Below are 54539 nucleotides of genomic sequence, written 5' to 3'. Positions count from 1 at the left end.
CAGAACCCGCGACTGTTGCAGCCGTCTGGCCGTCTGGCCGCCTGACCGCCCGACCGCCACCGCCTCCGGGCAGGTCGCGGGCCGCTAGGCCGCGAGGCCCAGTGCCGCCATCCGCTTGGTGTGCGCCTCGGTGATCCGGGAGAACATCCGGCCGACCTCGGCGAGGTCGAAACCGTCGGCCACCCCGCCCACGAGCATCGTCGAGAGCGCGTCCCGGTCGGCCACCACCCGCTGGGACTGCGACAGGGCCTCGCCCATCAACCGCCTTGCCCACAGGGCGAGTCGGCCTCCCACGCGCGGTTCCGCGTCGATCGCCGCGCGCACCTTCTCGACGGCGAAACTGGCGTGCCCGGTGTCGTCGAGGACGGCCAGCACGAGGGAGCGGGTGTCGGCGTCGAGCCGGGCGGCGACCTCACGGTAGAAGTCACTGGCGATCGAGTCGCCGACGTACGCCTTGACGAGCCCTTCCAGCCAGTCCGAGGGCGCCGTCTGCCGGTGGAAGCCGTCGAGCGCCGCGACGAACGGCTCCATCGACTGCGTCGGCTCCGCCCCGATCTCGGTGAGCCGGTCCCTGAGCCGCTCGAAGTGGTGGAACTCGGCCGACGCCATCTTCGCCAGCTCCGCCTTGTCCGCGAGCGTCGGCGCCAGCTTCGCGTCCTCCGCGAGCCGTTCGAACGCCGCCAGTTCCCCGTACGCGAGCGCGCCGAGCAGGTCCACGACCGCGTTGCGGTACTGCGGGTCGGCGGAGGCCGTGGCCCAGTCCCGGGCGGCGACTCCGGTGGATCGGGCGGGCGCGTCGGAGGCGTTGTCAGGGGTCGTCATGAAGCGCACAATAGCCCGCTCGCCGCACGGCCGAAGTCGCACTTCACTCGGTGTGACGCCGACTACGTGACAGAATCGGCCGTCGCGTATGCGCGTTTCCGGGGTATGGTGGTAATGCGCCCGGCGAGTATTCGACGGGCCGCACGAATGAGGATGCCCGGTCGGTGGCCCGATCGGCTCCGCCCCGACCGCCCTCCCGGTCCGTACGGCACATCGCGTACGGCGATCGGAGGGACCCTCAGCGGTTCGAGCGCTAGAGCGTCGGCAGTGGTCCCGTGCATACGGCCCGCCGTCCGGCAGTCGACGTCCCCGGCACGGTCCTGACACGACCCCCGCGCTCGCCTCGCGCCGCACACACAGAAGAGGCAGCACCCTGACTACGACTTTCCGAGAGCTCGGAATCCTCCCCGAGACGGCCGAGGCCCTTGAGGCCGTCGGGATCGTCACCCCCTTCCCCATTCAGGAGATGACGCTCCCGGTCGCCCTCACCGGCACCGACGTCATCGGCCAGGCCAAGACCGGCACCGGCAAGACGCTGGGCTTCGGCCTCCCCCTCCTGGAGCGCGTCACCGTCCCCGCGGACGTGGAGGCCGGGCGCTCGAAGCCCGAGGACCTCACCGACGCCCCGCAGGCGCTCGTCGTCGTCCCCACCCGTGAGCTGTGCACCCAGGTCACCAACGACCTGCTGACCGCGGGCAAGGTCCGTAACGTGCGCGTCCTCGCGATCTACGGCGGCCGGGCGTACGAGCCCCAGGTCGAGGCGTTGCGCAAGGGCGTCGACGTCGTCGTGGGCACCCCGGGCCGGCTCCTGGACCTCGCGGGCCAGAAGAAGCTCGACCTCAAGCACATCAGGTCGCTCGTCCTCGACGAGGCCGACGAGATGCTCGACCTGGGCTTCCTGCCCGACGTCGAGAAGATCATCAACCTGCTGCCGGCCCGTCGGCAGACCATGCTGTTCTCGGCGACCATGCCGGGCGCGGTCATCGGCCTCGCGCGCCGCTACATGACGCAGCCCACGCACATCAGCGCCACCTCGCCCGACGACGAGGGCAAGACGGTCGCGAACACCAGGCAGTTCATCTACCGCGCGCACAACATGGACAAGCCCGAGCTGGTCGCGCGCATCCTCCAGGCCGAGGGCCGGGGCCCGGTCATGGTCTTCTGCCGTACGAAGCGCACCGCGGCCGACCTCGCCGACCAGCTCCAGCAGCGCGGGTTCGCCTCCGGCGCGGTCCACGGCGACCTCGGCCAGGGCGCCCGTGAACAGGCGCTGCGCGCGTTCCGCAACGGCAAGGTCGACGTGCTCGTCTGCACCGACGTCGCCGCCCGCGGTATCGACGTCGAGGGCGTCACGCACGTCATCAACTACCAGTCCCCCGAGGACGAGAAGACCTACCTGCACCGCATCGGCCGTACGGGCCGCGCGGGCGCCAAGGGCATCGCGGTCACCCTCGTCGACTGGGACGACATCCCGCGCTGGCAGCTCATCAACAAGGCGCTGGACCTCAAGTTCAACGACCCGCCGGAGACGTACTCCACCTCCCCGCACTTCTACGAGGAGATGCGCATCCCCGCGGGCACCCGAGGTGTGCTGCCCCGCGCGGAGCGCACCCGTGCCGGTCTGGCCGCGGAGGAGCTGGAGGACCTCGGCGAGACCGGCGGTCGCGGCGGCCCGCGTGGCCGTGGCGGTCGGGGAGCCAAGGACGTCCGGGACAACCGGGACGGCCGGGACAACCGCGGCGGACGGGACGGCCGGGACAACCGGGACGACTCCCGTTCCGCTGACGGCGAGCGCTCGGCTCGCACCCCGCGCCGCCGTCGCCGTACGCGCAACGGTGCCGTGCTGGACGAGACGACGGTCACGGTCACCCCGACCGGTACCACCGCTCCCGCCGGTACCGCCGCTCCCGCGGAGAACCCCGTCGAGGAGACCGCCGGCGCCCGCACGCCGCGCCGTCGGCGCCGCTCGCGCAACGGTGGTTCGGCCGAGCACACGCAGGCCACCGCTCCCGTCGCGCCGGTCGCCACCGTCGCGTCCGAGGCCGCCACGAACGCCGTCACCACGGCGGAGGGCCTGGAGCCGCACGCCCAGGTCGCCCCGGACGCCGTGGAGCAGCCGCGCCGCCGTCGCACCCGCCGGTCCGCGGAGACCGCGCAGGCCGCGGAGACCGCGGTCGCCACGGCCGAGAGCACGCCGTCGGCCGTCGAGGTCACCGAGGCGCCGGCCGCCGAGTCGAAGCCGCGTCGCCGCACCCGCAAGGCCGCGGTCGCCACGGCCGAACCCGCCGCGGACGCCCAGGTCATGGAGACCGCCGAGGTCGCTGTGGACACGGCGGAAGCCGTCGAGGTGAAGCCGCGCCGTACCCGCAAGAGTGCCGTCGTCACCGTCGAGGCGCCGGAAACGGTCGCCGAGGCGAAGCCGCGCCGGACCCGGAAGACCGCAGCCGTCGCGACGGTCACCGCCGACATCCCGGCGCAGTCCGCCGAGGCGTCGCTCGACGCCGCCGAGGGCACGGAGGCGCAGCCGCGCCGCCGGACCCGCAAGGCGGCCGTGGCGCCGGAGATCGTGGAGGCGCCGGCCGCGACCGAGGCCGCCGAGGCCAAACCGCGCCGCACCCGCAAGGCCACGGTCGCCGAGGCACCGGAGGCGTCCGCCGAGGCCAAGCCCCGGCGGACCCGCAAGACCGCCGCCGCTGCCGAGGCCGCCCTCGACACCGCCGAGGCCGCCGAGCCGAAGGCGCGTCGGACGCGCAAGGCCACGGTCGCCGAAGTCTCCGTGGAGACCGCGGAAGCGGTCGAGGCCAAGCCGCGCCGGACCCGCAAGGCCGCCGCCGTCACCGTCGAGGCGCCGGAAACGGCCGCCGAGGCGAAGCCGCGCCGGACCCGGAAGGCGGCAGCCGTCGCCGAGATCCCGGCTCAGTCGGTCGAGGAGCCGGAGGCCGCGCCGCGCCGCCGTACGCGCAAGGCCGCCGAGGCCCCGGCCGAGGTCGCCGCCGAGGCCAAGCCGCGGGTGCGTCGCGCCCGGAAGACGGCCGCCGCGGCGGAGTCCACGGACGGCTGAGCCACCCCCGCACCACAACATCCGTGCGGCCCGGCCCACTTCGGTGAGCCGGGCCGTCGGCATCACGCCCGCCCGACCAGCCCGTCACCCTCACTCCTCGGCCCCACCCCACCCCCGTCACCCCGGCCGGTTAATCTCGGGGCATGAGTAGGCCTCCGTCCTTTGTCCCGCCTTCCGGTGCCCGTTCGTACTTCCTGCGCACCGCACGGGGCGAGTTCGCCGTCGTGGACGCGCCGGTGGCCGATGGGGTCGAGGCGAAGGGGACCGTGCTGCTGCTTCCGGGGTTCACCGGGAGCAAGGAGGACTTCAACCCGCTGCACGAGCCGCTCGGCGCGCGTGGTTACCGGACGGTCGCCGTCGACGGCCGGGGCCAGTTCGAGTCCGATGGCCCGGAGCGTGACGAATCCGCATACGCGCAGGGCGAGTTGGCGCGGGACGTGCTGGCGCAGGCCGAGGCTGTCGGGACGCCGGTGCACCTGGTGGGGCACTCGCTCGGCGGGCAGCTCGCGCGGGCCGCCGTCCTGCTCGACCGCGCGCCGTTCGCGTCGCTGACCCTCATGGCGTCGGGACCGGCCGAGATCTCCTCCTCCCAGCGCGAGCGCGTGAAACTGCTGCGGGACGCGCTCGCCGTGCTGACGATGGCGGAGGTGTGGGACGCCATCCAGGCGATGGAACCGCCCGAGGAGACCGACACCGGCGGCGCGCTCGACTCCGGGCTCGACGACCGGGCCGACCTGCGCCGCCGCTGGCTCGGCACGAAGCCGGCGCAACTCATCGCCACAGGGCGCCAGTTGTGCGTCGAGCCGGACCGCGTCGCCGAACTGGCCGCCCTCCCGCTGCCGTTCCACGTCCTGTCGGGCGCACGCGACGACACCTGGCCGGTGCCCCTGCTGGACGAGATGGCCGTACGGCTGGCGGCGCGGCGTACCGTCGTCCCGGGCGCCGAGCACTCCCCCAACACCGACCAGCCCCTCGCGACGGCCACGGCGCTCGCGGACTTCTGGGACAGCGGCACCGTCAACTCCCGGCAGACCACCGCGTCCGACGACTCATGGGACTCCAGAGACTCCTGAGGCCGTTTCGCCCGGCCCGGATGGGCACGCGACCCGCGAGAGGGTCACCGGGGGCGGTCGTACGGGGCTAATACTGCTTCTGCAAGTGCTCCCAGAACCCGTCGCGCAGCGCCCGCCGCAGGTCGACCTGGCCGCGCAAGGAGTACTGGAGGAGGCCCTCCGCCTCGACGAGGAGGTCCTGGTCGACCGAGCCGGGGAGGTAGGGGTGGCCGGGCAGCAGCTCCAGCAGCGCCTCGCGGCCCCGCGCCACCAGCCATTTCGCCGCGATCTGGGCGCCCACGAACCGCACGTCGTCGCGGACGGGCCGGACCGCCGTCGCCTCGTACGGGAGGGCCGTACGACGTGACACGTACGGCTTGAAGAAGTCGAGGTCGAAGGTGCGCTGGCTGTCGACCTCCCACAGCAGCGGCTCGGCCTGGTTGCGGCCCTCCGGGGACTCGATGCCCCACAGGTGGACCCGGGCGCCGTAGCCCTGGGCCGCCTCGACCGCCGAGACCAGGTCCTCGTCGCCGCCGATGAGGGCCGCGTCGCTGATCGCGCGGTGCCGGGCGAGGGACTCCAGGTCGGAGCGGATCAGCGAATCGACGCCCTTCTGCTGGTTGTTGGCGTTCAGGTTGCCCAACCGCACCTTGACGTCCGGGAGTTCGGCGATGGACTGCTGCTCGGAGGTGTGGATGCGGCGCCGGGCGCCGTCGTACCAGTAGACGCGCAGCAGTCTGCTGTCCGCGAAGATGGTGCGGGCCTTGTCGATGAGCGCCTCGATCAGCCCCTCGGCGTCGAGGTCGAAGGAGCGTCGGTCCTCGGTCCCGGAGACGAGCCGGCCCGCGGCGGCGTACACGTACCCGGCGTCGACGAAGATCGCGTGCGTCGAGGGCGTCTTCGCCACCTCGGCGAGCATGCGCTGCAAGAGCGCGTTCGTCCGGTCGATGCGGGCGCTGAGGGCCGCGTGGTCGTCGTTCATCGCCTCCATTCTCCCGGCGGTCACGCTGCGAACACAACCGGTCCCGGTCAGTCTCGCGTACACCTCTTACCGGTCAGTAGTTAGACGTTCGAAAAATTTCTTTAGCGTAGGGAATGTTCGTAACACGCGCCCCGTTGACTCCCTATGTAACCAAGTAGTTCTCCTCAGGAGGATGACCAGACGAAGGGAGAAGCCCATGCGCTTCGAAATCATGCGTCTCGACGAGGTCGACGGCACTACCGTGGACAGCACCGTCGTGGATGCCGCCTCCGTCAATCGGATCGTGCAACAGGCCGCCGCCATCGGGCAGCGACTGTGGATCCGCCCCGCCGACACCAAGGCCTCGTAACACCCACGCGGATCTCCGCACAGACTTCAGAGCCCCCGTACGGCACCGACGCCGTGCGGGGGTTCTGCGCGTACCGGCGCTCAGGCCGCCCTGACCACCTGTGTGATCCCGTTGATGATCTGCTGCACGGCGATCGCGGAGAGCATCATGCCCGCGAGCCGCGTCACCAGCACGACCCCGCCGTCCTTGATGAGCCGGATGATCAGCAGCGAGTACCGCATGACCAGCCACAGCACGACGTGTATCGCGAGGATCGCCGACCAGACCGACACCTGGCCCACGACGCTGTCGGCCTTCTGCACCGCGAGGATCACGGAGACGATCGCGCCCGGCCCGGCCAGCAGCGGCATCCCCAGCGGTACGAGGGCGACGTTGACGTCCTTCGTCTGCTGGGGCTCGTCCGTCTTGCCGGTGAGCAGGTCGAGGGCGATCAGCAGGAGCAGCAGCCCGCCCGAGATCATCAGCGCCGGCACGGAGACATGCAGGTAGTCGAGGATCTGGTGTCCCAGCAGCCCGAAGACGGTGATGACGCCTCCGGCCACGCAGACGGCCTGGAACGCCATCCGCTTCTGCGTCTTCGCGGGCCGTCCGGCGGTCAGCGCGAGAAAGATCGGGGTGATCCCGGGGGGATCCATGATGACGAAAAGGGTCAGGAAGAGGGAGCCGAAGACGGCGACGTCGAACATGGGTGAGCACAGGCCTTGCTGAGGAGTGAGCGGTGAGCGGAGGAGCGGAGACGATCGTGCCCGGACGATCGTGCGGTGCCTGGATCAGGCGGCTCCGCCGGCCCCCGGCACCGGGAACGCGCCGGTCGCGCGCCGCGTGATCTCGCCGTAGACCTCGGGGTCCGTCGTGTACTCGCCGAGCAGGACGGTCTTGCGGCTGCCGTGGTAGTCGCTGGAGCCGGTGGTGAGCAGGCCGAGTTCGGCGGCCAGCCCGCGCAGTCGTACGCGGGTGCCGGCGTCGTGGTCCATGTGGTCGACCTCGATGCCGTCCAGCCCGGCCGCGGCCAGCTCGGCGATCACGGCCTCCGGGACGGTCCGGCCCCGCTTGGCGGCGCCGGGGTGGGCGAAGACGGTGACCCCGCCCGCGCCCTTGACCAGCCGGATCGCCTCGAAGGGATCGGTCTCGTGCTTGGGGACATGGGCCCGGCCGCCGTCGGCCAGCCACTTCTCGGTGAACGCGTCGTTCACGGTCGGTACGACACCCAGCTCGACCAGCGCGGTCGCGACATGCGGACGTCCGACGGAGCCGTCCCCCGCGATCCGCGCGACCTGCTCCCAGGTCACCGGCACGCCCAGTTCCTGGAGCCGGGTCACCATGGTCCGGGCCCGGGGCACCCGGTCGTCCCGCACCAGTTCGCGCTCGGCGAGCAGCGCGGGCTCCCCGGGATCGAACAGGTAGGCCAGCATGTGCATGCTGATGCCGTCGATCCGGCAGGACAGTTCGGCCCCGGTGACCAGTGCGATCCCCTCGGGCAGCGCGGCGATCGCCTCGGCGTGGCCGCGGGTGGTGTCGTGATCCGTCAGCGCGACGACGTCCAGTCCGGCGGCGGCAGCGTTCCGCACCAGTTCGGCCGGGGTGTCCGTACCGTCGGAGGCGGTGGAGTGGCAGTGCAGGTCGATACGCACGACGCGGACTCCAGAGGGTGACGGCGGACAGCGGGGGCAGCGGGACACCCAAGGATAACGGTCGCCGCGCGGCGCACCGGACGTACGGCCCCCGTCCCACCGCACCCGCCCGTCGCCCCCGGGCCTCCGGCCACGGACCGGCTTCTACAGCTCCAGCAGGCGCGGCGACAGGGCGCCGCACGGTACGAGGTCGACCTCGGCGCCCGCGTCCCGCAGATCGGTGAGGACCAGTTCGTCGTACATCAGGAGGCCCGACTGCTCCGGCCAGACGACGGCCCACAGCCACAGCCCCAGCGCCTCGCCCGCGAAGACCGCACGGTCGTCGGGCGTGCCCGAGACATGCCAGAGCGGAGTCGGGCGCCCGGCGGCGAGCAGTTTGGCGTGCGGGGGTTTCTCCACGTCGATGTACGGGCCGGGGTCGGGTCCGTCGATGCCCGCGTAGCGCGCGCCGAGTCCGACGCCGAGTTCCTCGGCGACCAGGATCAGCTCGCCCGTGCCGCCGAGCGGACCGGGGCCGGAACACACCACCGCCGTGGCACGGCCGCCGCTGCGGTCGTCGCCCGCGCAGGCCACCCCGGTGAACAGCCAGCCGACCGGCAGCGGCCAGGGCATCCACACGGGCACCTTCGTCCGGTGCACCACGACATCGAGGGCCTCGACGCTGGGCGGGATCACGGGCTGCAGCGGATGCACGGTGCCGTGGACATCGCACTGCCAGGAATCGGCGAAGAGTCCGGGGGCCCTGACCCGGCCACCGCACTTCGGGCAACTGAGTTCGCCCCTCATAGACCCCAACGGTCCTACCCCCGCTCCCCCACGTCAAGGACGATCACCCGTCCGGACGGAAGCCCGGGTCGATGGCCGGGTCGGTAGCCGGGTCGGTGACGGGGCACGGGCGGGGTCGACGGCCAGGTCGAGGACCGGATCGAGGGCCGGGGCGACGGCCAGGTCGAGGACCGGATCGAGGGCCGGGGCGACGGCCAGGTCGAGGGGCGCGCGGTGGGCGCGGTCGTACGGCGGAAGGCCGCGGCCCACGAGGGCGCGGAGCCGGAGCCGCGGCGGGCGCTCCGGGGACAGCGTCACCGACTTCGCCAACTGAGCTACGGCTTAAGGCCGTTGACGACTGTTGGTGATCTTGCTCACTCGCGCGGGCCGCGGGTCTCAGTCCAGCGGGACGGACGTGCGCGCCGGGTCCCGGAGATCCGTCCCGTTCGTCAGCCAACGCTCCTGAAGGGCCTGCGCGCCGTGCACGCGCTTCCAGGCGGCCTCGTTCGGCGTCATGGGAAGCAGCGGCAGGAACCGGACCGGGTCCAGCGGCGCGTCGAGTTCGAGATCCTCGACGAGTCCGCCCGGCTCGGCGACCAGTACCGAGGTGAACGGGGCGCCGGGCCACAGCGGTCGGCCCACGTCGAGCGAGGCGCCGGGGGTCACGATCACACCCTCGACCTGCGGGGACGCGGCCAGTACGGCGAGCGGTCTGAGCACCTTGCCGGTGTCCGCGAGGCCTCCGCGCACGGACAGGACCAGTTCGGCGCGCGGCCCCTCGACCGGATCGGCGAGCATCGCCGTGGGGTCGCTCATCGGCTGCGCGGACATGCCGAGGGTGGCGTAGCGGACGAGGTCGCCGTCCTGGAAGCGGAGCACTTCGACCCGGTCGGTGCCGAGGAAGGTGACGGCCGCGCGGGCGTCCGGTTCACCCAGCGCGGTACGCAACCGGGCCTCTACCAGAGCAAGAACATCAACCATGCGGTGAGCATAGAACTCGTCAGTACCGGGTAAAGCAGCGCCTTGACACTTGGGCCGGCTGCTAGTCTGGCCCGGTGGTTCGGGGCAGCACGCAGAAGCGTCGCGATCAAGCCCCGACGCCGATGAGACTCCCTCACGAGGGACCGGCCGGAGGAGGTGGGGCTGCAATGGACCGAAGTCGGCCTGGCAGTACCACCCGCTTTTCCGGCCGTTGATGTCGTCGCTCTGGTTCAGTCCTCCCACCGGCTGCCGCCTGTCGCACTTCACACCGTCGCGGAAGAGCACTTCGTTCAGTTTTGCCTGATCTGTCTGATCTGTCTGATCCGTTCTGCAATCAGTACCTGTATCAGTAGCGAAGCTCGCCACCGCGACGGTGCGGTGCTCCCCGCTTTGTGGACGTGCCAAACCTCCGCAGTCAGGACGTCCCCATTCCGGGCAGTTCCAGCCGTCGTCGGCGCCTTTCGTTGCTTGTCGCGAAGGAGCCACCCATGTCGATGATCCGCGACCTGCGTGCCGTGGTCCGCCCGTCCCGCCCCGCACTGCGCAAGGAGAGCGGCGCCTACGACACCACCCGCGACCCGGGCACGCCCTCCGCCGTCGTGGACTGCGCCGTGTACCGCGACGGCGCCCGCCTCGACACCGGCAAGCCGCTGACCCCGCACGAGGCGATGCGCCTGGTCCGCCGCGACGGGGGGTTCGTGTGGATCGGACTGCACGAGCCGACCGAGGCCGAATTCGCTGGTATCGCCGGGGAGTTCGGGCTGCACCCGCTGGCCGTCGAGGACGCCGTCCAGGCCCACCAGCGCCCCAAGCTGGAGCGCTACGACGACTCCCTCTTCACCGTCTTCAAGACCATCCACTACGTCGAGCACGACCAGCTCACCGCCAACAGCGAGGTGGTCGAGACCGGCGAGGTCATGTGCTTCACCGGCCGGGACTTCTTCATCACCGTCCGGCACGGCGGCCAGGGCTCGCTGCGGGCGCTCCGCCACCGCCTCCAGGACGACCCCGAGCTGCTCGCCAAGGGCCCCTCGGCGGTGCTGCACGCGATCGCCGACCATGTCGTCGACGGCTATGTCGCGGTGGCCGACGCCGTACAGGACGACATCGACGAGGTGGAGACCGAGGTCTTCTCGCCCGGCCGCAAAGGCGGGGTCTCACGCGGTGTCGACTCGGCGCGGATCTACCAACTCAAGCGCGAGGTACTGGAGTTCAAGCGCGCGGTGTCGCCCCTGCTGCGGCCCATGCAGCTGCTGAGCGAGCGGCCGATGCGGCTGGTGGACCCGGACATCCAGAAGTACTTCCGGGACGTCGCCGACCACCTCGCCCGCGTCCATGAGCAGGTCATCGGCTTCGACGAGCTGCTCAACTCGATCCTCCAGGCCAACCTGGCGCAGGCGTCCGTCGCCCAGAACGAGGACATGCGGAAGATCACCGCGTGGGCCGCGATCATCGCCGTACCGACGATGGTGACCGGCGTCTACGGCATGAACTTCGAGCACATGCCGGAACTGCACGCGAAGTACGGCTACCCGATGGTGCTCACCTTCACCGTGGGCGTCTGCCTGGTCATCCACCGCACGCTCAAGCGCAACGGCTGGCTCTGAGGGCTCCGGTACCGGCCTCGATAGGCTGCGGCCATGACATCTGAGCTGCTCGACCGGGCCCTCGTCGAGGAGGCCACCAAGAAGTCCGGCCTCGTCTGGGTCGGCGGCCCCGGTGGTCCGGTCCGCGCGCTGTGGCACGTCTGGCACGAGGGTGCGGCCTGTCTGGTCGGCGACGGACCGGGCGAGCAGCCGCTGCCCGGCCTGGCCGACGGGTCCGTCGCCGAGGTGACGGTCCGCAGCAAGGACAAGGGCGGCCGGCTGGTCTCGTGGACGGCGGACGTCGTACAGCTGGCGCCCGGGTCGGAGGCGTGGGAGGCGACGGTCGCGGAGCTGAAGGGCAAGCGGCTCAACGCCCCCGACGGGGAGGCGATGCCGGAGCGCTGGGCGCGTGAGTGCCGGGTCCTCCGCCTGGAGCCCACGGGAGCGCGGACGGCCCTGCCGGACGGTTCCCTGGCGCAGCCGCCGCTGCTCACCACGGCCACGACGCGCGAGCCGCCCCCGCCCGGCCTGCCCCACCTGCTCCGCAGGGGTCGTAGGGACCGCAAGGGCCGCAAGGACCGCAAGAGCCTTTAGCGGGACGGCGGTTGGCGGGTCTCGGCATCCGCCGCGGCGTCCGGCGCCGACCGTTCCGCGGGCGTGAGGACTCAAGGGGCTTGTGCAGAAAGGCCGTTGGGGCGACCGCGGGGAAGTCGCTGCCGCGCAGGCCGCCCGGTGACCCAATCCCCCCTAGGACGACGGCAGTTGTCTGCCGTAGTCGACCGTGTCGCCCGGTGCCGGGCGGGTGAGGTCGAAGTTCTCGCCCCACGCCGTGAAGGTCAGGGTGCCCGCGCCGCCGGCCCGTACCAGCCGTAGCGGATAGGGCGTGCCCTCCAGGGAGACGTCGAGGGTGCCGCCGGAGCCCTTGTCGCCGCTGATGCGGATCGTGCGGACCCCGCTCTGTTCGTGGTGCCCGGCGGTGGCCAGCGTGCCGTGCAGGGTCAGCAGGCCGTCGAGCAGCACGTCCTTGTCGGTGAAGCCGCTGAACCGCTTGTACGCGGGATCCTCCTGCGGCACCCGCACGTACTTGCCGTCGAGCTTCCCCGCGGCGGCCGAGCCGCCGTCCTTGGCGTCGCCGCCGTCCGCCTGGCTCCAGAAGCCCGCGTCCGCCTTCAGGTAGAGCTGCTCGCCCACCCGCAGCAGCCCGAAGGTCGCCCCCTTGGAGGTGACCGAGCCGGTGCCGCCGTCGGACTTCAGCCGCATGTCCAGCGTGTAGGTCCGGCCGCTGGTGACGACGGTTCCGGACAGCCGTACCGCGTCGGCGGAGTCGGCCGCCGTACGCGACCGGGACTCGATCTTCGCCGGCGCCAGCTTCCCGACCCCGTTGGTTCCCGCGTCGGGATCCTCGTCACAGCCCGTCAGCGCCGTGCCCGTCACGAGCAGGGCGCACACCGCGCCCACCAGCGCGGCCCTACGGGTTCGACGGCCCTGGGGAATCGCAGACACAGACCGAGCCGCCTTTCGTAGGGGAGGCGATGGCGTACGGCAGCGTACCGGGACGGCCGGAGCCGGCCGGAGCCAGTACGTCCCACCCCCCACCAGCGCGGATCCGATCGGGACGGGCTAGCCTGAAGCCCACTTGAGCGGGCAATTGGGACCCGCGGGAACTAAGGAGGCGCGGGCATGGCAGCGGGCGCCCCCCGGATCTTCGTCTCGCATCTCTCGGGTGTCGCCGTCTTCGACCCCAACGGCGACCAGGTGGGCCGGGTGCGCGATCTGGTCGTCGTGCTGCGGGTCGCGCGCCGCCCCCCGGTGCTGCTCGGCCTCGTCGTCGAACTCTCCACCCGGCGCCGCATCTTCCTGCCCATGACCCGGGTCACCGGAATCCAGTCCGGCCAGGTCATCACCACCGGTGTGCTCAACGTCCGCCGCTTCGAGCAGCGGCCCACCGAACGCCTCGTCTTCGGGGAGCTGCTGGACCGCCGCGTCACCCTCGTCGAGACCGGCGAGGAGGTCACCGTCCTCGATCTGGCGGTACGCCAGCTGCCGGCCCGCCGGGACTGGGAGATCGACCGGATCTTCGTCCGCAAGGCCAGGAGCGGAGCCTTCAGAAGGGCCAAGGGCGAGACGCTGACCGTGGACTGGTCCGCCGTCACCGGCTTCTCGCTGGAGGAGCACGGACAGGGCGCGGAGAGCCTCCTGGCCACCTTCGAGCAGCTGCGCCCCGCCGACCTCGCCAACGTCCTGCACCACCTCTCCCCCAAGCGGCGCGCCGAGGTGGCCGCCGCCCTCGACGACGACCGGCTCGCCGACGTCCTCGAAGAGCTCCCCGAGGACGACCAGATCGAGATCCTCGGCAAGCTGAAGATGGAGCGCGCGGCGGACGTCCTGGAGGCGATGGACCCCGACGACGCGGCCGACCTGCTCGCCGAACTCGGCCCGGACGACCAGGAGCGGCTGCTGAGCCTGATGGAACCCGCCGACGCGGCCGGCATGCGGCGCCTGCTGGCCTACGAGGACCGCACCGCCGGCGGTCTCATGACCACCGAGCCGATCGTGCTGCGGCCCGACGCGACCGTCGCCGACGCGCTCGCCCGGGTCCGCAACGCCGACCTCTCCCCCGCCCTCGCCGCCCAGGTCTACGTCTGCCGGCCGCCCGAGGAGACCCCGACCGGCAAGTACCTCGGCACGGTCCACTTCCAGCGGCTGCTGCGCGACCCGCCGTACACCCTGGTCAGTTCGGTCCTCGACAACGACCTGCAGAGCCTCGGCCCGGACGCGCCGCTGCCCGTCGTCGCCGGGTTCTTCGCGACGTACGACATGGTCGCGGCGCCCGTCGTGGACGACTCCGGGGCGCTGCTCGGCGCGGTCACCGTGGACGACGTACTCGACCACCTGCTGCCCGAGGACTGGCGCGAGACGGAGTTCCACCTGGACGAGGAGCCGGGCGAGGGGGTGGCGACCGATGGCGCCTGAGCGGGAGGCGGGACGGGAGAGCGGGCGGGACCGCTCGATGGCGGGGGCGACCGCCGCGGGCCGGCCCCGGGCCCGGCTGGACCAGCCTCGGCCGCCCCGGCGGCGGCTGGTGCCCGAGTGGGACCCGGAGGCCTTCGGGCGGCTGTCGGAGCGGATCGCGCGGTTCCTGGGGACCGGGCGGTTCATCGTCTGGATGACGATCGTCATCATCGTCTGGGTGCTGTGGAACATCTTCGCGCCCAGCGCCCTGCGCTTCGACAACTACCCGTTCATCTTCCTGACCCTGATGCTGTCCCTCCAGGCGTCCTACGCGGCCCCGTTGATCCTGCTCGCGCAGAACCGGCAGGACGACCGCGACCGGGTCAACCTGGAACAGGACCGCAAGCAGAACGAGCGCTCCATCGCGGACACCGAGTACCTGACCCGGGAGATCGCCGCCCTGCGCATCGGCCTCGGCGAGGTGGCGACCCGGGACTGGATCCGCTCGGAGCTCCAGGACCTGGCGAAGGAACTGGACGAGCGGCTCGACGGGCACGCCCCGGCCCCGGCCGGTCCGGCCGGGCCGGTCGGTCCGGAACGTCCGGCGTTCCCGGCATTCCCGGCGGAACGGTCGCCGGGGCGTGACGCAGACGACCGCTGACAGACTTACCGGCGGCCCTGTGCGGCGCCGTACCATCGACCCCATGGCTACGGAAGACGCGGTGCGTGAAGCGCTGTCGACGGTGAACGACCCCGAGATCAACCGCCCCCTCACCGAACTGGGGATGGTCAAATCGGTGGAGATCGGCGCGGACGGAGCGGTCGCGGTCACCGTGTACCTGACGGTCTCCGGCTGCCCCATGAGGGAGACGATCACGCAGCGGGTGACGGACGCGGTCGCCCGCGTGGAGGGCGTCACCGGTGTCGAGGTTACCCTCGACGTGATGAGCGACGAGCAGCGCAAGGAGCTGGCGAGCGCGCTGCGCGGCGGCCAGACCGAGCGCGAGGTCCCCTTCGCCCAGCCCGGCTCGCTGACCCGGGTGTACGCGGTGGCCTCCGGCAAGGGCGGCGTCGGCAAGTCGTCGGTGACGGTGAACCTGGCGGCGGCCATGGCGGCCGACGGTCTGAAGGTCGGCGTCGTGGACGCCGACATCTACGGCCACAGCGTGCCACGCATGCTCGGCGCCGAGGGCCGTCCCACCCAGGTCGAGAACATGATCATGCCGCCGTCGGCGCACGGCGTGAAGGTCATCTCGATCGGCATGTTCACCCCGGGCAACGCGCCGGTGGTGTGGCGCGGTCCGATGCTCCACCGCGCGCTCCAGCAGTTCCTGGCGGACGTGTACTGGGGCGACCTGGATGTCCTCCTGCTCGACCTCCCGCCGGGCACCGGCGACATCGCGATCTCCGTGGCGCAGCTGGTGCCGAACGCGGAGATCCTGGTGGTGACGACGCCCCAGCAGGCGGCGGCGGAGGTGGCGGAGCGGGCCGGCTCCATCGCGGTGCAGACGCACCAGAAGATCGTCGGCGTGGTCGAGAACATGTCGGGCCTGCCGTGTCCGCACTGCGGCGAGATGGTCGACGTGTTCGGCACGGGCGGCGGCCAGTCGGTCGCCGACGGCCTGACCCGCACCACCGGCGCCTCGGTCCCGGTCCTCGGCTCGATCCCGATCGACGTACGCCTCCGCGAGGGCGGCGACGAGGGCAAGCCGGTCGTCCTCACCGACCCCGACTCCCCCGCGGGCGCGGCCCTGCTGGCCATCGCCGGCAAACTGGGCGGCCGCCAGCGGGGCCTGTCGGGCCTGTCGCTGGGCATCACCCCCCGGAACAAGTTCTAGGGACGTCACCCCCGTGTCGTGGAAGCCCATCCACGACACGGGTACGTCCCTGCGGCACAGCTATGTCCCTGCGGCGCGAGAACGTCCCTACGGACCCGGGAACTCGCCTACGACGACGGGGGCGCCCTCATCGTCGTCGCCCCGGCCCTCGCGCGGGGCCCGGCGCCCGCTTCCGCGCCCGCGCCGCGTTCAGGCGGCGTACGTCGTGATGTCCGTGATCACGGCGAAGCCGAGCCCGTAGGCGCTCATGCCCCTGCCGTACGCGCCCACGTGCACGCCGTCCTGCGTGGACCCGGCGAGGACCCAGCCGAACTCGGACTCGCGGTAGTGGAAGGGCGTCGGGACGCCGTCCACGGGCAGGGACAGGGTCGACCAGTCGGCGCCGGCCAGGTCGTCGGCCAGCACCCACGCCGTCTCGGTCTGCTGCTCCAGCCAGTCGTCGCGCAGGGTGTGGTCCATCTGGCCGGGCCAGGTGAAGGACAGCAGCCCCACGCCCGCGAGCCAGGCCGCCGAGGAGACCGAGGTGGCCTCCAGCAGGCCCGTGCCGTCGGCGGTGCGCCGGGCGGGGTTGCCGCCGACGGTGACCACCACGGCGAACTTCTCCTTGTCCTCCGTGCCCTCGTTGCGTACGGAGGGCTCGTCGCCGTGCCCGATGGAGCCGTGCTCGACGGCTCCGTCCGACGCCGTACCCACCTGCATCAGCCAGCGCGGCCCCGTGAACGCCTCGTCGAGGCCGTACCACGGGAAGGGCGCCCGCAGGTAACCGCCGACCGTGCGCCGGGCGGAGGGGAGCGGTCGTCCGCCCTCCGCGACCGGCGCCTGCGCGCCTACCCGACTAGTCGTCTCCATGCCCGGACGCCTCCTCGTTCTCGTCGGACCGGGGTGGCCCGCCCCCCTTCGGGCGTACTCCGCCGGTCCGCACAACAACTCGGCAGCATAGCCACCCCGCCGGGAGCAACCGGGAAACCGCCCGGCGCGTGGGTCGCGTGAGAGCCGCGTTCGGGCCGCGAGAGGTCCCAGCGCGGTATGAAACGCGTCACGTGCGGCGCGGACCGGCACCTCGGCGTGCGCCTGTCGGCGGACGGCTCAGGTGGCGTCCGCGTCGAAGGGCGGACGGTCGTCCTGGCCCGGTTCCTCGGGCTTCTTGGTCATGTCGATACGACCGCCGCCGGAGGTGCCGGAGGCCGGCGAGGGGTCGGAGTCGCGGCTGTGGACCGCGTCCGTGACCTCGGCCATCTCCTTCTTCAGGTCAAAGCCGTTGCGGATCTCCTTGAGCCCCAGCTCGTCGTTGTCCAGCTGCTTGCGCAGGAACGTCTTGGGGTTGAGGTCCTCGAAGTCGAAGTCCTTGAACTCCGGGCCCAGTTCCTCGCGGATGTCCTGCTTGGCGCTCTCCGAGAACTCGCGGATCTTCCGGATCGTCCGCATCACGTCCTGGATGACCTTCGGGAGCTTGTCCGGACCGAAGACGAGCACGGCGAGGACGATGATCGTCACCAGCTCTAGCGGTCCTATGTCATTGAACACCTGAAGCTCCTTGCGATGTCCTCGGTCCTCGGCCCTCGGTGGTCTGTGCGGTCTTCCGTGGTCCGGGCCGGGTCCACGGTACCCGGCGATCCCGCTCCACCGGTACTGTCCCGGGGCCCGGGAGTCGACGGGGGCGGCCGGTTTTCCGGATGTTTGCCTTACGGGACCGGGGGCGGCGCTCGCGCGGCTCCGGCCTGTGACGTTTCCGTCAGTGCCGTCGCCGTCCGGTCGGGCGGGGCCGCGCGCGTCAGCCGTCGGCCGAGGAGCCGAGCACGAGGGTGACCGTCCGCTCCCGGCCGTCGCGCCGCAGGATCAGCGTCAGACGGTCGCCCGGCCGGTGGGCGCGGGTCCGCACGATGAGCTCCTGGCCGGTGTGCACGGGCCGGCCGTCGGCCTCGGTGACGACGTCGCCCGCCTTGATCCCGGCCCGGTCGCCGGGGCCGCCCGGGGTGACCGGCGGCGCGGCGGCGCCGCCGTTCGTGCCGACGCGGGCACCGTCGCCGGAGTAGCCCATGTCGAGGGTGACCCCGATGACGGGGTGGGCGGCCCGGCCGGTGTTGATCAGCTCCTCGGCGACCCGCTTGGCCTGGTTGACGGGTATGGCGAAACCGAGCCCTATGGAGCCCGCTCGACCGTCCCCCGGGCTGCCGCCGCTGCCGCCGTCGGCGGACCGGATGGCCGAGTTGACGCCGACGAGCCGGCCCCGGGCGTCGAGGAGCGGGCCGCCGGAGTTGCCGGGGTTGATGGGCGCGTCGGTCTGCAACGCGTCGACGTACGACACCTCGCCCCCGCCGCTCCGCCCGCCGCCGGTGGTGACGGGCCGCTCCTTCGCGCTGATGATCCCGGCGGTGACGGTGTTGTCGAGGTCGAACGGGGCGCCGATGGCGACGACCGGGTCGCCCACCCGGACGTTGTCGGAGTTGCCGAGCGGCATGGGCCGCAGTCCCCGTACGCCGCTCACCTTCACCACGGCGAGGTCGTACCCGGTGTCGTGCCCCACGACGGCGCCATCGACGGTCCGGCCGCCGCTGAAGCGCACGGAGATCCTGCCGTTTGGACCGGCGGGCTCCACGACGTGCTCGTTGGTCAGGATGTGGCCCCGCGCGTCGAGCACGATCCCGGTGCCGGTCCCCGACTCGTCCGCCCCGCTCACATGGAGCGTCACCACGCTGGGCAGCGCCCGCGCGGCGATCCCGGCGATGCTGTCCGGAGCCCGGCCGTCGGCCTCCCTCCCCGCCTGCGGCAGCACGACGTCGGCCGGGCGGCCACTCCGCTCCACGAGGGCCCCTACGAGCCCTCCCACGCCCCCGCAGACGACCGCGACGGCGAGGGCCGCCCCGACGAGCCTCCGCCCCGCCCAGGCACGACGCCGCCCCGCGCCGCCCTCGAAGCCGCCCGCCCGCTGGTTCGCCCCGGCGAACGGGGTCCCGGACCAGGGGTCGTAGCGGTGCCAGGGAGGTGGGGAGGTGGGTGTGGCGGGGGTTCCGGGGGTGGTGGGGGTCGGTTCCTGGGCTGGGGTGGCGGCGAGCGGCGGCGGGGTGGGGGCTTCTGGGGGCGCGGAGGGGGCCGTCGGTGCCGGTTCGTGCGTCGGTTCGTGCGTCGGCCGAGTCGCTGGGTGCTGGACCGGCGGGGCGGACGCCCAGGGGCCCGGGTGGCCGTACGGCGGGGTGCTGTACGGATCGGGATCGTGCAGGGGCTCGGCGGCCGGCGAGGGGTGAGGGGGGTCGGCGGCCGGGGGCGTGTTTGTCTCCGCGGACGCGGACACGGTGGCAGACGTAGGCGCAGGCGTAGGCGCAGACGTAAGCGAGGCGGCGGTATCGGAAGCGGGAGCGGGACCCTGAGTGACATCGGGAGCGGGGCGATCCAGCTCGTAGTCTCCGTCGTCGTGGCTCAACTGCCGTGTTGGCGCGGGCAGTTCGAAGTCCCCTGCGTCACCACTCGCCGGGTCGTCGATGGCCTCGCCCCCTGCGCCCCGCGCCGCGGGTGGTGGCAGACGGAAGTCTCCGCCGGCGCGGCCGTCGTCGTCCCCGGTTCCGTTTCCGTCGGTGTCTCCGGCGACGACGACCGGGACCCGCTTCTCGCCCGGAGGCACCTCGGCCGACGGGGAACGCCCCCGGTTCCACCACTTCGGTCCCGCCTCGGGCGTCCCCTCGTTCATGTTCTCCCCACGCCTGGCCGCCGCACGGCCCCTCGCACCCCGTACTCCGCGCCCGGACGTCCGTCACGGGCGCGCCCTACGGGATTCAACCAGAGCGCGGTCAGCGGGCCCGGCCGGTCGGGGCGGAAGGGCTGGGCGTGGCGGAGGAGGTCGCGACGGGGGCGGTTGCCGTGAGGCGGCCGGGGGCCATGACCTCGGGGGCCGCGGACCACGACGTGAGGGCGACCGGCGGGGTCGCGGTGAGCGGGCGTATCAGTGGGGACATGGCGACCGCGCCGGCCACCACCGGGGTGGTCAGGGTGTGCATGACCTCGTCGACCGGGCCGGTGGACGGAGACGGCAGACCGGGCAGCAGCGGTGCGGAGACCGAGGTCGGCACCTCGGGCGTGCCGCCCGGCATCGATCGCCGGCTCCGGCCCTGCGCGAGCAGGGGGCCGGTTCCGCGACGGCGCAGTGACTCGGGGGTTGTGGCGGCTCCCGAGCCCTGTGTACCGGCCGGGGTCACGTTGCCGGAGGCGCCCCGCGCGTCCGGCGCCGCACCGGTCGGCACGTTGGCGGTGACCCCGCCCAGCGCGATCGCGGCCAGCGACACCGCGCCGACGGCGACGAACGCGAACCGCATGCCGCGCGAGGCGGACCGGTCGGGGTCATGGCGGCCGACGTCGTGGATACGGAAGCCGCCGCGGTCGGCCGACGGACGCAGGGCCGCCGCCGGGGAGTGCGGGGCGGCCGGCGCGTACCCGAACGCGAAGGGCTCGCCGCGCCGCATCCCGAAGAGGCCCGGTTCGCCCCGGCCGGGGAGGGGCGTGGCGAAGGCCCTGCCGTCCGGCGAACCGCCGTCGTTGCCGTCGCCGCCCCCGGGAAGGCCCTGGAGGCGGGCGAGGAAGCTCTCGGAGGGGGGTGGGGGGGCGACTTCTGCGAACACGTTCTTCAGTCGGCGCTGGGCGTCGGCCTCGGCCTTGCACTTGGCGCACGTCGCCAGGTGCGCGAGGACCCGCTCACGCGACTCATGACCGAGCTCTCCGTCCACCAGGGCGGAAAGTCGGTCTCCCAGGTGCTGCTCAGCAGGGGTAGGACGTGATCCACTCACGCGGTCGCGCCCCCTCCTCCCAGCGCCGGCACCCGGGCCACGAAGGACCGGCGCTCGGCCCTGGCCTCGGGTGAACGGTGCGCAAGGGCCTTGCGGAGCTGGGAGCGCCCGCGGTGGATCCGGGAGCGGACGGTACCGAGCTTGACGCCGAGCGTCGCGGCGATCTCCTCGTAGGAGAGGCCCTCGATGTCGCAGAGGACGACCGCGGCGCGGAACTCGGGGGCGAGGGTGTCGAGCGCCTGCTGGACGTCGGCGTCGAAGTGCGCGTCGTTGAAGATCTGCTGCGGTGACGGCTCGCGGCTGGGCAGGCGCTCGGCCGCGTCCTCGCCGAGGGCGTCGAAGCGGATGCGCTGCTTGCGGCGGACCATGTCCAGGAAGAGGTTGGTGGTGATGCGGTGCAGCCAGCCCTCGAACGTGCCGGGGGTGTAGGTCGACAGCGAGCGGAAGACGCGGACGAAGACCTCCTGGGTGAGGTCCTCGGCGTCGTGCTGGTTGCCCGTCAGACGGTAGGCCAGGCGGTAGACGCGGCCGCTGTGTGTGCTGACGATCTCCTCCCACGTGGGCGGAGTCCACGCCTGCCCGTCCGCGTCGGTGGAGAAGGTCGCGGTCTGGGCGAGGTCAGCGGCGTGGCTGTGGTCAGCAGCGGTGTGGTTCACGGATTTCGGCCTGCCCGACGATCCGAGAAAGCGCCGCAGCACTCCTCCCCGATCCACGGAGACAGCCGCACCTCCCCTGTCGGCTCTGGTGGTGTCCAGTGGAGCCCCTACCATAGCCACCTCGCCCGTTAGCTCCGGATAAGCGGTTTTACGCAAATTTGATACATGCCGAAACCGCACACGCGGTCGCGCGGGCCGGTGTTCAAGCCCCTGGTCGGTGCGCTGATCCACTCGCATCCCCCGCTCTTCCCTCCGGGCGCGTCCCCGTCGCTTTCATCTCCCTTCTTAACGCCCGGTCCCATCTGCGGGTTCCCGGCGGCAACGGATACAGTCACGCCCAGGCAACCACGGGGACAGGAGAGGGTCATTACCGGCAACCGGCAGACCAGCTGGGCGTTCGCCGACGCCTACGTCGCCGAGGACGCCGCGCTGCGCTGGGCCCGGGACCGGGCCCGCGAGGCGGGGCTGCGCTCGGTGTCGCCCGGCACGGGCGCCGCGCTGGGGATGCTCGCCGCCACCGTGGACGCGAAGGCGGTCGCGGAGATCGGCACGGGGACGGGCGTGTCCGGGATCCATCTCATGTACGGCATGCGGCCGGACGGGGTGCTGACCACAGTCGACCCGGAGCCGGAGCACCAGCAGTTCGCGCGGCAGGCGTTCCGCGCCTGTGGCTTCGCCAGCAACCGGGCGCGCTTCATCCCGGGCCGGGCCCTGGACGTGCTGCCCAGGCTCGCGGACGCCGGTTACGACCTGGTGTTCTGCGACGGCGATCGGCTGGAGTTCCTGGACTATCTCGCTGAATCGTTGCGCCTGCTGCGCCCCGGTGGCCTCGTGGTCTTCGAGGGCGTCTTCGCCAACGGCCGTACCGTGGACTCGGGTCCGCAGCCCACGGAGGTCCTGCGGCTGCGCGAACTGCTGCGCGCGGTGCGCGAGAGCCCGGAGCTGGTGCCGTCGCTGCTGCCGGTGGGCGACGGGCTGCTCTGCGCGGTCAAACGGTAGCGGACGGAGCCCGCGGAACGGACGTCGGGCCCGGGCCGTAGGGGACCAGAGGACCGGGAAAGCAGCGGCCCCGGCACCGTGTGGGATGCCGGGGCAGCTGAAGGGGTATGGTCGCGTTCCGCGTCAGCCGACGACCTTCTTGAGGGCGTCGCCCAGCGCGCCGGCCTCGTCAGGGGTCAGCTCGACGACGAGCCGCCCGCCGCCTTCGAGCGGAACGCGCATGACGATGCCCCGCCCCTCCTTGGTCACCTCGAGCGGGCCATCGCCCGTCCGCGGCTTCATGGCCGCCATGCTCGTTCCCCTTCCTGAAACCAGCTCATCGTTGCCGACGGCCCCATGGAGGGCACGCACGGCCCCGGAATGGGACGCGCGTCACCGGCATCGAACACATTGCTTCCAGGCCATTATCCCGCATCGCAGGACCCGATGACCAACATCGGTCGGCATCGCTTGGGCAACGCGCGCGAGCAAAACCACTCAATTCGGCGATGTGGCTGCGATACTCCGCCGCCGCGCCGATCTCCGCCGGGCCGATCCGGAGGTGAATTCTTTGACGCAGGTCACACGTCCGTCCCGGTGCGCGGACGGTGATCTCCGCCATGCTGTCCTACAGACGTAGGACGTACCGGCGGGTACGCCGCAGCCGCGACACCGGAGGGATACGCCATGGCCGACACCGTGCTCTACGAGGTGAGCGACGGACTGGCGACGATCGTGCTGAACCGCCCGGAGGCGATGAACGCGCTGAACATCGCCACCAAGGTCGCCCTCCGGGAGGCGGTCGAGGCCGCGGCGGCCGACGACGCCGTACGGGCCGTGCTGCTGACCGCGGCCGGGGAGCGCGCCTTCTGCGTGGGGCAGGACCTCAAGGAGCACATCGGGCTGCTGGCAGGCGACCGGGAGACCGGGGCGGGGCAGACGATGAGCACCGTGAAGGAGCACTACAACCCCGTTGTCAGGGCGCTGACTTCGATGGCGAAGCCCGTGGTGGCGGGGGTGAACGGGGTGGCCGCCGGAGCCGGTTTCGGGTTCGCGCTCGCGGCCGACTACCGGGTCGTCGCGGACACGGCCGCCTTCAACACGTCGTTCGCGGGGGTCGCGCTGACCGCCGACTCCGGCATCTCCTGGACGCTGCCCCGGGTGGTCGGGCCCGGGCGGGCCGCGGATCTGCTGCTCTTCCCGCGCAGCATCGGCGCGCAGGACGCGTACGACCTCGGGATCGCGAACCGGGTCGTGCCCGCGGCGGAGCTGCGGGCGGAGGCGGAGAAGACGGCCCGGGCGCTGGCCGAGGGGCCGACGGTGGCCTACGCGGCGCTGAAGGAGGCCGTGGCGTACGGCTTCTCGCACTCCCTCGCCGAGACGCTGGAGAAGGAGGACGAGCTCCAGACCCGGGCGGGCGCGTCGGAGGACCACGCGATCGCCGTGCAGGCGTTCGTGAACAAGGAGAAGCCGAAGTACCTGGGCCGCTGACCCGGGCCGGCCGCCTCGTCAGGGACGGCGTGCGACACAGTCCGCGAGGTGGTCGTCGACCAGCCCGCACGCCTGCATCAGCGCGTACGCCGTCGTCGGGCCCACGAAGCGCAGCCCGCGCTTCTTCAGGGCCTTCGACAGGGCCGTCGACTCGTCGGTGACCGCCGGGACGTCCGCGAGGCTCTTGGGGGCCGGGACGGGGTCCGGGGCGTGCGACCAGATGAACTCGTCCAGTTCGCCCGGGGCCCAGCCGGCCAGCACGCGCGCGTTGGCGAGGGTGGCGTCGATCTTGGCGCGGTTGCGGATGATCCCGGCGTCGGTGAGGAGGCGTTCGCGGTCGTCGTCCGTGAAGACGGCGACCTCGGCGATCCGGAAGCCCGCGAACGCGGCGCGGAAGCCGGGGCGGCGGCGCAGGATCGTGATCCAGGAGAGCCCGGACTGGAAGGCCTCCAGGCTGAGCCGCTCGAAGAGGGCGTCGTCGCCGTGGACCGGGCGGCCCCACTCCTCGTCGTGGTAGGCCACGTACTCCTCGGTCGACAGGGCCCAGGGACAGCGCGGCGCGCCGTCCGGGCCGGCGAGGGCCGTGCCGTCGCTCACTGCCGGCCCTCTTCCGCGGACTTCTCGATCGAGACCCGGGGGGCCTGCGCACCGGCCAGCGCGGACTCCAGGTCGTCGATGCGGGCGTCGCGCTCGGCGAGTTCGGCGGCGAGCCGGCCAAGGGCGTCGTCCACGTCGGCCATGCGGTAGCCGCGGGCGGCGAGGGGGAAGCGCAGCCGCTCCACATCGGCGTAGTGCACCGGCCGGTCCGGGGGGAACGGGTCGTCGAGGCGCTCGGGCGCGGCCTCCGGCAGCGGGGCGCTCTCCCCGCCGCCCACCACGGCGAGCGTCACCGCGCCGACCACGACGGCGAGCGTGACGACCAGGAACAGGAACATGAACATCGCTGGAGTCTCCACGGGCGTCGTTGGGCCGGACGGGCCGGAGCCGAATGTGTCAGGGTCCGATCGTGCCATGCGACGCTGACAGTTAGGGTCACAGGCGGCTGAAGACCGGGACGTACGAGGAGAGGTCACAGGGGATGCTCAGGTTGGGCGGGCGGGAATTCGGCACCCACGAGCCGGTGGTCATGGCGATCGTGAACCGGACCCCGGACTCCTTCTACGACCAGGGGGCGACCTTCCGTGACGAGCCCGCCCTCGCGCGCGTGGAGCAGGCGGTGGCGGAGGGGGCCGCGATCATCGACATCGGCGGGGTCAAGGCGGGCCCCGGCGAGGAGGTGACCGCCGAGGAGGAGGCGCGGCGCACGGTCGGTTTCGTGGCCGAGGTGCGGCGCCGCTTCCCGGAGGTGGTGATCAGCGTGGACACCTGGCGGCACGAGGTGGGCGAGGCGGTCTGCGAGGCGGGCGCGGATCTCCTGAACGACGCGTGGGGCGGGGTGGACCCCCGGCTCGCGGAGGTCGCCGCGCGCCACCGGGTGGGCCTGGTGTGCACGCACGCGGGCGGCGCCGAGCCGCGCACCCGCCCGCACCGGGTGACGTACGACGACGTCATGGCCGACATCCTGGGCGTGACGCTGGGGCTGGCGGAGCGGGCGGTGGAGCTGGGGGTGCCGAGGGAGTCGGTGCTGATCGACCCGGGGCACGACTTCGGGAAGAACACCCGGCACAGCCTGGAGGCGACCCGGCGGCTCGGCGAGATGGTCGCCACCGGGTGGCCGGTCCTCGTCTCGCTCTCCAACAAGGACTTCGTGGGCGAGACCCTGGACAGGCCGGTGAAGGAGCGGGTGGTCGGCACGCTGGCGACGACGGCGGTCTCGGCGTGGCTGGGGGCGCGGGTGTACCGGGTGCACGAGGTCGCGGAGACCCGTCAGGTGCTGGACATGGTGGCGTCGATCGCGGGCCACCGGCCCCCGGCGGTGGCCCGTCGGGGGCTCGCGTAGCGGTCGGACGGCCCTACCGGGTCACCGGCCCGCTTCCTTCGACACCAGGGCGACCGCCTCGTCCACGTCGTCCGTGACGTGGAAGAGCAGCAGGTCCTTCTCCGACGCCTTGCCCTCGGCGATCAGGGTGCCGGTCAGCCAGTCGACCAGGCCGCCCCAGTAGGCGCTGCCGAAGAGGACGATCGGGAAGCGGGTGACCTTCTGGGTCTGCACCAGGGTCAGCGCCTCGAACAGCTCGTCCAGGGTGCCCAGTCCGCCGGGCAGCACCACGAAGCCCTGCGCGTACTTCACGAACATCATCTTCCGGACGAAGAAGTAACGGAAGTTCAGGCCGATGTCGACGTACTGGTTCAGCCCCTGTTCGAAGGGCAGCTCGATGCCCAGGCCGACCGAGACGCCCTTCGCCTCGCAGGCGCCCTTGTTGGCCGCCTCCATGGCGCCGGGGCCGCCGCCCGTGATCACGGCCCAGCCGGACTCGACGAGCGTGCGGCCGAGCCGTACGCCCGCCTCGTACTCCGGCGAGCCCGGCTTGGTCCTGGCCGAGCCGAACACGCTGATGGCGGGCGGGAGTTCGGCCAGGGTGCCGAAGCCCTCGATGAACTCCGACTGGATCCGCAGGACGCGCCAGGGGTCGGTGTGGACCCAGTCCGAGGGGCCGCCCGCGTCCAGCAGCCGTTGGTCGGTGGTGCTCGCGGTCACCTGGCCGCGCCGCCGGAGGACCGGTCCCAGGCGCTGCTCCTCCGGTGGCTGCTTCTTGCCCTCGGGGTTGCCTGTAGCCATGTGCGCTCCCTCCGCTCGCAGGTGTTTCCGACTCAGCGTAGATCTACGGGGGTTACGGAGGGGGGACATACGGATGTCAGGCGGTGAGCCACTCCCGCAGCCGCCGCTCGGCCTCGGGGACGCGGGCCGCCTCGACGCGCTCGTCGGCCTTGTGGGCGAGGAGTTGCGCGCCGGGGCCGTAGTTCACCGCGGGGACCCCGAGGGCGCTGAAGCGGGCCACGTCGGTCCAGCCGAACTTGGGGCGGGCCTCGCCGCCGACGGCCACCATGAAGGCCGCCGCGGCCGGGTGGGTCAGGCCGGGGCGGGCCCCTCCGGTGTGGTCGTCGACGACGAACTCGGCGACCCCGCAGTCGGCGAAGTACTCGCGTACGAACGCCTCGGCCTCGGCCTCGCTCCGGTCGGGCGCGTAGCGGAAGTTGACGACGAGGGTGCAGGCGTCGGGGATGACGTTGGTGGCCACTCCCCCTTCGACGCGTACCGCGTTGAGGCCCTCGTGGTACTGGAGGCCGTCCACGAGGGGCGTGCGGGGCTCGTAGGCGGCGAGCTTGGCGAGGGCGCGGGCGGCCAGGTGGATGGCGTTGGTGCCCATCCAGGCGCGCGCGGAGTGCGCCCGCTCGCCGGTGAACTCGAGGAACATCCGCAGCGTGCCCTGGCAGCCGCCCTCGACCTGACCGTCCGTCGGCTCCAGCAGGACCGCGAAGTCGCCGGCCAGCCACTCGGGATGCGCCTCGGAGACGTGCTTGAGGCCGTTGAGGGGGGCGGCGACCTCCTCGTTGTCGTAGAAGACGAAGGTCAGGTCGCGGTTGGGGGACGGGACCGTGGCGGCGATGCGGAGCTGGACGGCGACGCCCGACTTCATGTCGCAGGTGCCGCAGCCCCACAGGACGCCGTGCTCGTCGAGGCGCGAGGGGAGGTTGCCGGCGACGGGGACGGTGTCGATGTGGCCCGCCAGGATCACGCGTTCGGCGCGGCCGAGGTGCGTGCGCGCGACGACGTTGTTGCCGTACCGGTCGACCGTCAGGTGCGGCAGGGCGCGCAGCGCGGTCTCGATGGCGTCCGCGAGGGGCTTCTCGGTGCCGCTCTCGGAGGGGAAGTCGACGAGGGCGGCGGTCAGTTCCGCGGCGTCCAGCGTGAGGTCAAGGGGGGTGTCGGCCATGGCGTCGACCCTAGCGCGGGGGCCGGTTCCGCTCGCTGTCCACACCCGGCTCGGGGGGGACGGCGGACTCAAGTACCTTGTACGGATGTCTGAGCCGTCCCCCCACCCCAAGAAGCGTCGACGTGGCCGCCTCTTCCGCTTCGCGGCGGCGCTCGTGGTACTGCTCGGCGTCGCGGGCTACCTCGTCGTCCAGTACGTCACCGGCGGCGGGGGCGGTCCGGGGTGCGAGGTCGTCTCGGGCCGGCCGGACGGCGGGAGCTACCGGTTCACGCCCGAACAGGCGGTGAACGCGGCGACGATCGCCGCCGTCGGCACCGGGCGCGGGATGCCCGAGCGGGCCGTGACGATCGCGCTCGCGACCGCGCTCCAGGAGTCGGGGCTGGTCAACCTCCGTACCGGGGACCGGGATTCGCTGGGCCTGTTCCAGCAGCGGCCCTCGCAGGGCTGGGGGACCGAGAAGCAGATCATGGACCCGACGTACGCGGCGGGCGTCTTCTACGAGCATCTGACGAAGGTGCCCGGATACCGGACGCTGCCGCTCACGGTCGCCGCGCAGCGCGTGCAGCGCAGCGGCTTCCCGGAGGCGTACGCGAAGCACGAACCGGACGCGGCGCTGCTGTCCGCCGCCCTCACCGGGCAGGCGGTGGCCACGCTGACCTGCCAGGGCCGCCCGGACGCCACGGTGGCCGCGCTCGGCCCGGACGCGGTACGGACCGCCCTGCTACGGGACTTCGGGCGCGAGGTGCTCCAGGAGGCGGGCGCGGAGGTCAGCGCCGGGGCCACGCCGAAGCCGGCCCCGAGTGTGCGTGTGAGCGTGAGCTCCACCGACCGGGCGCGGACGGTGACGCTGCCGGTGCGGTCCGGTTCGAGGACCGGCACGCGGACCGGCTGGCAGCTGGCGCACTGGGCGGTGGCCAATGCCTCGGCGCTGCACATCCGGCGCGTCTCCTACGCGGGCCGCGATTGGGCGGCGGGCAGCACGGACAGCGTCTGGCGGACGACCGGCGCGAAGGCCACCGGGCGGGCCGCGGCCGGGGTGCGCATCGTCACCGGGCAGTAGTACGGGTCCTCACTCGCAGGGGTCACGCGGACGAGGGGCGGGCGGCGGGGCGCACGGGTGCGCGCACTCTCCCTCCCGCCGGGCCGGATTCCTTGCGGGCAAAGGGCTGGGCGGGTGTGGTGAGGTTTCGAACCGGGCGCCCTTTGTCCGTTTTTATCCGTAGCTGATAATGCGACGCATTGCCAACTCTTTGTGCCGGCGCTCCGCAACCTTCGTGGGCTTCGCGCGGTAGTCACTGCGTCCGAGCCCGGAGATCACACAAGGAGCACCATGTCCCTCCCCCTGACCCGCCGGATCGCCCGTGTCGCCCTGCTCGTCGCAGCCGGAGCGGCAGCCGGGGTCGGTGCGGCCGGCTCCGCCGGTGCGGCCCCCTCCCTGCCGGCCACCCCGAACCTGGGCGGCCTGACCGCGCTCGACGGGCCGAGCCTCGGCGACCCCGTCGGCGGCGTCGCTCAGCACGCCACTGGACTGGCCGGCACGTCCGGCGGCAAGGCGGTCCAGCAGGCGCTGCCGGCCGCCGGCAAGTCCGGCGGCAAGGTGGCCAGGACGGCCGCCCCGGCCGCGCAGAAGGTCGCCGGCGAGACCGCCGGACGGGCCGGGGGGCTGCTCGGCTCCACCGCGAAGACGGCGACCGGGGCGACCGGCGGCGGCCTGCCGTCCGCGGGCCGGCTGCCGCTGAAGGGCCTGCCGCTCGGCTGACCACGCCCCGCAGCCGAGGGGTCCAGGGAGAGCCTCCCTGGACCCCTCCCGCCTGTCCGGCCGCGTCCTACGCCGCGCCCAGCCGCTCGGCCGCCGCGCGGACCCGCTCGTCCGTCGCCGTCAGCGCCACGCGGACGAACGAGCCGCCCGCCGTGCCGTAGAAGTCCCCGGGGGCGACCAGGATGCCGAGGTCGGCGAGGCGGGAGACGGTGTCCCAGCAGGACTCGCCGCGGGTGGCCCAGAGGTAGAGACTGGCCTCGCTGTGCTCGATGCGGAAGCCGTGCGCGAGCAACGCCTCGCGCAGGACCGTCCGGCGGGCCGCGTACCGCTCACGCTGTTCGCGGACGTGGGTGTCGTCGCCGAGCGCCGCCACCACCGCCGCCTGGGTCGGCGCCGAGGTCATCAGGCCGCCGTGCTTGCGGATCTCCAGCAGCGGGCCGAGCACCGCCGGGTCGCCGGCCAGGAAGGCCGCGCGGTAGCCCGCCAGGTTGGAGCGCTTGGAGAGGGAGTGCACGGAAACGATGCCGTCGTACGAGCCGCCGTTGACGTCCGGGTGCAGCACCGAGACCGGCTCGGCCTCCCAGCCGAGTTCGAAGTAGCACTCGTCGGAGAAGACCAGCACCCCGTGCGCGCGGGCCCAGGCCACGATCCGGGTCAGCTCGTCCTTGGGCAGCACCTGGCCGGTGGGGTTGGACGGCGAGTTGAGCCAGAGCAGTTTCAGGCCCGCCGGGTCCAGCTCGGTCGGGTCGTCGTAGACCTCGTGCTCCGCGCGGGCCAGCCGGGCGCCCACCTCGTACGTCGGGTACGCCAGCCGCGGGTGGGCCACCCGGTCGCCGGGGCCGAGGCCCAGCTGGGTGGGGAGCCAGGCGACCAGTTCCTTGGAGCCGACGACGGGCAGGACGTGGCGGTGGGTCATGCCCCGGGCGCCGAGGCGGCGCTCCGTCCAGCCGGTGAGCGCGTCCCGCAGCTCCGGCGTGCCCCAGACCGTCGGATAGCCGGGCGAGTCGGCCGCCGCGACCAGCGCTTTCTGGATCAGCTCGGGAACCGGGTCGACGGGGGTCCCGACGGAGAGGTCCACGATGCCGTCGGGGTGTGCCGCGGCCGTCTTCTTGTACGGCTCCAGCTTGTCCCAGGGGAAGGCGGGCAGGCGGTCGGAGACTGCGGACACGGGATCAGGCTCACTTTCTGGCGCGTACGGCGGCTCGTACGGCCCGTACGGACCGGTGCACGGCGAACGCCTCGGCCCCGTACGGCGATCACGGTCGAGGTGATCCGGCCGTACGGGACCGAGGCGGTGCGACGGACCGGCCGCTGCTACTGGTTCTGCGGCGGCAGCGCGGCGACGAAGGGATGGTCGCGCTCGATCAGGCCGAGCTTGCTGGCGCCGCCCGGGGAGCCGAGCTCGTCGAAGAACTCGACGTTGGCCTTGTAGTAGTCCTTCCACTCCTCGGGAGTGTCGTCCTCGTAGAAGATCGCCTCTACCGGGCAGACCGGCTCACAGGCTCCGCAGTCGACGCATTCGTCCGGGTGGATGTACAAGGACCGCTGGCCCTCGTAGATGCAGTCGACCGGGCACTCCTCGATGCACGCCTTGTCCTTGACGTCTACACAAGGCTGCGCGATGACGTAGGTCACGCTGTCGTTCCTCCTCGATAGGGCGCTGGCGGGCCTCCGTAGGCTCCGCCGCCTGGCGCGCGGGAGCGCGGCGTCGTGCATGCCCGCACCTAGTATCTCCGTTCCGGGGCGTGATCCATACAGGAGGGGTGAACTGACCTGTGGAAATCTCTGCGGGTGGACGGCTCGAGGTCCGCATCTCCGCTGCTGACGTGGGTAAACGGGTCTCTGTTCGACGCCTGAACGAACCCGGGGAGGGTGTCGAGAAGTTCACCGACACGGTGGGGGTTCTCACATCATGGGACAACGGTGTGCTGCTGATCACGCGTAAGAGCGGCGAGACGGTCCATCTGGCGGAGTCCTCCCTGGTGGCGGGCAAGGTCGTGCCCGCCGCGCCGGCCCGCCGCCGTGGCCCCGCCGCCTCCTACCGGGAGCTCGCGACGGTCTGCGCGCGCGGCTGGCCGCCGGTCGAGAGCGAGCCGCTCGGCGAGTGGCGGCTGCGCGCCGCCTCCGGCTTCACCCGGCGCGCCAACTCGGTGCTCCCGCTCGGCGACCCCGGCCGCCCCCTCGACGAGGCGCTCACCGCCGTACGACGGTGGTACGGCGACCGCGGGCTGCCCGCCTACGTGCAGGCCGCGACCGGCGCCGAGGGGACCGAGGAGTTGCTCTGTGCGGAGCTGGAGCGGCGGGGCTGGACGCGGGAGGTGACGGCCGAGCTGTGGACCGGGGCGCTGGCACCGGTCGCGGACCGGGCGGCGGGTGCCGGAGCCGTGCTGTCCCGGGCGGCCGACGAGACGTGGCTGACGCGCTACCAGCGCAAGGGGGTGGGCGAGGTGGCCCTGAAGGTGCTGGACGGCGGTCCCTCGGTGTGGTTCGCGACGGTGCCGGGCGAGGGCGGGGTGCCGGCGGCGATCGGACGGTGTGTCGTGGACGGGCGCTGGGCGGGTTTCGCCGCGGTCGAGGTCGACCCGGCCCTACGGCGGCGGGGCCTGGCCACCGTCGTCATGGCCGCCCTGGCCGGGCGCGCTCTCGCCGAGGGCGCGTCGGCGGCGTGGCTCCAGGTCGAGACGGAGAACGCCGGAGCGCGGGCGCTCTACGCCGGTATGGGCTTCGGGGCGCATCACGCCTACCACCACTACCGCGAGCCGCCGCGGTGAGCCCGGCGCCCGGCCGGCCGGGCCGCCCCCGGCGGCACCCTGCCCCCGTCCCCGTGAGCATGCCCGCCCCCCGCCCCCGTCCCCCGTCCCCGTGAGGAGGCCCGAACCCGTCATGCCCGGCCCCTGTCCCCCGCCGCCCGAGCGGGCCGCCGAAGTCCGTCGCGCCTTCGCCGAGGAGGCGCGCCGGGAGCGGCCCGATCTGGCGGCGCTGTGCCTGCTGGTGGGCGCGGCGGCCGACGTGACGCTCGACGAGGCCGGGTGCGACGCGGCGCAGATGGAGCTGGACCGGCTGGCCGGGACGGTTCCCTTCCGGCCCGGCGCGCCCGCGGCCTGGGCCGCCGCGCTGCGCCGGGTGCTGGGTGAGCGCGGCGGGTTCCACGGCACGCCGGGTGAGTACCGACGGCTGGAGTCCTCGCTGCTGCACGAGGTGCTGCGGCGCCGGCGGGGGCTGCCCATCCTGCTCTCCGTGGTGTGGCTGGAGGTGGCCCGGCGGGCGGGGGCGCCCGTGCACGGGGTGGCGCTGCCGGGGCACTTCGTCGTGGGGTTCGGTGCGGGCGAGGAGCGGGTGCTCGTCGATCCGTTCGACGGCGGCCGGGTGCTGTCGGGGGCCGACGCGGAGCTGCTGGTGGCCGGGGCGACGGGCGGGTCCCTGGAGCCGTCGATGCTGACGCCCGCCGATCCGCTGGAGGTGGTGGCGCGGATCCTGAACAACATCAGGGCGTGGACGACGACCCGCCCTGAACGGTCCGATGTGGCGTTGTGGGCCGTGGAGTTGTCGCTGTCCCTGCCGTCGCATCCGGCGCGGCTGCGCTACGACCGGGCCCAACTCCTGGTCCAGCGCGGCGATTTCGTCACCGGGGCGACCGAACTGGAGGCGTACGCCGACGTGGTGGCCGCGGTGGACGGAGGGGCGGCCGAGCGGGTGCGGCGCCAGGCGCTCGCGGCCCGCGCGAGGCTCAACTGAGCCCCGGCGCCCGGGAAACTCACAGCCAGCCCTTCTCCCGCGCCGTGCGGACCGCCTCCGCGCGGTTGCGCACCGCCAGTTTCTGGATCGCCGTGGAGAGGTAGTTGCGGACCGTGCCCTGAGAGAGGTGCAGGGTCTTGGCGAGTTCCGCGTTGGTGGAGCCGTCCGCCGCCGCGCGCAGCACCTCGCGCTCCCGGTCGGTGAGCGGGTTGGCGCCCTCGGCCAGCGCCGCCGCCGCCAGCGTGGGGTCGATCACCCGCTCGCCGGCCAGCACCTTCCTTACGGCCGCCGCGAGTTGGGCCGCCGGGGCGTCCTTGACCAGGAACGCGCCGGCGCCCGCCTCCATGGCGCTGCGCAGATAGCCGGGGCGGCCGAAGGTGGTCAGGACGACCAGTTTCACCTCGGGCAGTTCCCGGTGGACCTGGGCCGCGGCCTCGATGCCCGTGCAGCCCGGCATCTCGATGTCGAGCAGGGCCACGTCCACGCCGTGCTCCCGGACGGCCGCCAGCACCTCGTCGCCGCGCGCCACTTGGGCGACGACCTCGATGTCGTCCTCCAGTCCGAGCAGGGCGGCGAGCGCTTCCCGGACCATCGACTGGTCCTCGGCGAGGAGGACCTTGATCGTGCGGCTCATGCCGGGGATCCTACGTCCCCTTTCGGCGCCGGAGCACCCGCGGGCACCCGGGCCACCAGCCGGAACCCGCGCTTGAGCCGGGTCGCCTCCAGGGAGCCGCCGACCTTCTCCAGGCGTTCGGTGAGCCCGGTGAGACCGTTGCCGGGGCCCTGGCCGGAGCCGCCGGACCCGTTGTCCTCGACGGAGAGTTCGAGCATCGGCCCCTCCAGGGTCTGGCGGCGGACGAGTGCCACGGCGCAGCGCCGGGCGCCGCTGTGCCGTACGACATTGGTGGCTGCCTCGCGCAGCGCCCAGGCGAGGGCGGCCTCGTTCTCCTCGGGGAGTTCGGCGAGGTCCGGTTCGGCTGGCAGGTCGGCGGTGACGCCGGCTGCCGTCAACGCGAGCTGGATACCGGCGAGTTCGTCCGCCAGCCGGGTGCGGCGGTAGCCGGTGACCGCCTCGCGGACGTCGACCAGGGCCTGGCGGCTGACCTGTTCGATGTCGGCGACCTGCTGGGCCGCCTTCTCCGGTTGGCCGGGGAGCATCCGGCCGGCCAGTTCGCTCTTCAGCGTGATCAGGGAGAGGGAGTGGCCCAGCAGGTCGTGCAGATCGCGGGCGAGCCGCAACCGTTCCTCGTTCGCGGCCAGTTGGGCGACGGTGGCGCGAGCCTTGCGCAACTCGACGGTCGTGCGCACCAGTTGCCGTACGCCGGTCATCGCGAAGCCGATCAGCAGCACCAGCAGGACCAGGTCCCACGCGTCGTCCTCGCCGCCGTGCAGCCCCACCAGGAGCATCGTGACGGTGGTCAGCGGGATCGTGACGTAGGCGGCCCGCATCGTGAGGGTGGCCCCGCAGGCGACGGAGACGTAGACGAAGAGGCCGAGCCAGGCCGGGCCCATGGTGAGGGAGAGGGCGACGGCGAGGGCGCCGAGCAGGGCCACCAGGACGCCGACGACCGGTCCGGAGAAGGCCCGGCTCACGTTCCGGAAGACCAGGGCCAGATAGGTCCCGACGAAGACTCCGAACCCCGCCCAGCCGGCCGCCGTGGCGGCGGAGCCGTGGTGGCCGGAGAGGAGGTCGCGCACCGGCGAGCTGAAGAAGACCAGCCAGGGCATGATCCACACGAGCTTGCTGACCGCCTGGCCGAGGTTGCGCGGCGGCTCCCCCAGGCGCATCATCCGGTACCCCTCGGCACCGCCGTCCGTACGCTCGTCCCTGCCGTCGTCCGTACCGTCGTCCGTCATCGCGCTCACGCCTTCAGCGTGTCCTTCCGGTACAGCCACGCCGCGCCGCCCGCGAAGAGGACGAAGTAGACGACGAGGAGGGTGATGTCCCTGGCGTGGGGCGACCGGCTCTGCTCGATGGCCTGCCCCAGGGCAGCGTACGCGTGCGTGGGCAGCCACTCGGCGATGGACTGGAGCCACTGCGGGAAGGTCGTGGCGGGCATCCACAGACCGCCCAGCATCGAGAGACCGAAGTAGGTGATCATCGTGATCGGCCGGACCGCGTCCCCGCTCGCCAGGTAGCCGATGGCCACCCCGAGCGCGGCGAACACCAGGCTGCCGGCCCAGATCGCGGCGGTGAGCGCGAGCCACTGCCAGGCGTCCAGACGGACGTCCTTCAGGGCCGCGGCGACCAGGAAGACGATGACGATCGACGGCAGGCTGACCACGGCGGCGCTCGCCGTCTTCGCGAACACGTAGCCGCGCCCCGGCAGCGTGGTGAGCCTCAACTGCCGTACCCAGCCGCTCTCCCGCTCCTTGGCGATGCGCTCGCTGTTGCCCATCAGCACGGCGGTCAGCGCGCCGAAGGAGGCCATCGAGACCATCATGTAGGTGGCGACGGTGAGGCCGGTGCCGTCGATCCTGTCGGTGCTGCCGGAGTTGCCCGCGATCAGCAGGAAGAGGGCCGAGGGGTAGATCACCGAGAAGAACAGGAACTTGCGGTTGCGCAGGGCGCGGGCGAGCTCCAGCTTGATGAGGCTGTTCATGACTGCTTGGCCTCCTCGGCCTCGGTGATGGCCACGAACGCCTGCTCCAGGCCGAGCCCGGCGACTTCGAGGTTGCGGGGGTAGAGCCCGAGTCCGTAGAGCGCGTGGACGGTCGCGTCGGCGTCGCTGGACCGGATGCGGATCGTGTGGCCGGCACCGGCGGCGGAGCCGCCGCGGGAGACGCTGATGGAGGTCAGGAAGGGCAGGCCGCGCAGCGGGGCCTCCTCGATCGCGCCTTCCAGGTCGAAGGAGATCCGGCGGCCGCCCGCCTTCGCCTTGATCTCGGCGGAGGTGCCGTCGGCGAGCAGCCGGCCCCGGTGCAGCACGAGCACCCGGTCGGCGATGGCGTCGGCCTCTTCGAGGTAGTGGGTGGCGAACAGGACCGTACGGCCCTGGTCGGCCTGCTCGCGCATGGTGGCCCAGAAGGCCTGCCGGGCGGAGACGTCCATGCCCGTGGTGGGCTCGTCCAGCACGATCAGATCGCTGTCGCCGGCCGTCGCGAGCGCGAACCGCACCCGCTGCGCCTGGCCGCCGGAGAGCTTGTTGACCTTGCGGTCGGCGATCTGCGCGATGCCCGCGCGGGCGATCACGTCGGCGGCCTTGTACGGCTTGGGGTGCAGAGCGCAGGCGAGCCGCACCAGTTCGGCGACGGTCACCTCGTCCATCAGGCCGCCGCTCTGGAGCATCGCGCCGACCCGCCCGGCGACGATCGCCTCGCGGGGGCTGGTGCCGAAGACGTTCACCGTGCCGCTGTCGGGGTGTTTGAGGCCGAGCAGCAGATCGAGGGTGGTCGACTTGCCCGCGCCGTTCGGGCCGAGCAGGGCCACCGTCTCCCCCGGGTACAGCGCGAGCGACAGTCCGTCGACGGCCCGTACGTTCCCGTAGCCCTTGCTCACCTGGTCGAACCCGACCACCGGGGTGGTGGTCACCGCTGTTGTCGTCATGACCACCATGGTGGCGGCGGGGAGTCGGTGCCCGGCAGTGTCGGCGGTCCGCCGTACGGCATGACAGTTGTCATACGCGACGAGTGGACGTACGAGGCGAGTCGGCGTACGCGGCGGTCGTCCGGCTGCCGTACGACGGAGGGGGCGCCCGGTGACCGGACGCCCCCTCCGCCTCTGCCGTGCGGACGGACCGGCTAGCTGGGGTTGGTGTCGATGACGGCGATCCGGTCGGTCTTGCTCAGCAGGGCCGTGCGGAGGGCGACGTAGACGTCCTGGGGGGTGACGGCGGTCTTCTTGCCGTTGGCCCGGGCGATCGTCACACCGTCGAAGGCCTGCCCGTACAGGTTCTTCAGGGCGACCAGGTCGGGCTTGTCGACCAGCTTGCCGTCGACGGCCGTCACCTTGAGGAACTTCCACAGCGAGTTCTGCGGGCTCATCGGGACGGAGTGCGCCGCGTCCGTCTGCACGGTGACGTTGGCGGACATCGCCGGCTGGGCGAACGCCTTCATCTCACGGTCGACCTCGGCGTTGGAGACCGTCGGCTGCCTGGTGGTGGTGGGGACCTTCACCGGGGTGGTCGCGTCGGTCTCCACCTGGGTCCGGTACGCCTCCTCGACGGCGTGCGCGGCCTGGGCGGCGTCTATCCCCTTGCCCGCCTTGCCGTAGACGGCGACCGCCTTGCCCGACTCGAACTTGATGGAGCCCTCGGTGACCGAGCCGGCGCCGCCCGCCGCGCTCTGCAGAGCGGCTTGCAGCTTCTCCTCGTCGACCGGCATCTCGGGGGCGACGACCCGGTGTCCACCGAAGAGCGAGCCGATCACGGAGACCGGGTTGTAGTCGCTCGTGGCAGCCGCGCTGACGGTGGCCGTCGTGTCGAACTGGAGCCCGGCCTGGTCCGGCTTGAGCGTGACGGTGGAGCCGTCCACCGACAGCTTCAGCGGCTTGTTCACCCGGCCGCCGAAGGCGTCGTCGAGCTTTTTGACCGCGTCGTCCCGGGTGCCCCCGCCGATGTCGACGCCGAGCACGGTGGTGCCCTTGGGCACGTCGGAGTGGTTCATCAGCAGCCCGGCGCCGTACGCGCCCGCTGCGGCGAGGATCACGAGCGTGCCCAGCAGTACGAGCTTGCTGCGGCCCTTCTTCTTTTTCTTCCCGGCGGCGGGGGTGCTCCGGCCGGCCGGCTCGGGCCGCTTCGGGGGCGTGTGCGGCAGCGGGCCGTCGGTGTGGGCGCCCGGTCCGAACGGCCCGTTGCCGGCGGCGGGGACGACCGGGATACCGCTGGTGACGGTGTGTCCGGAGACGTTGTCGTTGGATGCTCCGCCGTAGCCGGGTACGCCCGGGCCGCCGGAGGCGGGCTTCTGCGGGGTGAGCACCGCGGTGTCGTCGCTCAGACCGGCGCCGGGTCCGGCGGTGAAGTCGTTGAAGGGGCTGGGTCCGCCGCCGACCGGCGGCACCGTCGGGCCGTCCCCGGTGACCGGGCCGCCGGTGGGTCCCGCGGGGCCCTGCGGACCGCCGTTCGCCCCACCGAAACCGCCCTGCCCGGGCGGGAGTTCGTGCCCCGGCTCCGAGAAGTACGGCAGCTCGTCGCGGCGCGGCTCGCCCTGGCCGCCGGAGGGCCGGGAGCCGCCGGCCGCCAGCGCCTCGGTCACGTCGAAGGAACCGGTGCCGCCGCCGTGCCCGGGGGCCACGGGTCCGGAGCCGGTGGCCCCGGCGTACCCGGCGCCGTTGGTCCCGCCGGCGCCGCTCGTCCCGCCGGCGCCTGCCGCGCCGCCGGGACGCGAGCCGCTCGGCAGGCTCATGGCACCGGTCACTCCGCCGGGACGGTTACCGCTCGAAGTCGAACCCCCGGCGCGCGGCGCACCGGCGCCCGGAGCGCCCGTGGCCGCACCGCCGCCCGCGGCCGAACCGCCGGGAATTCCGGCCCCGTTGGTACCGGTCGCGCCCGGACCGCCCTTGCCGGAACCGGCTTTGCGGGGCGCGAACCAGTCGCTGGGCTTCTCGTCGCCCGGCCCCGCGGTCCGGCCGTACGGCTCCAGGGCGCTGCCGGCCGCCGGGGCACCCGGCGACTGCTGCTCGGCACCGCCGGCCGGGGCGGTCGCCGTGGGGTCGGGGTCCGTGCTCTCGCTCTCCGCGACGGGCGTGCGGACGACGACCGGCGGAATGGGGCGTGACCCGGGGATGTTGATCCGGATCCGGGTCGTCAGCGTGGTCTCGGTCTTGCGTTCCTCCGGCTGCGCGGCCGAACGCCCCGCCTCCGTACGGTCGTCGGAAGCCGTGGGCGTTCCGTACGGCGGGGTCCCCGAGGGGTAGGCGGCTCCGCCGCGCCCGTCGGGCCCGGAGGACGGAATGTCAGTTTCACGACTCAAGGCAAGTTCTCCCGGTTGGCTCCGCCGCCCGACACAACCCACGGGCGGCTCGGCGGCGCGCACCACCATACTGGCCACTTCTGGCGCGTATCCCACGACCGCCGGGGAAAACCACCCCGGACGCGCACGCGCGGGCCCCCGCGAAGTGGTACGTCACTTGCCAAGTCGGACGTCGGGCGCACCTGGTTGCCGCCCGGAGCCGAGGGTGGCGCAGATCACAGCCAGAGCCATCCCGCCGAGCAGGAAGAGATAGGAGCCTACTCCCGCTCCGAAGAGGAAGTCCCCCTCGGGACGGGTCACGGTGAGCAGGATGACGGCGATCATCCAGCCGGCGGCCGGTGCGACGGCCCCGCTCCGGCTGCCGAGGGCCCGTGCTCCGCCGGAGAAGAGCCCGGCCGCGCCGACGAGGGCGAGCAGCAGGCCGCCCGGGAACCAGCCGCCCTGCACCAGCGCCCCGGCCACGCCGACCACCGCGCCGAGCACGAAGAGGCCCACGCAGGCCGCGATCCGCCCGGGGGACGGCGGTCGCAGCGGCTGGGCAAGCAGGCTTCCGCCGTTGTCGGTGCCCATCACACACCCAGCCCTTCGAAGAGATCCGTCTCACGTGCCGCGCCTGGCTCGCCCCGCGCCAACTCGTAGTACTCGGTGGTGAAGACGGGCTGCGCGAGCTCGTTGGAGAGGGCGAAGTACGGCTTCCCGGGCGCCACTTCGATCTGGGTGGCGTGGGCGCGCATCGCGGCGATCTTCGCACCGGCGTACTCCGTGCCGTCGACCGCGGCGGTGATCCGCCCGTCGTCCACGACGCCGGGTACGTCGGCCACGCTCGCCGCCTTGGAGAAGGGCAGCCGGGGCAGGTCGTCGTCGAGCCGCGCGAAGCCGGCCAGCGCGACGGACCGGGGCACACGGTTCCAGTAGATCTTGTCGATCAAGTGCCCCTGGGCGGCGGCCAGTTCGGCGGCGCGCAGGGCGACGCGGTGGGCCTGGACGTGGTCGGGGTGGCCGTAGCCGCCGTCGGGGTCGTAGGTGATGAGCACCTGGGGCCGTACCTCGCGGATCACGTCGACCAGGTGTCCGGCGGCCTCGTCGAGCGGGGCCTGCCAGAAGCAGCGAAGGTCGTCGTTGTCGGCGGTGCCCGTCATCCCGGAGTCGCGGTAGCGGCCCCGGCCGCCGAGGAGGCGGAAGTCGGTGACGCCGAGCTCCGCCATGGCCGCCGCCAGCTCCCGCTCGCGCTCCTCGGCCAGGGCCGCCCCCGACAGGTGTCGCAGCGGGGGCGGAATGACCTCGCCGCGCTCGCCGAGGGTGCACGTGACCAGCGTCACGTGGGCGCCCCGGGCCGCGTAGGCGGCCATGGTCGCGCCGTTGTTGATCGACTCGTCGTCCGGGTGCGCGTGCACCAGCAACAGACGCCGGGCGGGCAGTTCCGTCATAGTGCCACCCTACGAGAGTTCAGGCCTTGGGCTCCTTGGCGCCCGGGTCCGCGTAACGCGGCAGGCTGTCCGTCGGAATCGTCCGGCCGCCGATGGTGACGGAGGCGTCGGTGGACTGCACGACGTCCCTCATGGCCCGGTACCGGTGTGCGGCGCCCTGTGGGCGCGTTGTCCGGGGCGATGGTCATGGCGCTCGCTCCCCGTCGTGTGTGCCCGGGGGAAGGACCGTCCGGTTCGTGCTGGGCGGCGCCTCGGGAAGACCGGTTCGGCAGTCATGACAGCGTCCTGGGGCCGGTGAGCGGAAGGCGCGCTCGCAGCCGTCGCAGTTGCGGAGTGGGTGGCGTACGTCCGGCGGTGGCGCGGGGGTCCGGAACGGCGGCGGTGGCGGCAGTTGCGCGGCCAGGCGGTGGGCGAGGAGCGCTGCGGGGCGGCGTACTCCCTCAGGGGGCAGGTCGGCGATCAGAGCATGGCGTACGGCTGTGGGGGTGACGTCTCGCTCCAGCCACGCCGCGACGCCTGGGGCGAGGTGGGCCGTGTCACCCACCGACAGGAGGAACTCGGGGGCGTGACGGCGGAGGTCTGCCAGGAGGTCCGTGGCCGTCTGGAGGAGCGCGGGGGCCGGATACCCGGGGCGCGGTACGGCGGGGAGGGGTTTGCGGGGTGTCCGCTTCCGCCGGGTCGCGGGTGCGGCTGCCGCGAGGGGGGTGCGGGAGTCCCTACGGGGGCCGGGCTGGTTGCAGGAGATCGTGCGGGTGACGATACGGCCGTCGGGGACGCGGTGCCGTTCGCGGCGGAGGTAGCCGTGGGCCTCCAACTCCCGGAGTGCGGCGGCGATGCGGGTCGTGCCTTCCGGGAAGCGGGCGGCGAGGGTCTTGATGTCGACGCGGGCGCCTGCGGGAAGGGACTGGATATGGACGCCGAGTCCGATCGCGAGGCCCGACAACTCCGGGTGCTGGGCCAGGTGGTTGCCGATCACCGTGAAGCGGGCGGTGTGACGGGCGTTGTCGTGCGTGAGCCCGCCGGGCCGTTGGTTCGGGTGTTTGCCGGCGGTGTGCCGGGACCGGGCGTGCGCGGGCGCGGTAATGTCGCGGGTATCCATCGGGAAGCTCCTACTTCCTCGGTGGTCAGGCCCTCGCCCTGGGATTGCAGTCCCGGCGGGGGCCGTCGCATGTCTGTAGTTGTTGCTGGCGTGCTGAGTTGGTGTCGCGCTGAGCGTAGATCACGCAACCCCCTCGGCAACCAGCCCAGTTGGTGACGTTCACCCACATAGGTGATCGCCGGGCCGGACTGCCCGGGAGGGTGGGGTGGGGCTTGGTGGGGGTTCTTTCACCGTCGTGGTCCTTGGGAGAAAAGGCGCCACTTGCACCGAAGTTCGGGTTTCTGGGGTTCGGTGCGGGGATCGGTGCGGGGTTGAGTACGAAGCCCGCCCAGACCGGCTTACGGGGGTGCGGTCCCGGAGCCCAGCCGCAGCGGTCGGCGAGCGGGTCGCTGAGCAGCAGTCCGCAGCCTGACACCGCGCGGGTCGGTGACCTACTGCGCCACGACACCATCCGAGCGCTAGCTCTCCCCCACCGGAGTCGTCGGGCCCCCATCGAGCCGCTGCCGGGAGAGACACGATGCACAAGTCCACTGCCGCAGACGCCTTCGAACTCGGCTTTGTGCAAGGCCAGTTACAGCGGCGACAACGACGGTGAGTCGTGCGTGGAGATCGCTACTGCGCTTACCCCGTGCACGTCCGCGACTCGAGAACCGTCGAAGGCCCCCGATTCGCCATCGGCGCGACCGCGCGGACGGACTGCGTCACCCACGCGTCCGAGGCCTGGGCCGCACCCACCCCTCCCGCGAAAGCGTGACACTTCGCGCCGAAGTGACACGCTTTCCGCTGCCGACCACCCGGCCAAGGACAGGGGCAGCGGCATCGGTCGGCCGAGGCCGACCGGCACAACCTCGACCCCGCCGGACGTGAGGACGGTGGCGACGCACGGGACGAAGGAGCGGACAGAGCGGTGCGCCGCTCAACTCCCCTGCCCGCGGCGGCCAAGCGACTGCGACGGTCGCGCGGCAGACCCCGGGGCACTCGCCCGCCGGGGTCCGCGACCGGCGCCGGTCAGAACTTGATGCTGCCGATCATGCTCGCGATGTTGGTCGTCAGGTCGCTGATCGTGGGCGCGACCGTCGAGGAGGCCAGATAGAAGCCGAGGAGCATGCAGACGACCGCGTGCCCGCCTTTCAGACCGGACTTCTTGATCAGAAGGAAGACGATGATCGCCAGCAGCACCACCGCCGAAATCGAGAGTGCCACGGCGGCTCACCTCCAAAGGATCCCAGGGACGCGGGGTCGGACTGACGGGGGCAACAGATCCATGCAGCAAATCCATGAAGCAGCCAGCGGGTTCATACCCACACAGCGCTAGTGATCATAACTATCCGCGCTCGCGCATCGATCGGCGCACAGCCGCACAAGGGGGCGCATGGCCAATATGGTCAGGGGATGACCACCGAGGCTGACTCCTTCCCCCGACGCCACGCCCGCACCCAGCGTTTCACTCTCGGTGCGCCACGCGCGTTCACCGTGGCGCCCGACGGTTCCCGGGTCGTGTTCCTGCGTTCCCCCTCCGGCACGGACCGGGCGAACGCGTTGTGGACCCTGGACCCGGCGGACGGCCGGGAGCGCGTGGCGGCCGACCCGGACGCCTTGCTGGGCGGCGCCTCGGAGGACCTTCCGCCCGAGGAGCGGGCCCGACGCGAGCGCAGCCGCGAGGGAGGCGCGGGCATCGTCGGCTACGCCACCGACAGCGCTGTGGAGTTGGCGTCCTTTGCCTTGTCAGGGCGGCTTTTCGCGGCCGAACTGCGGACCGGCACAGCACGTGAGATCCCGGTCCGCGGACCGGTGATCGACCCGCGACCCGCACCCGACGGCCGGCATCTCGCGTATGCGGCGGAGGGTTCGCTGCGGGTGGTCGGCGCCGACGGGACGGGCGAACGGACCCTCGCCGAACCGGAGTCGGAGCACGTCACCTACGGTCTCGCCGAGTTCATCGCGGCCGAGGAGATGGGCCGTTCCCGAGGTTTCTGGTGGTCGCCCGAATCGGACCGGCTGCTGGTCGCGCGGGTGGACACCACGCGCGTCCGGCGCTGGTGGATCGCCGACCCGGCCCACCCGGAGCGCGCCCCGCACGCCGTCGCCTACCCGGCGGCGGGCACCGACAACGCGGAGGTACGACTCTTCGTGCTCAGCCTCGACGGGGCGCGGACGGAGGTCGTCTGGGACCGCGCCCGGTACCCGTATCTGGCGCATGTGCACTGGTCAGCGGCGGGTGCCCCGCTCCTCCTCGTACAGGCCCGGGACCAGCGCAGCCAGCTCTACCTGGCGGTCCACCCGGAGACGGGGACGACGCGGATGGTGCACGCCGACGAAGATCCGGTTTGGCTTGATCTTTTCCCCGGTGTGCCCTGCTGGAGCCCCTCGGGACAGCTGGTGCGGATCGCCGACGAAGGGGGAGCCCGAGTCCTCGCGGTCGGTGAACGACCTCTCACCGGACCGCAGTTGCACGTCCGCGCGGTACTGGACGTATCGGCCGACGACGCGCTGGTCGCGGCATCGGCGGGCGAGGACGCCGAGACCCCGGAGATCGGCGAGGTGCATGTCTACCGGGTCAACGAGCGCGGGCTGGAGCGCCTCTCACGGGAGCCCGGCGTGCACTCCGCGGTACGCGCCGGGGGCGTGACCGTCCTCGTCTCGTCGGTGCCGGACCGGCCGGGCACCCGGGCACAGGTGCTGCGCGAGGGCAGGAAGACGGTGACCGTCACGTCCTATGCCGAAAACCCCGGTATGTCCCCGCGCATCACCTTGACACAGGGGGGCGCACGCCGTGTCCCGTGCGCCGTGCTTATGCCACGGGACTACGACGGCCGGAATCCGCTTCCCGTCCTGATGGACCCCTACGGCGGCCCGCACGGGCAGCGCGTCACGGCCACGCACAACGCGCACCTCACCTCGCAGTGGTTCGCCGACCAGGGGTTCGCGGTGGTCGTCGCGGACGGACGGGGCACGCCGGGCCGCTCCCCGGCCTGGGAGAAGGCGGTCCGGGACGACCTCGCGGCGGTCGTCCTCCAGGACCAGGTGGACGCCGTCCAGGCGCTCGCCGCCGACTTCCCGCTCGACATGAGCCGGGTCGCCGTCCGGGGCTGGTCGTTCGGCGGCTATCTGGCCGCCCTCGCCGTGCTGCGCCGCCCCGACGTCTTCCACGCGGCGGTGGTCGGCGCCCCGGTCACCGATCTGCGGCTGTACGACACCCACTACCAGGAGCGGTACATCGGGCACCCGGCCGAACAGCCCGAGGTCTACCGGCGCAACTCGGTGATCGACGACGCGGGCCTGGTGGACGCGGCCGGGCCGCACCGCCCGATGCTGATCATCCACGGCCTGGCGGACGACAACGTGGTGGTCGCCCACTCCCTGCGGCTCTCCTCGGCGCTGCTCGCGGCGGGCCGTCCGCACGAGGTGCTGCCCCTGTCCGGGGTGACGCACATGACCCCGCAGGAGGCGGTGGCGGAGAACCTGCTGCTGCTCCAACTCGACTTCTTGCAGCGCTCGTTGGGGCTCACGCCCTGACAACCGCCACCGGCAACCGACAACCGACAACCGACAACGGGCAACGGGCAACGGGCAACGGGCAACGGGCAACGGACCGGGGCTACATGGCGCGCCCCGGTCCGTTTACGGCACCCGCACGGCCGTACGTCGTCCAGGTTGACGCGTCCGTATATCGGCACCGGGTCGGTCGAGTTGCCTCTGTGTTAACGCGGGTTCGGGCCGTTTTGTACGGCTATTCCGTGCCCTCGGTGCGACCTCCCGGCGGCGTGCCCGGCCGGTCCTCCGGGGGGACCACCCGCTTCTCCTCCGCGAAATGGCAGGCCGACTCGTGGGCCGCGGGACCGGCCGTGAACCGGAACTCGGCCGGCACCGCGAGCAGCGGCACCTCCTGCGCACACCGCTCCCGGGCCTTCCAGCACCGGGTGCGGAAGCGGCAGCCGGAGGGGATGTTGGTCGGGGACGGCACGTCACCGGAGAGGATGATCCGCTCCCGACGCTCCCGCGCGTCCGGATCGGGTACGGGCACGGCGGACAGCAGCGCCTGGGTGTACGGGTGCGTCGGATGGTCGTAGATCTCCGCGTCCCGGCCGATCTCCATGATCCGTCCGAGGTACATCACCCCGACCCGGTCCGAGATGTGCCGGACGATCGACAGGTCGTGGGCGATGAAGATGTACGACAGGTCGAACTCGTCCTGGAGCCGGTCGAGGAGGTTGATCACCTGGGCCTGCACGGAGACGTCGAGCGCGGAGACCGGTTCGTCGGCGACGATGACCTCGGGGCGCAGCGCCAACCCCCGTGCGATACCGATGCGTTGGCGCTGGCCGCCGGAGAACTGGTGCGGATAGCGGTTGATGTACTCGGGGTTGAGCCCGACCACGTCCAGCAGGTCCTGCACCTTGCGGCGCCGGTCGCCCTTGGGCGCCGCCTCGGGATGGATCTCGTACGGCTCCCCGATGATGTCGCCGACCGTCATCCGCGGGTTGAGGGAGGTGTACGGGTCCTGGAACACCATCTGGATGTTGCGCCGCACCGCTTTCAGGGCGCGGGCGGACAGCTTGGTGATGTCCTCGCCCTTGAACCGGATCGAACCGGCCGTCGGCCGCTCCAGGTTGACCAGCATCCGGGCGACGGTCGACTTGCCGCAGCCGGACTCGCCGACGATGCCGAGGGTCTCGCCGCGGCCGAGCGCGAAGTCGACGCCGTCGACGGCCTTGACCGACCCGACCTGGCGCCTGACGAGGATGCCCTGGGTGAGCGGGTAGTGCTTGACCAGTCCGTCGACCTCCAGGATCGGCTCGGCGGTCGCCGGCTCAGTCGTCGCGGCCATGCAGGCACTCCCTCCAGAAGTGGCAGGCGCTGCCCCGGAGTTCGTCCACCGCGTACAGCGGCGGTTCGTCGGTGCGGCAGACGTCCTGGGCCATCGGGCAGCGCGGGTTGAAGGCGCAGCCGGGCGGGATGTTCATCAGGTTCGGCGGGAGGCCCTTGATGGCGTAGAGCTCCTCGCCCTTCTGGTCCAGCCGCGGGATCGAGTCCAGCAGGCCCCTGGTGTACGGGTGGGCGGGCGCCTTGTAGATGTCGTGGACCGGCGCCGACTCGACGATCCGGCCCGCGTACATGACGGCGATCTTGTCGGCGACGTCGGCGACGACTCCCAGGTCGTGGGTGATGAGGATGAGCCCCATGCGCAGTTCGCGCTGCAACTCCGCGAGCAGGTCCATGACTTGGGCCTGGACGGTGACGTCGAGGGCGGTGGTCGGCTCGTCGGCGATGATGAGCGCCGGTTCGAGGGCGAGCGCCATGGCGATCATGATGCGCTGGCGCATGCCGCCGGAGAACTGGTGCGGATACTGCCGTACGCGTTCTCTCGCGCCGGGAATGCGCACCCGGTCCATCAGTTCGACCGCCTTGGCGCGGGCGTCCTTGCGCGACATGCCCCGGTGCACGACGAACATCTCGCCGAGCTGGTCGCCCACGGTGAGCACGGGGTTGAGCGACGAGAGCGCGTCCTGGAAGATCATCGCCATCTCGGCGCCGCGCACCTTGCGCCGCTCGTCCTCCTTGAGCCGGAGCAGGTTCCTGCCCCGGAAGAGGATCTCGCCGCCGGTGATCTTGCCCGGCGGCACGTCCAGGATGCCCATCACGGCCTGCGCGGTCACCGACTTGCCCGATCCGGACTCCCCGAGCACGGCGAGGGTCTCCCCCTCGTCCACGCTGTAGTCGACCCCGTTGACGGCCCTGGCGACACCGTCCCGGGTTCTGAACTCCACGTGCAGGTCCCGCACTTCGAGCAGCATGGCGCCGCCTCACCTCAGCTTCGGATCGAGGGCGTCGCGCACCGCGTCGCCGAGCATGATGAACGCCAGCACGGTGATCGCGAGGGCGCCGGCCGGCCACAGGAGCATGTGGGGGGCGTTGCGGATGTAGGCGGAGGCCGCGGAGATGTCGATGCCCCAGCTGACGGTCGGCGGCTTGAGGCCGACGCCGAGGAAGGAGAGGGTCGCCTCCAGCGAGATGTAGGTGCCGAGGGCGATGGTGGCGACCACGATCACCGGCGCCACCGCGTTCGGGGTGATGTGCCGGAGCAGCAGCCGGGAGTCGGAAGCGCCCAGGGCGCGGGCGGCCTGGACGTAGTCGTGCTGCTTGGCGGTGATGACCGAGCCGCGGGCGATCCGGGAGATCTGCGGCCAGCCGAGCAGCACCATGAAGCCGATGACCGGCCAGACCGTGTTGCTGGTCACCACGGAGAGCAGGACCAGACCGCCGAGGATGACGGGGATCGCGAAGAACACGTCGGTCAGCCGGGACAGGACCGCGTCCCCGGCGCCGCCGTAGAACCCGGCGAGTCCGCCCATCAGCGAGCCGAAGAGGGCGACGCCGAGCGTGGCGCACACACCGACCGTGACGGACGTACGGGCGCCGTAGACGGTCCGGGTGTAGACGTCGCAGCCCTGGCCGTTGAAGCCGAACGGGTGGCCCGGCTGGGAGCCCTCCTGGGCCTTGGCGAGGTCGCACTGGAGCGGGTTGCCGGAGGCGATCAGCGACGGCCAGAGCGAGATGACGATCAGGAAGAGGATGACGAGCCCGGCGATGACGAAGACCGGGTTGCGGCGCAGGTCCCGCCAGGCGTCGGACCACAGGCTGCGCGGCCGGTCCTGCGGCCCGGTGCCGTCGGGGCCGTCCGGTGTCCGCTCCAGCGTCTCCGCCTCGCTCGCCGCGAGGTCCATCGCGCCGCCCATGCCGGTTCCGGCCATGCTGCGGTTCTCCGGGGGAAGCCCCCCGAACCCTCCTCCGGGTGCCGGGTCCAGCGGTTGCTCAGGCATAGCGGATCCTCGGGTCGAGTACGGCGTACAGGAGGTCGACGACGAGGTTGGCCGCGAGGAAGACGAGGACCAGGACGGTCACGAAGCCGACGACGGTCTGCGTGTTCTGGCGCAGGATGCCCTGGTAGAGCTGGAAGCCGACGCCGTGGATGTTGAAGATCCGCTCGGTGACGATCGCGCCGCCCATCAGGGCGCCGATGTCGGTACCGATGAAGGTGACGACCGGGATCAGCGAGTTGCGCAGCAGGTGACGGACGATCACCCGGCGTCGGGGCAGGCCCTTGGCGACGGCCGTACGGACGTAGTCGGAGCGCTTGTTCTCGGCGATCGACGTCCGGGTGAGCCGGGTCACGTAGGCGAGCGAGACGGAGGCGAGGACCAGGCCCGGCACGATCAGTTCGCCGAACGTGGCCTCCGGGGAGACCGACGGTTCGATCCACCCCCACTCGACGCCGAGCAGGAGTTGGAGCAGCAGGCCGGTGACGAAGGTGGGGACGGAGATGACGACGAGGGTGAGCAGCAGCACCCCGGTGTCGACGGGCCGGCCGCGTTTGAGGCCGGTGACCACGCCCAGCGTGATGCCGATGACGATCTCGAAGAGGATCGCCACGACGGTCAGCCGGATGGTGACGGGGAACGCGGTCGCCATCAGCTCGGTGACCTTCTGCCCGTTGAACGCCGTACCGAAGTCACCGGTGAAGACGTTCCCCATGTAGGTCAGGTACTGCTGCCAGACGGGCTTGTCGAGGCCGAACTCGCGCTGGAGCTGGGCGGCCGTCGCCGGGTCGCACTGCCGCTCTCCGCAGAGGCCCGCGATGGGGTCGCCCATCACGTTCACCATGAGGAAGATCAGCAGGGTGGCCCCGATGAAGACCGGGATCATCTGGAGCAGGCGACGGGCGACGTACCGGCCCATGGGGGTCAGCCGACCTTGATCTCGTTGTAGACGGGGACGCTGAACGGGTTGAGCGCCACGTTGGAGAGCCGGTTCGAATAGCCCGCGCTGCCGTTCTGGTACCAGAGCGGGATGGCCGCCATGTTGTCCCGGACGACGCCCTCCGCCTGCTGGAAGAGCTTGACCGCCTTGCCGGTGTCGGTCTCCGCGTTGGCCCGGTCGACCAGCTTGTCGAAGTCCTTGTTGCTCCACTGACCGTCGTTGGAGGAGGCGTTGGTGTAGTAGAGCGGCTGGAGGAAGTTCTGGATCAGCGGGTAGTCCATCTGCCAGCCCGCCCGGAACGGCCCGGTCATCTTGTGCCGGCCGATCTGGTTGCGGAAGTCGGCGAAGGTGCCGACCGGGTTGCCGACGCACGCCTTGTCGTTGGAGAGCGCGTTGTTGATGGAGTTGCACACGGCGTCCACCCACTCCTTGTGCGAGCCCGTGTCCGCGTTGTACGAGATCTTGACCTGGCCGCCGGGCAGCCCGCCGCCCTGCTGGACCAGCTTCTTGGCCTGGGCCGGGTCGTAGGTGCAGGCGGTCCCGCAGAGCCCGTCCTGGAAGCCGCCCTGGGTGCCGAGCACCGGCGAGGTCCAGTCGGTGGCCGGGGTGCGGGTCTTCTGGAAGATGGTGTGGGTGATCTGGTCCCGGTTGATCGCCATCGACAGGCCCTTGCGGACCTTGTCCGAGCCGCTCTTGTTCCAGTTCTTGTCGTAGTACGGGAACGCGAGCGTCTGGATGATGCCGGCGGGGGTGTTGATGTACCGGTCGCCGAGGTCGCTCTTGACGTTCTTGAGCTGGGCGGCGGGGATGTCGTCGGCGAGGTCGAGGTTGCCCGCCATCAGGTCGGTGTAGGCCGTGTTGTTGTCGGTGTAGACCTTGAGGGTCACGCCGCCGTTCAGCGCCTTGTCCGGGCCGCTGTACCCCGCCCACTTCTTGAGCTCCATCTGCGAGCCCTTGGTGTAGGAGGCGATGGTGTACGGGCCGTTGCCGACCGGCTTCTGGAGCCAGGCCGCGTGGTCGGAGAAGAAGGATTGCGGGAGCGGCGAGTAGGCCGCGTAGCCGAGGGTGTCGGGGAAGGTGGAGAACTTCTGGGTCAGCCTGACGGTGAAGGTGTCGGTGCCGGTGACCTTGAGCCCGGAGAGCGTGTCGGCACTCTGCGACCCGCTGTCGGGGTGGACCTTGTCGTACCCCTCGATGTACCCGAAGAAGTAGGCGTTCTTCTGGTTGTTCTTGAGGGCGGCCCCGTAGTTCCAGGCGTCGACGAACGACTTCGCGGTGACGGCCTCGCCGTTGCTGAACTTGCCACCGCTCTTGACCGTGACGGTGAAGTTCCGCGAGTCCGTGGTCTCGATCTTGTCGGCGAGCATGTTCTCGGCCTTGCCGGTCTTGGCGTTGTAGCGCTTGAGGCCGCGGAAGACCATGTCGAGGACCTTGCCGCCCTGCACCTCGTTGGTGTTGGACGGCTCCAGCGGGTTCTGCGGGTCCCCCCAGGAGGCGCTGAGCAGCGCGCTGCCGCCCCCGCCGCCGCCACCGCTTCCGCCGCCCCCGCAGGCGGTCGCCGCGAGGGCTACCGCCGCCGCGCAAGCGGCCCGTCCGGCGTGCGTGGCTCCGCGCATCGAGTGCCTCCTCAGGAATGCCGATCCGTTACCGGCAAATATCAGCGCGAAAGGCGTATATCGCCTGCGGGCCCACTCCTTCGGGGTACCTCCGGGGCCCGTTCGGTCGATCTTCGGTGGAGCGCACAATGGATCACTGAGAAGCGATGCCGAACCGTTGGAATGCGACGGCCCGGTGTACGCATTCCGACACGGAGGCGTCCGCATATCGAACTCCTTGACCGTTTCGCGCAGTTGGTCCGATGTAAAGCACGGATCGATTACGGCGCGCTACCCGCGTAGCTACGGAAGAGTCATGATCGGGCAAAGAAAGTAAAGAGAAACTCAAGGCGGCCGAGAATTTATTGACCTTGAGTGAATTACGTTGAAAAAGTCCGGCGTAGCCCGTAGGGGAGCGCCCCTGCGGAGTCATCAGTCCCTTGCCTGGGCCAGGAGCACCATGACCCCCCCAACTCCATCCGCGGCTGCCCCCCTAGAGGTGACCGACGAGAGCGACGAGAAGTCAGCGCCGCCCGCCATCCCCCAGGGCAACGAGAGCCGCTCTCCGGGACGACTGGCCTGGAAGCGCTTCAAGCGCGACCGCACGGGCGTTATATCCGCCTACATCGTGATCTTCTTCTTCGCGGTCGCGATCCTGGCCCCGCTGATATCCAAGCTCTACGGCAAGAACCCGTACACGACCTACGCCAGCCAGAACCCCGGCCTGCTCAACGCCTTCTCGTACCCCTCGGGCCCGAACGGCGGCATGAGCTCGGAGTTCTGGTTCGGCATCGAGCCGCAGCTCGGCCGTGACGTGTTCACCTTCCTGATCTACGGCATCCGCACCTCCCTGGGGATCGCCGCGGCGGCCACCATCCTCACCACGCTGCTGGGCGTGGTCGTCGGCGTCACCGCGGGCTACCTGGGCGGCCGGACCGACTACCTCGTCGGCCGGATCATCGACATCGTCCTGTCGTTCCCGTCCACCCTGTTCTTCATCGCCTTCATGCCGGTCATCTACGGCCTCTTCGTCGCCCCCGACGACAACATCCCGACCTGGCTGCGCGCCACCGCTCTGATCGTGGTGCTCTCCGCCTTCGGCTGGGCCTCCATCGCCCGTCTGCTGCGCGGCCAGGTACTCGGCCTGCGCGAGCGGGAGTTCGTCGAGGCCGCCAAGGTCACGGGGGCCTCGCCGCGGCGCATCGTGTTCAAGGAACTGCTGCCCAACCTGTGGACCCCGATCATCATCCAGTCCACGCTCATGCTCCCGGCCTTCGTCACCGCGGAGGCCGGTCTCGCGTTCCTCGGCGTCGGCATCATCGACCCGACCCCGGACTGGGGCGTCATGATCCAGCGCGGCGCCCAGTTCTACACCGAGGACTTCACCTTCATGCTCTTCCCGGGCCTGACGATGGTGATCTTCGTGCTCGCCTTCAACCTGCTCGGCGACTCGGTGCGCGACGCACTCGACCCGAAGTCCAAGGGCTAATCCAGTCCAACTCCGGTCCGGATCAACGACGTCCGGCTGGCCCCGTTCGATCCGACTCTTTTCTGAGGCAGGCCCAGCATGTCCTTTTCCCGTAGAAACTTCCTGATCGCCACCGGGGTGGCCGCCGCCGGCACCACCGTGCTGAGCGCCTGCAGCAGCGGCAGCGGCAGCGGCTCCTCGAACAACAAGGTGCCCTCGGTCGGCGCGGCCAAGACCATGAACATCCCGGTCGGCTCCAAGGCCGACTCCACCGGTCCGGCCCCCGAGGTCACCGGCGCGGTCAAGGGCGGGACGATCTACTCGCTGGACCAGTTCGACATGGACCACCTGGACCCGGCCCAGATCTACGTCTCGACCGAGGGCGCCATCACCCGTCCGATCCTGCGCGGCCTCACCGGCTACAAGATCGACGAAAAGGGCGGCTGCACGCTGGTCGGCGACGTCGCCACGGACGCCGGCACCATGAAGGACGGCGGCAAGACCTGGTCCTTCACGCTGAAGGACGGCGTCAAGTGGGAGGACGGCGCGGACGTCTCCATGGACGACCTCCGCCACACCTTCGAGCGCCTCTTCGCCTCCTTCGTCACCGAGGGTCCGCGCTACGTCCAGCAGTGGCTGGTCGGCGGCGACAAGTACAAGGGCCCCTACGACGGCAAGAGCCTCAGCTCGATCGCGGTCTCCGGCAAGACCATCACCTTCACCCTCACCGAGGCCCGCGCCGACTTCAACTACACGCTGGCGATGCCCGGTTACGGTCTCGTGCCCAAGAAGCACGACACCAAGGAGAAGTACGACAAGCGCCCGTACTCCTGCGGCCCGTACAAGATCGAGAGCCGTCAGGTCGGCAAGTCGATGACGTACGTGCGCAACACCCACTGGGACCCGGCGACGGACGCGATCCGCAACGCCTACCCGGACAAGTACCTCTTCCAGTTCGGCTTCGAAAACGTCGCCTCCACCGACCGCTACATCGCGGACAAGGGCAACGACCAGCACGCGATGTCGATCTTCAACGAGGTCGCCCCCGAGCGCACCGCCCAGGTCCTCACCAACGCCACGCTCAAGCAGCGCGTCCTCACCCAGGTCGACACGGTCACGTACTACTGGCCGATCAACACGACCCGCATCAAGGACGTCAAGGTCCGCCAGGCCATCAACTGGGCGTGGCCGCACCAGCAGTTGCAGACGATCCGCGGCGGTGCCTCCACCAGCGCGCTGGCCTCCACGATCCTCAGCCCGGTGACCCCCGGCTACGAGAAGTTCGACCTGTACGGCGTGACCACGAAGCCGGGCGGCGACCCCGTCAAGGCCAAGGCGCTGCTGAAGGAGGCCGGCAAGGTCGGCCAGAAGCTGGTCATCGCCTACCAGTCCTCGGACAACGCGGTGAAGCAGGCCGTCGCCATCAAGAACGCGCTGGAGGCCGCCGGCTTCCAGGTCGTCAACAAGCAGATCGACAAGTCGACCTTCTACACGCAGATCGGCAAGATCGACAACGGCTACGACCTGTTCGCCGCCGGCTGGAGCCCGGACTGGCCGAACGGCTACTCCGTCTTCTACCCCTGCTGGAGCGGCAAGAACATCGGCGACGGCCGCAGCAACTACGCCCAGCTGAACGACGCGAGCGTCAACAAGGCCATCGACGCGGCCGCCACGATCGCGGACACCGCCAAGGCCAACAAGGCCTGGGGCGACATCGACCGCCAGATCATGGAACTCGCGCCGGTCGTCCCGGACTACCACTCCATCCGCAACTGGATGCACGGGTCCAAGGTCGGCAACGTCGTGTACGACGCCGGCAACACCTGCGTCGCGCTCTGCAAGCTGTACGCCAAGTCGTAACCGCGCACGATCCGTTGGGGCGGCCACCCGAGTGGCCGCCCCCCCCCGCCCCCCCCCCCCCCCCCCCCCCCCCCCGCCCCCCCCCGCGCTGGGCCCACCCCCACGTACCCCCTGATGGTCCGACACGACAACACCCG

General features: G+C 71.8%; 52 protein-coding genes. 18 read left to right on the top strand and 34 right to left on the bottom strand.

From position 1 onward, the window contains the following. Positions 1-84 precede the first annotated feature (84 nt). On the bottom strand, positions 85-822 hold the full coding sequence (locus ABZT12_RS27060) for a ferritin-like fold-containing protein (RefSeq protein ID WP_356389269.1): 738 nt from the start codon (positions 820-822) through the stop codon (positions 85-87). Between the two features lie 466 nt (positions 823-1288). Between ABZT12_RS27060 and ABZT12_RS27055 the strand changes: the two genes are divergently transcribed. Together ABZT12_RS27055 and ABZT12_RS27050 are read left to right on the top strand one after the other, a co-directional pair. Next, positions 1289-3883, top strand: a complete 2595-nt coding sequence (locus tag ABZT12_RS27055) for a DEAD/DEAH box helicase (protein WP_356389268.1) — start codon at positions 1289-1291, stop codon at positions 3881-3883. 143 nt (positions 3884-4026) lie between these two features. Continuing rightward, positions 4027-4956, top strand: coding sequence for an alpha/beta hydrolase (locus ABZT12_RS27050; RefSeq protein WP_356389266.1), 930 nt, complete (start codon positions 4027-4029; stop codon positions 4954-4956). Between the two features lie 67 nt (positions 4957-5023). On the opposite strand, the gene ABZT12_RS27045 is transcribed toward ABZT12_RS27050, so the two are convergent. Further along, positions 5024-5917, bottom strand: coding sequence for an NYN domain-containing protein (locus ABZT12_RS27045; protein ID WP_356389264.1), 894 nt, complete (start codon positions 5915-5917; stop codon positions 5024-5026). A 196-nt stretch (positions 5918-6113) separates the two neighbouring features. Here ABZT12_RS27045 and ABZT12_RS27040 point away from each other — a divergent pair, with 196 nt between their 5' ends. Beyond that, complete coding sequence (locus ABZT12_RS27040) at positions 6114-6266, top strand: hypothetical protein (protein WP_356389262.1); 153 nt, start codon at positions 6114-6116, stop codon at positions 6264-6266. Between the two features lie 80 nt (positions 6267-6346). On the opposite strand, the gene ABZT12_RS27035 is transcribed toward ABZT12_RS27040, so the two are convergent. The 5 genes from ABZT12_RS27035 to ABZT12_RS27015 form a co-directional block, all read right to left on the bottom strand. Next, positions 6347-6952, bottom strand: coding sequence for a MarC family protein (locus ABZT12_RS27035; protein ID WP_356389260.1), 606 nt, complete (start codon positions 6950-6952; stop codon positions 6347-6349). A gap of 84 nt (positions 6953-7036) precedes the next feature. Further along, a complete protein-coding gene (locus tag ABZT12_RS27030; RefSeq protein ID WP_356389258.1) occupies positions 7037-7897 on the bottom strand; it encodes a PHP domain-containing protein in 861 nt (286 codons plus the stop codon). Positions 7898-8041: 144 nt separating this feature from the next. Then, positions 8042-8683, bottom strand: coding sequence for a DUF6758 family protein (locus ABZT12_RS27025; protein WP_356389256.1), 642 nt, complete (start codon positions 8681-8683; stop codon positions 8042-8044). 33 nt (positions 8684-8716) lie between these two features. Beyond that, on the bottom strand, positions 8717-8980 hold the full coding sequence (locus tag ABZT12_RS27020; RefSeq protein WP_356389254.1) for a hypothetical protein: 264 nt from the start codon (positions 8978-8980) through the stop codon (positions 8717-8719). A 78-nt stretch (positions 8981-9058) separates the two neighbouring features. Then, on the bottom strand, positions 9059-9643 hold the full coding sequence (locus ABZT12_RS27015; RefSeq protein ID WP_356389252.1) for a suppressor of fused domain protein: 585 nt from the start codon (positions 9641-9643) through the stop codon (positions 9059-9061). 488 nt (positions 9644-10131) lie between these two features. Here ABZT12_RS27015 and ABZT12_RS27010 point away from each other — a divergent pair, with 488 nt between their 5' ends. Together ABZT12_RS27010 and ABZT12_RS27005 are read left to right on the top strand one after the other, a co-directional pair. After that, on the top strand, positions 10132-11250 hold the full coding sequence (locus ABZT12_RS27010) for a magnesium and cobalt transport protein CorA (protein WP_356389250.1): 1119 nt from the start codon (positions 10132-10134) through the stop codon (positions 11248-11250). A 33-nt stretch (positions 11251-11283) separates the two neighbouring features. Beyond that, a complete protein-coding gene (locus ABZT12_RS27005) occupies positions 11284-11823 on the top strand; it encodes a hypothetical protein (RefSeq protein WP_356389248.1) in 540 nt (179 codons plus the stop codon). A 153-nt stretch (positions 11824-11976) separates the two neighbouring features. Here the strand turns inward: ABZT12_RS27005 and ABZT12_RS27000 are convergent, their stop codons facing one another. Further along, a complete protein-coding gene (locus tag ABZT12_RS27000) occupies positions 11977-12732 on the bottom strand; it encodes a hypothetical protein (protein WP_356389246.1) in 756 nt (251 codons plus the stop codon). A gap of 177 nt (positions 12733-12909) precedes the next feature. On the opposite strand from ABZT12_RS27000, the gene ABZT12_RS26995 reads away from it, so the two are divergent. Genes ABZT12_RS26995 through ABZT12_RS26985 form a run of 3 tightly spaced genes read left to right on the top strand, consistent with a single transcriptional unit; the run spans position 12910 to position 16019 of the window. Further along, on the top strand, positions 12910-14202 hold the full coding sequence (locus ABZT12_RS26995) for a CBS domain-containing protein (protein WP_356389244.1): 1293 nt from the start codon (positions 12910-12912) through the stop codon (positions 14200-14202). Then, a complete protein-coding gene (locus ABZT12_RS26990) occupies positions 14192-14842 on the top strand; it encodes a DUF1003 domain-containing protein (RefSeq protein WP_356389241.1) in 651 nt (216 codons plus the stop codon). The genes ABZT12_RS26995 and ABZT12_RS26990 overlap by 11 nt, the downstream gene beginning before the upstream one ends. Positions 14843-14885: 43 nt before the next feature. Next, the gene (locus ABZT12_RS26985; RefSeq protein WP_356389239.1) at positions 14886-16019 is read left to right on the top strand and encodes an Mrp/NBP35 family ATP-binding protein; all 1134 of its coding nucleotides are present in this window, start codon (positions 14886-14888) and stop codon (positions 16017-16019) included. A gap of 189 nt (positions 16020-16208) precedes the next feature. Here ABZT12_RS26985 and ABZT12_RS26980 read toward each other — a convergent pair whose 3' ends face one another. The 5 genes from ABZT12_RS26980 to sigE form a co-directional block, all read right to left on the bottom strand. Then, entirely contained in the window at positions 16209-16868 is a 660-nt protein-coding gene (locus ABZT12_RS26980; protein WP_356389237.1) for a hypothetical protein, read from the bottom strand. Between the two features lie 237 nt (positions 16869-17105). Then, positions 17106-17543, bottom strand: coding sequence for a sec-independent translocase (locus ABZT12_RS26975; RefSeq protein ID WP_356389235.1), 438 nt, complete (start codon positions 17541-17543; stop codon positions 17106-17108). A 247-nt stretch (positions 17544-17790) separates the two neighbouring features. Continuing rightward, the gene (locus tag ABZT12_RS26970) at positions 17791-19701 is read right to left on the bottom strand and encodes a trypsin-like peptidase domain-containing protein (RefSeq protein WP_356389233.1); all 1911 of its coding nucleotides are present in this window, start codon (positions 19699-19701) and stop codon (positions 17791-17793) included. Between the two features lie 100 nt (positions 19702-19801). After that, the gene (locus ABZT12_RS26965; RefSeq protein WP_356389231.1) at positions 19802-20791 is read right to left on the bottom strand and encodes a zf-HC2 domain-containing protein; all 990 of its coding nucleotides are present in this window, start codon (positions 20789-20791) and stop codon (positions 19802-19804) included. After that, complete coding sequence (gene sigE / locus ABZT12_RS26960; protein ID WP_356389334.1) at positions 20788-21489, bottom strand: RNA polymerase sigma factor SigE; 702 nt, start codon at positions 21487-21489, stop codon at positions 20788-20790. The genes ABZT12_RS26965 and sigE overlap by 4 nt, the downstream gene beginning before the upstream one ends. A 258-nt stretch (positions 21490-21747) precedes the next feature. Here sigE and ABZT12_RS26955 point away from each other — a divergent pair, with 258 nt between their 5' ends. Further along, positions 21748-22446, top strand: coding sequence for an O-methyltransferase (locus ABZT12_RS26955; RefSeq protein WP_356389332.1), 699 nt, complete (start codon positions 21748-21750; stop codon positions 22444-22446). Between the two features lie 123 nt (positions 22447-22569). Here the strand turns inward: ABZT12_RS26955 and ABZT12_RS26950 are convergent, their stop codons facing one another. After that, positions 22570-22737 carry a DUF3117 domain-containing protein gene (locus tag ABZT12_RS26950; protein WP_069086806.1) on the bottom strand — a complete coding sequence of 56 codons (168 nt, stop codon included), beginning with the start codon at positions 22735-22737 and terminating at the stop codon, positions 22570-22572. A gap of 375 nt (positions 22738-23112) precedes the next feature. Here ABZT12_RS26950 and ABZT12_RS26945 point away from each other — a divergent pair, with 375 nt between their 5' ends. Beyond that, on the top strand, positions 23113-23916 hold the full coding sequence (locus ABZT12_RS26945; RefSeq protein ID WP_356389228.1) for an enoyl-CoA hydratase-related protein: 804 nt from the start codon (positions 23113-23115) through the stop codon (positions 23914-23916). 18 nt (positions 23917-23934) lie between these two features. On the opposite strand, the gene ABZT12_RS26940 is transcribed toward ABZT12_RS26945, so the two are convergent. Together ABZT12_RS26940 and ABZT12_RS26935 are read right to left on the bottom strand one after the other, a co-directional pair. Continuing rightward, positions 23935-24513: a DNA-3-methyladenine glycosylase I gene (locus tag ABZT12_RS26940; protein ID WP_356389226.1), complete on the bottom strand. Its 579-nt coding sequence runs from the start codon at positions 24511-24513 to the stop codon at positions 23935-23937. Beyond that, entirely contained in the window at positions 24510-24857 is a 348-nt protein-coding gene (locus ABZT12_RS26935; protein ID WP_356389222.1) for a DivIVA domain-containing protein, read from the bottom strand. Before ABZT12_RS26935 ends, ABZT12_RS26940 begins: the two co-directional genes overlap by 4 nt. 137 nt (positions 24858-24994) lie before the next feature. Here ABZT12_RS26935 and folP point away from each other — a divergent pair, with 137 nt between their 5' ends. After that, on the top strand, positions 24995-25855 hold the full coding sequence (folP, locus tag ABZT12_RS26930; protein WP_356389220.1) for a dihydropteroate synthase: 861 nt from the start codon (positions 24995-24997) through the stop codon (positions 25853-25855). 21 nt (positions 25856-25876) lie between these two features. Here folP and ABZT12_RS26925 read toward each other — a convergent pair whose 3' ends face one another. After that, the gene (locus tag ABZT12_RS26925) at positions 25877-26635 is read right to left on the bottom strand and encodes a TIGR00730 family Rossman fold protein (protein WP_356389218.1); all 759 of its coding nucleotides are present in this window, start codon (positions 26633-26635) and stop codon (positions 25877-25879) included. A 76-nt stretch (positions 26636-26711) separates the two neighbouring features. Next, complete coding sequence (gene dapE / locus ABZT12_RS26920) at positions 26712-27791, bottom strand: succinyl-diaminopimelate desuccinylase (RefSeq protein ID WP_356389216.1); 1080 nt, start codon at positions 27789-27791, stop codon at positions 26712-26714. Between the two features lie 85 nt (positions 27792-27876). Between dapE and ABZT12_RS26915 the strand changes: the two genes are divergently transcribed. Continuing rightward, complete coding sequence (locus ABZT12_RS26915) at positions 27877-28851, top strand: heavy metal transporter (protein ID WP_356389214.1); 975 nt, start codon at positions 27877-27879, stop codon at positions 28849-28851. Positions 28852-29121: 270 nt separating this feature from the next. Continuing rightward, positions 29122-29550 carry an ATP-binding protein gene (locus ABZT12_RS26910; protein WP_356389212.1) on the top strand — a complete coding sequence of 143 codons (429 nt, stop codon included), beginning with the start codon at positions 29122-29124 and terminating at the stop codon, positions 29548-29550. A gap of 67 nt (positions 29551-29617) precedes the next feature. Here ABZT12_RS26910 and ABZT12_RS26905 read toward each other — a convergent pair whose 3' ends face one another. Both ABZT12_RS26905 and fdxA read right to left on the bottom strand, forming a co-directional pair. After that, entirely contained in the window at positions 29618-30718 is a 1101-nt protein-coding gene (locus ABZT12_RS26905) for a bifunctional succinyldiaminopimelate transaminase/glutamate-prephenate aminotransferase (protein WP_356389210.1), read from the bottom strand. A gap of 146 nt (positions 30719-30864) precedes the next feature. After that, positions 30865-31185: a ferredoxin gene (fdxA, locus tag ABZT12_RS26900; RefSeq protein WP_003973842.1), complete on the bottom strand. Its 321-nt coding sequence runs from the start codon at positions 31183-31185 to the stop codon at positions 30865-30867. A 140-nt stretch (positions 31186-31325) separates the two neighbouring features. Between fdxA and ABZT12_RS26895 the strand changes: the two genes are divergently transcribed. Next, complete coding sequence (locus tag ABZT12_RS26895; RefSeq protein WP_356389208.1) at positions 31326-32321, top strand: GNAT family N-acetyltransferase; 996 nt, start codon at positions 31326-31328, stop codon at positions 32319-32321. A gap of 112 nt (positions 32322-32433) precedes the next feature. Beyond that, positions 32434-33285, top strand: a complete 852-nt coding sequence (locus ABZT12_RS26890; RefSeq protein ID WP_356389206.1) for a transglutaminase-like domain-containing protein — start codon at positions 32434-32436, stop codon at positions 33283-33285. A 19-nt stretch (positions 33286-33304) separates the two neighbouring features. Here the strand turns inward: ABZT12_RS26890 and ABZT12_RS26885 are convergent, their stop codons facing one another. The 9 genes from ABZT12_RS26885 to ABZT12_RS26845 all read right to left on the bottom strand — a co-directional run bounded on the left by ABZT12_RS26885 (position 33305) and on the right by ABZT12_RS26845 (position 42924). After that, on the bottom strand, positions 33305-33919 hold the full coding sequence (locus ABZT12_RS26885) for a response regulator transcription factor (protein WP_356389204.1): 615 nt from the start codon (positions 33917-33919) through the stop codon (positions 33305-33307). After that, positions 33916-35073 (bottom strand): histidine kinase, encoded by a 1158-nt coding sequence (locus tag ABZT12_RS26880; RefSeq protein ID WP_356389330.1) that lies wholly within the window; start codon positions 35071-35073, stop codon positions 33916-33918. The genes ABZT12_RS26885 and ABZT12_RS26880 overlap by 4 nt, the downstream gene beginning before the upstream one ends. A gap of 74 nt (positions 35074-35147) precedes the next feature. Further along, positions 35148-35888, bottom strand: a complete 741-nt coding sequence (locus tag ABZT12_RS26875) for an ABC transporter permease (protein WP_356389202.1) — start codon at positions 35886-35888, stop codon at positions 35148-35150. Then, positions 35885-36832 carry an ABC transporter ATP-binding protein gene (locus tag ABZT12_RS26870; RefSeq protein ID WP_356389200.1) on the bottom strand — a complete coding sequence of 316 codons (948 nt, stop codon included), beginning with the start codon at positions 36830-36832 and terminating at the stop codon, positions 35885-35887. The genes ABZT12_RS26875 and ABZT12_RS26870 overlap by 4 nt, the downstream gene beginning before the upstream one ends. A gap of 194 nt (positions 36833-37026) precedes the next feature. Beyond that, complete coding sequence (locus ABZT12_RS26865) at positions 37027-39195, bottom strand: hypothetical protein (RefSeq protein ID WP_356389198.1); 2169 nt, start codon at positions 39193-39195, stop codon at positions 37027-37029. Positions 39196-39348: 153 nt separating this feature from the next. Next, positions 39349-39765, bottom strand: coding sequence for a DUF6113 family protein (locus tag ABZT12_RS26860; protein ID WP_356389196.1), 417 nt, complete (start codon positions 39763-39765; stop codon positions 39349-39351). Continuing rightward, a complete protein-coding gene (gene mshB, locus ABZT12_RS26855) occupies positions 39765-40622 on the bottom strand; it encodes an N-acetyl-1-D-myo-inositol-2-amino-2-deoxy-alpha-D-glucopyranoside deacetylase (protein ID WP_356389194.1) in 858 nt (285 codons plus the stop codon). The genes ABZT12_RS26860 and mshB overlap by 1 nt, the downstream gene beginning before the upstream one ends. Before the next feature lie 184 nt (positions 40623-40806). Beyond that, positions 40807-41721, bottom strand: coding sequence for a helix-turn-helix domain-containing protein (locus ABZT12_RS26850; RefSeq protein ID WP_356389192.1), 915 nt, complete (start codon positions 41719-41721; stop codon positions 40807-40809). Positions 41722-42729: 1008 nt separating this feature from the next. Further along, entirely contained in the window at positions 42730-42924 is a 195-nt protein-coding gene (locus ABZT12_RS26845) for a hypothetical protein (RefSeq protein ID WP_356389190.1), read from the bottom strand. A 189-nt stretch (positions 42925-43113) separates the two neighbouring features. Here ABZT12_RS26845 and ABZT12_RS26840 point away from each other — a divergent pair, with 189 nt between their 5' ends. Further along, positions 43114-45237, top strand: coding sequence for a prolyl oligopeptidase family serine peptidase (locus tag ABZT12_RS26840; protein ID WP_356389188.1), 2124 nt, complete (start codon positions 43114-43116; stop codon positions 45235-45237). Positions 45238-45451: 214 nt separating this feature from the next. On the opposite strand, the gene ABZT12_RS26835 is transcribed toward ABZT12_RS26840, so the two are convergent. From ABZT12_RS26835 to ABZT12_RS26815, 5 genes are all read right to left on the bottom strand, one after another. Further along, positions 45452-46549, bottom strand: a complete 1098-nt coding sequence (locus ABZT12_RS26835; RefSeq protein ID WP_356389186.1) for a dipeptide ABC transporter ATP-binding protein — start codon at positions 46547-46549, stop codon at positions 45452-45454. After that, positions 46533-47516, bottom strand: coding sequence for an ABC transporter ATP-binding protein (locus ABZT12_RS26830; RefSeq protein WP_356389184.1), 984 nt, complete (start codon positions 47514-47516; stop codon positions 46533-46535). The genes ABZT12_RS26835 and ABZT12_RS26830 overlap by 17 nt, the downstream gene beginning before the upstream one ends. A gap of 9 nt (positions 47517-47525) precedes the next feature. Continuing rightward, positions 47526-48458, bottom strand: coding sequence for an ABC transporter permease (locus tag ABZT12_RS26825; RefSeq protein ID WP_356389328.1), 933 nt, complete (start codon positions 48456-48458; stop codon positions 47526-47528). A 76-nt stretch (positions 48459-48534) separates the two neighbouring features. Further along, entirely contained in the window at positions 48535-49458 is a 924-nt protein-coding gene (locus tag ABZT12_RS26820; RefSeq protein WP_356389182.1) for an ABC transporter permease, read from the bottom strand. A gap of 5 nt (positions 49459-49463) precedes the next feature. Then, a complete protein-coding gene (locus ABZT12_RS26815) occupies positions 49464-51095 on the bottom strand; it encodes an ABC transporter substrate-binding protein (RefSeq protein ID WP_356389180.1) in 1632 nt (543 codons plus the stop codon). Between the two features lie 439 nt (positions 51096-51534). On the opposite strand from ABZT12_RS26815, the gene ABZT12_RS26810 reads away from it, so the two are divergent. Both ABZT12_RS26810 and ABZT12_RS26805 read left to right on the top strand, forming a co-directional pair. Further along, positions 51535-52563: an ABC transporter permease gene (locus tag ABZT12_RS26810; RefSeq protein WP_356389178.1), complete on the top strand. Its 1029-nt coding sequence runs from the start codon at positions 51535-51537 to the stop codon at positions 52561-52563. Between the two features lie 78 nt (positions 52564-52641). Beyond that, positions 52642-54402 carry an ABC transporter substrate-binding protein gene (locus ABZT12_RS26805; RefSeq protein WP_356389176.1) on the top strand — a complete coding sequence of 587 codons (1761 nt, stop codon included), beginning with the start codon at positions 52642-52644 and terminating at the stop codon, positions 54400-54402. Positions 54403-54539: the final 137 nt, after the last annotated feature.

Source organism: Streptomyces sp. NPDC005423 (assembly GCF_040606415.1).
Classification (GTDB): domain Bacteria; phylum Actinomycetota; class Actinomycetes; order Streptomycetales; family Streptomycetaceae; genus Streptomyces.
The sequence above is the reverse complement of the archived record's forward strand: the minus strand, read 5'-3'. Positions and strand labels throughout refer to the sequence as shown.

What these genes read in the sequence shown, in the direction of transcription:
- ABZT12_RS26875 (WP_356389202.1), bottom strand. Translation starts at nt 35,888, where the DNA reads ATGAACAGCCTCATCAAGCTGGAGCTCGCCCGCGCCCTGCGCAACCGC.
- ABZT12_RS27055 (WP_356389268.1), top strand. Translation starts at nt 1,289, where the DNA reads ATGACGCTCCCGGTCGCCCTCACCGGCACCGACGTCATCGGCCAGGCC.
- ABZT12_RS26880 (WP_356389330.1), bottom strand. Translation starts at nt 35,073, where the DNA reads ATGCGCCTGGGGGAGCCGCCGCGCAACCTCGGCCAGGCGGTCAGCAAG.
- ABZT12_RS26810 (WP_356389178.1), top strand. Translation starts at nt 51,535, where the DNA reads ATGACCCCCCCAACTCCATCCGCGGCTGCCCCCCTAGAGGTGACCGAC.
- ABZT12_RS26910 (WP_356389212.1), top strand. Translation starts at nt 29,122, where the DNA reads ATGTCCCTCCCCCTGACCCGCCGGATCGCCCGTGTCGCCCTGCTCGTC.
- ABZT12_RS26805 (WP_356389176.1), top strand. Translation starts at nt 52,642, where the DNA reads ATGTCCTTTTCCCGTAGAAACTTCCTGATCGCCACCGGGGTGGCCGCC.
- ABZT12_RS26890 (WP_356389206.1), top strand. Translation starts at nt 32,434, where the DNA reads ATGCCCGGCCCCTGTCCCCCGCCGCCCGAGCGGGCCGCCGAAGTCCGT.
- ABZT12_RS26950 (WP_069086806.1), bottom strand. Translation starts at nt 22,737, where the DNA reads ATGGCGGCCATGAAGCCGCGGACGGGCGATGGCCCGCTCGAGGTGACC.
- ABZT12_RS26935 (WP_356389222.1), bottom strand. Translation starts at nt 24,857, where the DNA reads ATGTTCATGTTCCTGTTCCTGGTCGTCACGCTCGCCGTCGTGGTCGGC.
- ABZT12_RS27005 (WP_356389248.1), top strand. Translation starts at nt 11,284, where the DNA reads ATGACATCTGAGCTGCTCGACCGGGCCCTCGTCGAGGAGGCCACCAAG.
- ABZT12_RS27040 (WP_356389262.1), top strand. Translation starts at nt 6,114, where the DNA reads ATGCGCTTCGAAATCATGCGTCTCGACGAGGTCGACGGCACTACCGTG.
- ABZT12_RS26870 (WP_356389200.1), bottom strand. Translation starts at nt 36,832, where the DNA reads ATGACGACAACAGCGGTGACCACCACCCCGGTGGTCGGGTTCGACCAG.
- ABZT12_RS26915 (WP_356389214.1), top strand. Translation starts at nt 27,877, where the DNA reads ATGTCTGAGCCGTCCCCCCACCCCAAGAAGCGTCGACGTGGCCGCCTC.
- ABZT12_RS27045 (WP_356389264.1), bottom strand. Translation starts at nt 5,917, where the DNA reads ATGAACGACGACCACGCGGCCCTCAGCGCCCGCATCGACCGGACGAAC.
- ABZT12_RS26860 (WP_356389196.1), bottom strand. Translation starts at nt 39,765, where the DNA reads ATGGGCACCGACAACGGCGGAAGCCTGCTTGCCCAGCCGCTGCGACCG.
- ABZT12_RS27025 (WP_356389256.1), bottom strand. Translation starts at nt 8,683, where the DNA reads ATGAGGGGCGAACTCAGTTGCCCGAAGTGCGGTGGCCGGGTCAGGGCC.
- ABZT12_RS26980 (WP_356389237.1), bottom strand. Translation starts at nt 16,868, where the DNA reads ATGGAGACGACTAGTCGGGTAGGCGCGCAGGCGCCGGTCGCGGAGGGC.
- ABZT12_RS26830 (WP_356389184.1), bottom strand. Translation starts at nt 47,516, where the DNA reads ATGCTGCTCGAAGTGCGGGACCTGCACGTGGAGTTCAGAACCCGGGAC.
- ABZT12_RS26835 (WP_356389186.1), bottom strand. Translation starts at nt 46,549, where the DNA reads ATGGCCGCGACGACTGAGCCGGCGACCGCCGAGCCGATCCTGGAGGTC.
- ABZT12_RS27035 (WP_356389260.1), bottom strand. Translation starts at nt 6,952, where the DNA reads ATGTTCGACGTCGCCGTCTTCGGCTCCCTCTTCCTGACCCTTTTCGTC.
- ABZT12_RS27015 (WP_356389252.1), bottom strand. Translation starts at nt 9,643, where the DNA reads ATGGTTGATGTTCTTGCTCTGGTAGAGGCCCGGTTGCGTACCGCGCTG.
- ABZT12_RS26885 (WP_356389204.1), bottom strand. Translation starts at nt 33,919, where the DNA reads ATGAGCCGCACGATCAAGGTCCTCCTCGCCGAGGACCAGTCGATGGTC.
- folP (WP_356389220.1), top strand. Translation starts at nt 24,995, where the DNA reads ATGCTCAGGTTGGGCGGGCGGGAATTCGGCACCCACGAGCCGGTGGTC.
- ABZT12_RS27060 (WP_356389269.1), bottom strand. Translation starts at nt 822, where the DNA reads ATGACGACCCCTGACAACGCCTCCGACGCGCCCGCCCGATCCACCGGA.
- ABZT12_RS26850 (WP_356389192.1), bottom strand. Translation starts at nt 41,721, where the DNA reads ATGGATACCCGCGACATTACCGCGCCCGCGCACGCCCGGTCCCGGCAC.
- ABZT12_RS26825 (WP_356389328.1), bottom strand. Translation starts at nt 48,458, where the DNA reads ATGGGCGGCGCGATGGACCTCGCGGCGAGCGAGGCGGAGACGCTGGAG.
- ABZT12_RS26840 (WP_356389188.1), top strand. Translation starts at nt 43,114, where the DNA reads ATGACCACCGAGGCTGACTCCTTCCCCCGACGCCACGCCCGCACCCAG.
- ABZT12_RS26995 (WP_356389244.1), top strand. Translation starts at nt 12,910, where the DNA reads ATGGCAGCGGGCGCCCCCCGGATCTTCGTCTCGCATCTCTCGGGTGTC.
- ABZT12_RS26925 (WP_356389218.1), bottom strand. Translation starts at nt 26,635, where the DNA reads ATGGCTACAGGCAACCCCGAGGGCAAGAAGCAGCCACCGGAGGAGCAG.
- ABZT12_RS26990 (WP_356389241.1), top strand. Translation starts at nt 14,192, where the DNA reads ATGGCGCCTGAGCGGGAGGCGGGACGGGAGAGCGGGCGGGACCGCTCG.
- ABZT12_RS27010 (WP_356389250.1), top strand. Translation starts at nt 10,132, where the DNA reads ATGTCGATGATCCGCGACCTGCGTGCCGTGGTCCGCCCGTCCCGCCCC.
- ABZT12_RS27050 (WP_356389266.1), top strand. Translation starts at nt 4,027, where the DNA reads ATGAGTAGGCCTCCGTCCTTTGTCCCGCCTTCCGGTGCCCGTTCGTAC.
- ABZT12_RS26985 (WP_356389239.1), top strand. Translation starts at nt 14,886, where the DNA reads ATGGCTACGGAAGACGCGGTGCGTGAAGCGCTGTCGACGGTGAACGAC.
- dapE (WP_356389216.1), bottom strand. Translation starts at nt 27,791, where the DNA reads ATGGCCGACACCCCCCTTGACCTCACGCTGGACGCCGCGGAACTGACC.
- mshB (WP_356389194.1), bottom strand. Translation starts at nt 40,622, where the DNA reads ATGACGGAACTGCCCGCCCGGCGTCTGTTGCTGGTGCACGCGCACCCG.
- ABZT12_RS26945 (WP_356389228.1), top strand. Translation starts at nt 23,113, where the DNA reads ATGGCCGACACCGTGCTCTACGAGGTGAGCGACGGACTGGCGACGATC.
- ABZT12_RS26970 (WP_356389233.1), bottom strand. Translation starts at nt 19,701, where the DNA reads ATGAACGAGGGGACGCCCGAGGCGGGACCGAAGTGGTGGAACCGGGGG.
- ABZT12_RS26815 (WP_356389180.1), bottom strand. Translation starts at nt 51,095, where the DNA reads ATGCGCGGAGCCACGCACGCCGGACGGGCCGCTTGCGCGGCGGCGGTA.
- ABZT12_RS26820 (WP_356389182.1), bottom strand. Translation starts at nt 49,458, where the DNA reads ATGGGCCGGTACGTCGCCCGTCGCCTGCTCCAGATGATCCCGGTCTTC.